Origin of the sequence: Pediococcus claussenii ATCC BAA-344 (genome assembly GCF_000237995.1) — a bacterium.
Classification (GTDB): domain Bacteria; phylum Bacillota; class Bacilli; order Lactobacillales; family Lactobacillaceae; genus Pediococcus; species Pediococcus claussenii.
On record NC_016605.1, the window covers coordinates 807,400 to 865,070 of the forward strand.

Sequence of the window (57,671 nt, forward strand, 5' to 3'; positions counted from 1 at the left end):
AACTATCCAATTTTCCGTAACTTTAAACAGAATGAAAATTTAAATAAGTTTTTAAGAAAGTACTCAAGTATCCCAAATAGTGTTCAAAATTCCATATCAGAAGTTGATTTTTCACCTACAAAAACTATTCCGAATAGAATTCAATTGTATATGAATGATGGAAATGAAGTTTACGCGATCATTGATACTTTTGATAAAAAAATGAAGTATTATCCTGAAATTTCGGCTTCAATGAAAAATAAGGGAATTATTAATTTTGAAGTAGGGGCTTACTCCTATCCATTTTCAATGAAGGATGAGGAAAATAATTCTAATGATAGTTCCACTACTACAGTCAAAAAAAAGAATAAAACAAAGGAATCAAAGAGTGCCACCAATAAAAAGGATATTAGTCAAAGTAAAAGCACTCAAAAATCTTTTTAAAGCAGTAAATATTAATTTTTAAAACGCTTTAAGGTATGATAGACTTAGAAATATATGAAAATTTATATAAAATAGTGTATATGAACGACTAGGAGGTTCCTTTATTATGGGAAATTCAGGAATTTACGTTGGACTGGATATTGGAACCACCTCAATAAAAGTCATTGTTGCCGAGTATGTTAAAGGTCAGATGAATGTTATTGGTGTGGGTAGTGAGCGCTCTGACGGTATGAATCGCGGTGTGATTGTTGATATCGACAAGGCTGCGTTTGCTATTCGAAAAGCAGTCGAATCTGCAGAGCGGAAAGCCAATATTCAAATTCAAGAAGTTGTGGCGGGAATTCCGGCCAACTTACTTAAAATTGAATCATGTCGTGGAATGATCGCTATTTCAGACAGTTCTAGGGAAATAAATAACCAGGACGTTATTAACGTATCAAATGCAGCTTCGTTACATAATTTGCCACCTGAGCAAGAAGTTGTTGATGTTTTACCAGATGAGTTTATCGTCGATGGCTTTGATGGTATTAAGGATCCTCGTGGAATGGTCGGAGTTCGTCTTGAGATGACGGGGTCATTACTTACAGGTCCTAAAACAATTATTCATAACTTGAAACGAGCAATTAATCAAGCAGGATTAGATGTCATTGATGTAGTTGTTAACCCGTTAGCACTAGGTAAGACAATTTTAAATGACGGGGAACAAGATTTTGGAACAATTGTAATGGACTTGGGAGCTGGTCAAACAACAGCTGCTGTTATTCATGATCATTATTTGAAGTACACGTGTGTGGAACAAGAGGGTGGACAATATATAACAAAGGACATTTCGGTTGTTTTAAATACCTCATTGGAGAACGCAGAAAAAATTAAACGTGAGTACGGTTATGCTATGTCTTCAGAAGCTAGTCAAGATTCGTTTCCAGTAAACGTTGTTGGGCAGAATGACCCAGTTGCAGTATCTGAAGAGTATTTGAGTGAGATCATTGAAGCGAGATTGGAACAGACTTTAGATAATGTGAAGGAAAGGTTAGCATCAGTTGGCGCTCTTGAAATGCCAGGTGGAATTGTTATCACCGGTGGCGGTGCAGCTTTGCCGGGAATTGTCGAATTAGTAGCTGATGTTTTCGGACTGAATACTAAAATATATTCACCAGATCAAATGGGACTCAGGCACCCTGCGTTCGCTCAAGCATTGTCATTACTTGAATATGAAACTAATTTAAGTGAAGTTGATATTTTGGTAAAGAGCGCTATGGTTTCGACTGCTCGGGTTGTTCCTGAACAAGAATCAAACTATAGTGATGAACAGCATGAAGGCAGCTCTAATGCTGTAGGTACAACTGGGCGAATTTCACAGTTGTTTTCAAGGGATAGATCTAGCAATGACGAAAAGGGAACTACCGCTAAACCTCAGGAAACGTCTGAAACACCAAAACCAAAAAACTCAGATCGAGTAGATGGTTTTAGAAAATGGTTTAATGACTTCTTTGACTAGTTAAAATAATGGAGGAAAAATTCATGGAATTTTCAATGGACGAAAATAAAAATACAGGTGCAAATATCAAAGTAATTGGTGTTGGTGGCGGTGGTGGTAACGCCGTAAACCGTATGATCGCTGAAGGCTTGAAGGGCGTTGAATTTATTGTTGCAAATACTGATGTTCAAGCTTTGCAGGCATCAAATGCTGACGTTAAAATTCAACTTGGACCTAAACTTACTAAAGGATTAGGCGCAGGTTCAACACCCGAAGTTGGTTCTAAGGCTGCTGACGAGAGTCAACAAACAATTGCTTCAGCCCTTGAAGGCGCAGATATGGTCTTTGTTACTGCCGGAATGGGTGGTGGAACTGGTACTGGAGCTGCTCCAATGGTGGCTGCAATTGCTAAGGAACAGGGTGCTTTAACTGTTGGAGTTGTTACACGTCCATTTGGTTTTGAAGGGCCTAAACGTTCACGTTTTGCTGCTGAAGGTGTTGCAAATCTTAAGGAACATGTTGATACTTTAATTATTATTGCTAATAACCGTTTGTTAGACATCGTTGATAAAAAGACTCCAATGATGGAAGCCTTTAATGAGGCGGATAATGTTTTACGTCAAGGTGTTCAAGGTATTTCGGATTTAATCACATCACCAGGATATGTTAACTTGGATTTTGCGGATGTCAAGACAGTTATGGAAAACCAAGGTTCTGCTTTAATGGGAATTGGTTCAGCTTCAGGTGAAAACCGCACTGAAGAAGCTACTAAGAAGGCTATTTCATCGCCATTACTTGAAACTTCAATTGATGGTGCTGAACAAGTTCTTCTAAACATTACTGGTGGCCCTGATCTATCATTGTTTGAAGCTCAAGCTGCTTCGCAGATTGTCACAGAAGCTTCTAATGATGATGTTAATATCATTTTTGGTACTTCGATTGATGAAAGTTTAAAAGACGAAGTTCGTGTTACAGTTATTGCGACGGGAATTGATAAGAAGAGTAGTCGTGGATCACTTCATCGTCAACCACAACGAACAGTTTTTGATAACCCATCAGGTAGTGGTGTGAATAATCAAAGCAGTAATGGGGAAGCAAGACGAGCATCTGGTTCTACTGACAATCTTAATAACAATGTTTCTAGCAACACCACTGCAAAGCCAGAAAGTGACCCTTTCGCTGATTGGAGTTTGCGTCAAAATGAATCGTCAAATGTACGCCCCGACGAAAATTCCAATGACTTTGATGGTGTAGAAAAGAAAGAATTTAATGCGTTTAATGACGGCTCTGACAAGAGTTCGGATGATGTAGTTGATACTCCTCCATTTTTTAAACGCCGTGGAAAATAATAAGCAAGTGTGATCTAACACTTTGAGGGCTGGAAATGCAGTAATTGTGTTTCTCAGCTCTCTTTATTCTAAATGCAAAGAGAGAATAATAATGATTTTTGTTCAGTTTTTTAGTTTATTACAGGTTGTAATTCAAATCTACATGCTTTTGATTTTTGTATGGGTTTTGATGTCATGGCTTCCTGGTGCAAGACAATCAGCTTTGGGTCGTTTTATTGACCGAATTTGTGAGCCATATATGAGATGGTTCAGATTTATCCCTCCTTTTTTTGGAATTGATTTTTCACCAGTAATTGCACTTTTTGTACTGGATCTTGTAATGCAAGGTATTCAGTACATCAGCATTCTTTTGTTTGGTATGTAATTATGGATAATAATGTTACACAGCATTTTCGTGCTGATGAGGAACCGTTTTTGGCAGATGCGGGGAGATGGATTCAAGAAGTGTTCGATCAAAATCGACCGGTTTTAACAAACTTTTTAAATCCAAGGGAACAATATATTTTACAAACTTTGGTAAACCGCGTAGATGATATTCGTGTGGAATTTGATGGAGGCTTTTCTAATTCAGAATTAAAACGAGGACTCGTTTTTCCAGATTATTTCCAACCTATTGAAGCAGATTTTAATTTGTCGATTCTAATGATTGATTATCCAACTAAATTTGCGGAGCTAGAGCATCGCCAAATTCTTGGAACGTTCGCTAATTTGGGAATTGAACGAAATACTTTTGGAGATATTATTTCTGAAGGTGAGACTTGGCAGATTATTGTTAACCGAGAACTTAGCAATTTCTTTTTGAATGAAGTAACTCGAATTGGTAAAATTAAAGTACAGTTGAAAGAATTGGAAATGACAAATATCATTCAACCATCAGAAGACTGGGAGGAGACTGACACAACAGTTAAGTCACTACGACTGGACTTGGTTATTTCTAATGTTTTTAATGTTTCTAGGCAACGTGCAAAGGCGTTAATTGAGCATAAACGTGTTAGGGTGAACTGGAGCATTGTTGAAAAACCGGACTTTGAATTGCAGTTAAATGACATGATTTCAGTTCGGCAGTTTGGCCGAATTCGCGTTGAAGAATTGAATGGTGAGACAAAAAAAGGTAAGCTACGTTTAACAATTAAGTTTATCAAAAACAATGGTTAGGAGACTTTAAGATGGCAATTGAACCAAAAGATATTCAAGAGAAAAACTTTTCAACGAAAATGAGGGGCTACAACCCTGTTGAAGTTGATAGTTTCTTAGATGATATTGCATTTGAACATCGCCGAATGCAGGATGAAATCGATAGTTTGAATCGTCAATTGAAGGATGCTAAGGGACAAATTGAGTATTTCGATGAAATGAAAGACTCCCTAAATAAATCAATTATGGTCGCTCAAGAGGCTGCAGATAAGGTAAAGATTAGTTCAAAACGTGAAGCAGAATTTACAACAAAGGAAGCTCAAAAGGAAGCTTCTACGGTTGTTGATGAAGCCCACAAACAAGCTGAAGAATACATTGGTGAAGCAGCAGGGCGTGCTCAAAAGATGGTGGTTGCAACCGAAGATTTAAAGAATCAAGCTCGTAGTTTTAGGCAAAAGCTTGAGGTGATGGTTGAGGCACAGCTACAGATGATTAAGGGTAAGGACTGGGAGAATTTACTTAACTCCGATGAACTTCTTACAATTGGTGAAATAAAAGATGCTATGAAACGAAATGGTTATCTTGACAACCCTAAATTGGAGAGTGTAAACTCAGGAGAGTTGAAAGATGTTTCTGCCGATACACCAGCGCTTCCAGTTGAGTCAGAAAGCAAGGAAAGTGATGACCCAATTAAGAATGAAGAGTCCAGTACCAGCAATACATCAAATGAGCCTAAGACTGTAGTTGTCTTCCCAGAAGAACAAACTAAGAAAACTGGTTTGGAGACTGATCAAGGCTTCCATATTAGTTCTGAAGATGAAAAAAAATAAGTCAAAGATAAAGATGAAATAGCGCGGTAGATAATTATTAGCGAGTCAATGATGGTGAAAGATTGGCATTATTAGCGATATTTAGATCACTTTTGAGACTAACGATTAATGCTCGGTACCGCATTTCAAGCGAAAGATGCTGTAGATTGCATCTTTAATTTGGGTGGTACCGCGAAAGACTTCGTCCCTTGTTGGATGAAGTCTTTTTTATATAAAAAGATAGGAGAACATAGAATGAGAGTAAAAGACACGTTAAATCTTGGTAAAACAAAGTTTAAAATGCGAGGTAATCTTCCAGTTAATGAAAAGAAACGTGAAGATATTTGGTTTGAAAATAAAATTTATGAGAAACGTCAAAAATTAAATGAAGGAAAGCCTTCTTTTGTACTTCATGATGGGCCACCATATGCAAACGGAAATATTCATATGGGACACGCAATGAACAAGATTTCAAAGGATATTATTGTTCGGTATAAATCAATGAACGGTTTTCGTTCGCCATATGTACCAGGATGGGATACCCATGGTCTACCAATTGAACAGCAATTGGCTAAAGATGGTTATGATCGAAAAAAAATGTCCACTTCTGAGTTTAGAAAGCTTTGCCGAGAATACGCTTTAAAGCAAGTTGATAAACAACGTGAAGATTTTAAGCGTCTTGGCATTTCTGCAGAATGGGACAATCCATATTTGACATTAATGCCAGAATTTGAAGCCGAAGAAATCAAAACATTTGGAAAAATGGCTGAACAAGGATTGATTTATCGGGGGAAAAAGCCAGTATTTTGGTCATGGTCTTCAGAATCAGCAATGGCTGAAGCCGAGGTTGAATATCATGATGTTACTTCGCCTTCCGCCTTCTATGCTGAAAAAGTTATTGATGGTAAGGATGTTCTTGATAATGATACTTATGTTGTCGTTTGGACAACAACACCATGGACTATTCCTGCTTCCGAGGGTGTAACAATTGACGCCAACTTTGACTATGCCGTTGTTCAACCTGAAGGTGAAAGCCGAAAATTTGTCGTAGCAAACGAATTGCTTTCATCAGTTAGCGAAAAGTTTGGTTGGACGAATGTGAAAACAATTAAGTTAGTAAAAGGGAGTGAATTGGACCGTATTTTAGTCCAACATCCTTTTATTGAAGACAGAAAACTAGTTGTTATGTTGGGCAACTTTGTGACTCTTGATGCCGGTACGGGGCTCGTTCATACCGCACCTGGTTTTGGCGAGGATGATTTTTGGGTAAGTAAAGAATACGGACTTGATATTGTAGTTCCTGTTGATGATAAAGGTGTGATGACCGCTGAGGCTGGATCAGATTTTGAAGGTGTATTTTATGAAGACGCTAACCAGATTGCCTTGGATAAATTAAAAGATCTTAATTTATTATTGCTTGAAATGCCTTACGAACATAGTTACCCATTTGACTGGAGAACTAAGAAACCGGTTATTTTCCGTGCAACACCTCAGTGGTTTGCATCTGTTGATAAAATCCGTGATAGTATCCTTGATGCAATCACGGATGTTAAGTTCAAGCCAGATTGGGGTCAAAAACGTCTCCATAATATGATTCGCGATCGTGGTGATTGGGTAATTTCGAGACAACGTGTTTGGGGTGTGCCACTTCCAATCTTTTATGGTGAAGATGGTGAAGCAATTATTACCAAGGAAACGACAGACCATGTAGCAAAATTGTTTGGTCAGTTTGGGTCAGACGTGTGGTTTGAACGAGAAGCAAAAGATCTATTACCAGACGGATTTACGAGTGAGCATTCACCAAATGGGATCTTTACTAAAGAAAATGATATTATGGATGTTTGGTTCGATTCTGGCTCATCACATCAAGGCGTTTTAGCACATCGTGATTATTTAACTTATCCATCAGATTTAGTGCTTGAAGGATCTGATCAGTATCGTGGATGGTTTAACTCAAGTTTGATTACTAGTGTGGCTGTTTCTGGTAAGGCACCTTATAAATCTGTTATTTCACAAGGATTTACTCTTGATGGTAAAGGCCATAAGATGAGTAAGTCTCTTGGAAATACAATCGTTCCAGAAGAGATCATTCAAAAGATGGGGGCAGAGATCATCCGTCTTTGGGTACTTTCTATTGATTCATCTTCAGATGTACGTGTATCTCAAGAAAATTTTGTAAAGATTTCCGATTCTTATAAAAAAATTCGAAATACTATTCGTTATTTACTAGCAAATACCAGTGATTTTGATCCTAAAGAAGATCGGGTTGCAGTTTCAGAATTAAATACCGAAGATAAATACATGCTTAATAGGTTTAATCAAGTAATTGGCGAGCTAAATCAATCATATGAAGCTTATGATTTTATCAATGTGTTTAAGACACTAATGAACTTTATGATTAACGATTTATCAGCATTTTATCTTGATTTTGCTAAAGATGTTGTTTATATTGAGCCAGCTAAAAGTTTAAAGCGTCGTTCAATGCAAACTGTTTTCTACGATATTTTAGTTGGATTAACTAAGTGGATGACACCAGTTCTGCCACATACAACTGAGGAAATTTGGGAATATCTAAAAGAACCAGAAGAATTTGTTCAACTGGCTGATTTGGATGCTCCTCAAGATGTTGATGAAACACTACTTAAAAAATGGAATAAAGTTCGTGACATTCGCTCCGATGTTATGAAGTCATTGGAAGAAGCTCGTGATCGTAAATTAATTGGTAAATCAATGGAAGCGCAACTTGATTTATACCTAAGTGATGAAAACATGAACCTTGTGAAAGAACTTGGTGTGGACCTACGATTAATTTTGATTGTGTCCCAAATTAACCTACACAGTTTAGAAGAAGCTAACGAATCCTCAGATAAATATGATGGGGTATCAGTATTAGTTCAGGCTGCGGCTGGAAAAGTTTGTGATCGCTGTCGAATGACTAAGACAGATGTTGGGGAAGATAAAAACTTTGAAAATCTTTGTGCAAGTTGTGCAAAGATTGTGAGTGATAATTTTCCAGAAGCAATTGAAAATGGTTTTGAGAATTAAAATTAGCAAAGCTTTTTGGGCTTGGATTGTTGTCCATGCTTAAAAAGCTTTTTATTATGTATAAAATTAAAATAGTTTAGCAAAACGTTTGTCTGTTTTCGGGGTCATGAGTTTACTTATTCTGCTAAGACCTTTAAAATGTTAATTAGTAAACTTTTGGAGGAATTCGCGTGGAAAATGGTGTAGTTGATACTTTTGATAAAGCAAAGGGCTTTGGTTTTATTAAATTAGAGGATGGTAAGCGAGCTTTCGTGCATTATTCAGTTATTAAAACGGACGATGATTCATTTAAAACGCTTGAGGCTGGGGAGCAGGTTCAGATTTTGTCAGCACCCGGTGTTGATGGGCTTGTAGCTCTAGAAGTCATAAGAGGTGACAAGTAATGAACATGGAAGAAGAAGTTGTTAAATCGGATTCTAAATATAAGGGACAGATCATAGATGTTTACAAGCAAACTGTAAAATTACCAAATGGTGAACTCGCAAATCGGGATGTGGTTAAACATCAAAATGCTATTGCAATTCTAGCTTTTACGAATGAAGGAAAGGCAATATTTGAAGAGCAATGGCGCACTCCTGTCGGCAAAACAACAATTGAAATACCTGCAGGTAAAGTTGAAGACGGCGAAACATATTTGGAAACAGCTAAGCGAGAATTAAATGAAGAAGTAAGACTACAATCTGCAGATATTAAAAAAGTTGCTGGATTTTATTCGTCTCCTGGTTTCGCTGATGAATACATGGTTTTATTTACTGCAAAAGATTTATCACCTGTCGAAACCAAGTTACCACAGGATTTTGGTGAAAATTTAAATATCTTTGAATATTCTCTTGATGAAGCGCTCACTGCAGTTAAATTGGGTAAAATTGAAGATGCTAAAACGGTTTTAGCAATTTATTATTGGCAGGCAAACTATCAAGCAGGTGAATGAGAATGAGTGATTTGAACGAAACACGTGAGAGTTACCGAAATACAAAAAAGAATAAAAAACAGACCAGAGCTGCATTTGAAAAAAATAAAATTACTGAAGAAGAACAAGTAGAAAATAACTCAACAAATATTGATGATAGTTCACGTGCAGCTCGGGCAGAACGTTTTCAACAAGAGCAACGAGAAAGTATAGAACAGGCGGCCGAGAATAAGAGTAAGGCTTTGGCTAAAAAGCTGAATATTGCGATAGTTACTTTAGTAATTGCAATCATCGCTGTTTTTTTGATCTTATTTTTTGTTGGATAGTGGGAGAGATTATATAATGAAATATGGTGTTATTTGTGCGATGGAAGAAGAAATTCAATCGCTCTTGGCTAACTTAGAATTAAATAAAAAAACTAACATCCAAGGAATTGAATTTTACGATGGAGTAATTGGTTCGACGCCAGTCGTATTAGTTCGATCTGGAATTGGAAAAGTTGAAGCAGGGATTACAGCGGCACTTCTTGTTACTAATTTTAAAGTTGATGCTGTTATTCATTCTGGTTCTGCTGGTGGAATTGGATCGGGATTAAAAGTTGGAGATGTGGTATTGTCTAGCGAGGTTGCGTACCATGATGTAGACGCAACTGCTTTTGGATATGAGTATGGTCAATTACCTCAACAACCTGCTCGCTTTACAGCAGATGAGAAGTTAATTAAATCTGTAAAAAATGCTGCCAATGAGAATAATTTAAATGTTATTGAAGGGCTAATTGTGACAGGAGATCAGTTTATCGCTAGTAAAGAAGCGACGGATAAGATTTTGAAAAATTTTCCTGATGCATTATGTTGTGAAATGGAAGGTGCTGCAATCGGACAAGTAGCACATCAATTTAAAAAACCATTTTTGGTTATTCGTGCAATGTCTGATACTGGTGATGATGAAGCCAATGTTTCATTTGATGATTTTATCATTGAGGCAGGTAAAAGATCGGCTAAAATGTTATTGAATTTTTTTGAAGAAGGATGATATTTAATGCGTGAAGTATATTTAGATAATGCTGCAACCACACCAACGGATCCGTCTGTCGTTGCAACAATAAGTGATCAGTTAACCAATAACTGGGGAAATGCGTCCAGCCTACATGGCTTTGGACGTAAAGCCAGGGCTGTATTGGATGAATCAAGACAAGTTATTGCAAGTAGCATTAACGCCGATGAGGACGAAATCATTTTTACAAGTGGTGGAACGGAAAGCAACAATACAGCAATTCGCCAAGTGGCTAAAAGATATAAAAGTCACGGTACACACATTATTACAACTAAGATAGAACATCCATCTGTTCTTCGTCCAATGGAACTTTTAGAACGCGAAGGATTTCAGGTTACATACTTAGATGTCGATCAAAACGGTTTGATTAATTTGGACGATTTTAAGAAGGCACTTGATGACCAAACAATTCTAGTTAGTATTATGATGGGCAATAACGAAGTTGGAAGTCATATGCCAATTAAAGAAATTGGAGATATTTTAAAGGATCACCAGGCTATTTTTCATACTGATGCGGTTCAAGCATTTGGTCTTTTGGATATTGACGTTAAAAGAGATCATATTGACCTACTATCAACATCTGCGCACAAATTAAATGGCCCTAAAATGACTGGATTTTTGTATAAAAATCGAAACGTTAATTTTGATAGTTTTATCTTAGGTGGAGAGCAAGAAGATAAGCGACGTGCTGGGACAGAAAATGTTGCTAATATTGCGGGATTTGCTCAGGCAGTAAAGCTTTTGGGAAATGAGCATAAATATGACCTTCAGAAAAAGTACATGCATTTTAAAGAGATAATTATGCAGCAGTTAAAAGCAGCTGATATTGAGTTTGAGGTAAATGGCTCAGTTGATGAAAACAACGTCCAACATGTTTTTAATATTTGGCTGAAGGGGTTATCGACGTATGTTATGCAGACAAATCTTGACTTGGCCGGAATTGCAATTTCTGGTGGGTCAGCATGTACCGCTGGAAGTTTGGAGCCTTCACATGTTTTGACTGCTATGTACGGTTCAAAGTCTCCTCGAATTAGTGAGTCAATCCGAATTAGTTTTGGTAAAATTACAACTGAGGATGATGTTAACTATTTTTGCGAACAATTAATAACAATTATTAAAAGATTAACGAAATAGGAGTGATACTCAATGGCATTTCAAAAATTAGTTCAGGTGGATGGCGATTCAAAAAGTTATGAGATTAACGCGAAGATCAAAAAATATTCTTTGCTTGACTTGGGTTTCGTTAAAACCAACAACGGTGTGTATAATCTGGAACGATCTCTTGATCCGACATCACCATATAATCAAGGCATTAAACTTAAAGTTTCGGTAAGTAAGGATTTGGACGGTTTGAAAATGAGCACAGTAACTGGAAATGGACTTCGTGCGGTTAATATTTTTAAACGAGAGGAAGACCAACCACTCGTAGAGCAATATCATTATTTACTGAACAGCTTGATAGATCGGGAAGTTTTAAAAGTTCACGCATAGTGGACTTTTTTATTTGAATTGGGACCCGAAAACTGTGTAATTACTTTTAATTAGTGCTAGAATTATTGTTACTGGATTTATACGACCTTCAATCGTAGATTCTCCAGAATCTGAAAGAAATGATGGTGATATAGATGAGTGACAACAGTAACACACGCGTTGTTGTTGGCATGAGTGGTGGGGTTGATTCCTCAGTTGTAGCATATTTGCTTAAGAAGCAGGGTTACGATGTTGTTGGTGTGTTCATGAAAAATTGGGATGACACTGACGAAAACGGGTATTGTACTGCCACGGAAGATTATAAGGATGTAGCAAAGGTTGCGGCTAAAATTGGTATTCCTTATTATTCTGTTAATTTTGAAAAAGAGTACTGGGACCGTGTATTTACGTATTTTTTGGATGAATACAAAAAAGGGCGCACACCTAATCCTGATGTTATTTGTAATAATGAGATTAAGTTCAAGGCTTTCTTAGACTATGCAATCAGTCTTGGTGCCGATTATGTTGCAACTGGGCATTATGCTCAAGCAGAACGTGATGAGAATGGGCATCAGCATTTATTGAGAGCGGTTGATGATAATAAGGACCAAACTTATTTCCTTAGCCAATTGAGTGCGGATCAGTTGGATCGTGTTATGTTTCCACTTGGTGGAATGCGTAAGCCACAGGTTCGTGAGATCGCTCATGAAGCTGGACTTGCGGTCGCTGATAAGAAGGATTCAGTTGGAATCTGTTTCATTGGCGAAGAGAACTTTAGAGAGTTCTTGGGTAATTATTTGCCAGCTAAGTCTGGGCAAATGATGACGATGGATGGTAAAGTAATGGGTGAGCATGCCGGTCTTATGTATTACACAATTGGTCAGCGACGTGGACTTGGTATTGGTGGAGGTTCCGAAAATAATGAGCCTTGGTTTGTTGTTGGTAAGGATCTTTCCAAGAATATTTTATATGTTGGACAAGGATTCGAGAATCCTAATCTATATGCAACTCACTTGGATGCCTCTGATATGCATTTTGTTAATAAGCTTGGTGCGGAGCGGGGACATGATTTTAAGTGTACTGCAAAGTTTCGTTATCGTGCTAAAGATGTTCCCGTAACGGTTCATTTTAGTGACGATTTTAGTCAAGTTACTGTTGCATTTGACGAGCCAGCCCGAGCTATAACTCCAGGACAAGCACTTGTTTTGTATGATGGTGATGAGTGCATTGGTGGTGGTATCATTGATGCTGCATATAGTAATGCAAAGCAATTACAATATGTTTAATTAATAATCAAGAGTGAAACATGACAATTTTTTGTTGTGTTTCACTTTTTTATTTTAAATAAAAAGATATTAGTAGAGTGGCAGTATTCTGAAAGACATCTCCTCGCACAAAATGTTAAAATAAAAATTGATTTTATAGAAATAGGGTGTTGAATATGACAAAGTTATATTTTATTCGTCACGGAAAAACGAAATGGAACCTGGAAAGACGGTACCAAGGAGCTAAGGGTGATTCAGAATTGTTGCCATCCAGTTTTGTTGAAATAAAAGAATTGGCATCATTTTTAAGTGAGAATTCATTTAAAAGAATCTACACAAGTCCACTTAGAAGAGCAAGAATTACGGGAAGAACTTTGCAACACGAGCTAGAAGTAATACAAGGTTATCCGACGCCTATCTCGGTCGAAAGTCGCTTGAGAGAGTTTAACCTTGGTTTAATGGAAGGAATGAAGTTTGTCGATACAGAACGTATCTATACACGCGAAGTTGATGCATTTCGAAATCATCCTGACCAGTATGATCCTTCAGACATTCATGGGGAATCATTTCAACAATTAATTGAACGGATGAGACCCGTGATTCAAAGAATAGTTGAGCGTTATCCTTTTAAGGAGGATAAAATAATCATTGTTAGTCATGGAGCAGCATTGAACGCATTAATTAATTCATTATTAGGTATTGATTTAAAGGATTTAAGAAAAAGAGGCGGGCTAGCTAACACCAGTACTACCATCCTAGAAACTACAGATAAGGGCAAGTCGTATACTCTGATTGATTGGAATGATACTTCTTATTTACATAAAAGATTGGATGCAAGCGATTTAATTTAGGGGAGATTAGAATGACAGAGAATAAAAAACAAAATAAAATTGTTCATGAGCTCATAAAAAAAATTGATAGTGATCCCCAAAAAGCAGAAAATTATTTTGATTTATCGGCCTTACTAATCGAACAACAAAGTTTTGATCAGGCAGAAGAGTTGCTGAATAAAGCGTTGGGAAGCGTCCAAGATGCTGACGGAGTTGATTTGATTCAATTTGGCCTTGGAAATCTTTATTATACGCAATCTGAATATGATAAAACAATTCAAATAATGCAAAGGATAAATTCTGAAAAGCTACAACCGGATGCTAATCAAATGATAGCTCAGTCATATTTTGCACAAAATAAGTATCAGATTGCTTTTGCTTTTGCACTAACTGCACAAGAAAAAAAACAACCGAATGATATATCTATTAATAGTTTGTTAGGTGATATTACACTTGCCATGGGTGATTTAGATTCGGCCGAGCATTATTATGATATTGTATTGAGCGGTGATTCTAGAAATGCTAGTTCTTTATTCAATCGTGGAATTATTGAAATGGTTCTCCATGATGGAGGGTTAGATAACCACTTTTTTAAGGATGCAAAGGCATTTGATAGTGAACTATTTGAAAAAAATAAAAATCGATTAATTGATATTGATAGTTTGATCAACAATGGAAGGGATTCTGAATAAATGGCTGAAGAAATTAATTTATTTAGAAATAATGACACGGAAAAGGTATCACAAGCCCACTTAGTTGGTTCGATTGCAGGGATTTTTTTCGAAAGCCCTGATTCTTTTTTTAAGGTTGTTTTAGTTGACGTTGATGAGAATGATTTTGATTGGGAGGAGGATCAGATTGTTGCGACAGGTAGTTTTGCTGACTTACAAGAGGGTGAATCATATAGCTTTATTGGAAGGGTTGTTAACCATCCTAAATATGGACAACAATTGCAGGTGGAAACGTACAGTAGAACTCAGCCAACTAGTTTAGATGGTCTAATTACTTATTTTTCTAGTAGTGTTTTTAAAGGAATTGGGAAAAAAACAGCTGAAAAGATTGTTAATACATTAGGAACTAACGCTATTGACATGATTTCCTCTGATAAAAGTGTATTAAAAGGTTTAGGGTTATCAACGAAGCAACAAGATACAATTTATGACGTGATTAGTCAGTCCGACGGTATGGAAAAAATCATTGCGGGATTGAGTGCATACGGATTTGGAAGTACCATTGCTGCTCGTATATTTAAGAAATATCAAGAAAAAACCCTATCAATCATCGAAGAGGATCCTTATCAACTTGCGATTGACATTGAAGGGATTGGTTTTAAGAAGGCTGATCAACTTGCAAGGCAGTTTGGAATTGGTTTTGACTTTGCTAGTAGAATTGATGCTGGAATTTTGCATGTCATTAATGAGTGGTATAACAATACCGGAAATACATACATTGTTTCGAAAGATTTAGTGATGCAAGTTTCTAATTTGTTGGAAGTGGATGGACAAAATGTTGACCTAGAAAAAATTGCTGACCAAGTTATTGAGTTAGCAAAAAAGGATCGAATTGTTGGGGATGACAATCGAGTATATCTGAAATGGATGTATAATGCGGAATTGATTATTGCAGGTAAAATCAAATTACTTACTAATCAAAAAGACGTTAAAGTACCTGCTGGATTATTTAAAAAGCTTATTCGAAATGCTGAAAAAAAGATTAATGTTAAGTATGATGATACGCAGAGAAATGCCATTTTAAATTCGTTAAAATCACCTATTTCAATTATAACTGGCGGACCTGGTACTGGTAAAACAACTATTATTAAAGGCTTTTTACAGACGTATGCTGATTTACATGAACTTTCGCTAGATCCTAATCAATATACAGACAGTCATTTTCCAATTATGTTGGCGGCACCAACTGGACGGGCAGCTAAAAGAATTACAGAAGTAACAAATGTTCCCGCTAAGACCATTCACCGTTTGTTAGGAATCAACGGTAATGATAGTTTAACCTCTGATGAAGAGCTTGAATTAAGTGGGGGACTATTAATTGTTGATGAGATGTCAATGGTAGATGTTGCTCTTTTTAAAAAACTAATTCAGGCAACAGATACTAGTGTGCAAGTTGTTCTTGTTGGGGATCAAGATCAATTGCCTTCTGTCGGACCCGGACAAGTTTTTCATGATTTAATTAAGAGTGATTGTATTCCAACAGTTAAATTAAATAATGTACACCGTCAAAGTAGTGATTCAACAATTACTGACCTGGCACACGCAATCCAAAAAGGACAATTACCAGAGGACTTTACACAAAATAAAAGTGATAGATCATTTTTTACAGCGCATGCAAATCAGGTAGAGGATATCATTGAACAAGTCGTCGATCGAGCCATGGACCGAGGTTTTAGTAAAGCTGATATTCAGGTGTTGTCACCCATGTACCGTGGTAGTGCAGGTGTTGATCAGTTGAATAAACACTTACAACGGATCATGAATCCGCCGTTACAGCCGAATCCTAAGAAAATAATGGTTAGAGATCAAGAATTTAGAATTGGTGATAAAGTTTTGCAACTAGTTAATGCTCCAGAAAATAATGTTTTTAACGGCGATATCGGCGAAATTGTAGGAATGGTTTCTAAGGGTGCTAATCAGCATATCATAGTTAATTTTGATGAAACTGAAGTGACTTATAGTAAAACTGATTGGAACCAATTAACCTTGGCATATTGCATTTCTATCCATAAATCACAAGGTAGCGAATTTAAGATGATAATAATGCCACTTGTTAATCAGTTTTCAAGAATGTTGCAACGAAATTTGCTGTATACGGGAATTACGCGAGCTTCGTCTTTTTTAATACTATTGGGTGAACAAAGTGCCTATCAAACTGCTGTTGAGCACGTTGCCTCAAACCGTAAAACAACTCTTATTTTGAGATTAACAGGTATCTATGAAGAAGATAGTTCTAGTGAATTAGATGACGGACAAAATGTAAAAGTAGAAGAAAGTAGAGTGAAAGTTAGTATTATTAATAATAATGTAGATCCGATGATTGGCATGAAAGGCATTTCCCCTTATGATTTCATGAATTGATTATTGAAAGAATAGCGAATTATTGGCATAATTACAATGTAAATTCAATTTAAATTAGGAGAATAAATTTTGGCAGATAAAGAGCGACGTATCAAAATATTTTCATTGAATGCTAATCCAGAGTTGGCACAAAAGATTGCAGACGAAGCCGGGGTTTCACTTGGGAAAGCGTCTATAAAGAAATTCAGTGACGGCGAGATTCAGGTTGATATTGAAGAAAGTATTCGAGGTGCTGAAATTTTCGTAATTCAGTCAATTTCGGATCCAATTAATGATTCTTTAATGGAACTTTTGATTATGATTGATGCTTTGCGAAGAGCAAGTGCTAGCCAAATTAATGTAATTATTCCGTATTATGGATATTCACGTCAAGATCGTAAGGCACGTTCACGTGAACCTATTACGGCTAAGTTAATCGCTAACTTACTTGAAATGGATAAAGCAACACGTGTTTTAACCCTTGATCTCCATGCGCCACAAATTCAGGGATTTTTCGATATTCCTGTTGATCATCTAGTGGCAGCACCTTTGTTGGCTAGTTATTTTCTTGACCGTGATTTTGATCCCGAAGAAATGGTTGTGGTTTCACCTGATCATGCCAGTGTATCGAGAGCGCGAACATTGGCTGAAATATTAGGTACTCCCATTGCAATTATTGATAATCGAAATGAAGAATCAATCGAAAGTATCACGGAAATTCCAACAGAGATTATTGGAAATGTGGAAGGCAAAACAGCCATTGTAATCGATGATATGATTGATACTGGAACTAGAATTACAATCTCTGCCCAGGCTTTAAAAAATGCTGGTGCAGTAAAAGTATATGGTTGTGCAACACATCCTATTTTTTCGAAAAGTGCTTCTCAAATTTTACAGAACTCATTATTAGAAAATGTTATTGTTACAGATTCTATTAAAGTTGGTGAGGAGAAACAATTTGAAAAGTTGGTTCAGCTTTCAGTTGGGCCACTGTTTGGAAGTGCGATAAAAATGGTACACAACAATGAGCCACTAGCACCGTTATTCAGAAGCCAATTAAAAAAATAATTTTTAGAAAAAGAGGGCAGCGGATAATCTCAGAAAGATTTTTCGCTGCCTTTTATCTTAACGAATGGGGTGGAGGTTATGGATTTTTTTATTAAACAGTTAAAACGTCGAGAAGTTCAAATGTTTGGTACTTTAGTATTGATGATTTTTGTAATATGTATGGCAAAAAATTTTCTGTCGTTAATACTATTAACAATTATTTTTACTTATATTGGCCACGCTGGGATTAACTTTTTAAGAAAGTGGTTGCACTTAAATCAAGCTATTGGAACAATAGTATTTTATATTTTGTTAATTTCGTTTATTGTTTTTATGATTTCTATTTCGGCTTCGGAATTATACGCACAACTTAAAGGCATACCTAACTTAGTTGAAAAAACAATTGCAAATTCTCCGGCTTTGAGTAAACAGATTGATACTTTAGTAACAAGCTTTACAAAAAATACGGAAGCCGTTAAAAATAGTCAGAGCCTTGCTGTGAGCGGATTAACAAAGTTAGAGCATGTTGGAAGAAGTATTGAACATGTTATCTTAGCGCTATTTTTAAGTTTGATTTATAACTTAACTTTTAACCATCTAATCGAATTTGGACATTCTTTTATGAAAAGTGAGTATTCTAAGTTCTTTAAATATGTGTTTTATTTATCGCAAAAGTTTATAACGATTCTTGGAACCGTTGTTGAAACACAACTGCTTATTTGTTCAATTAATACTTGCCTTATGACAATTGGATTGTGGATCATTGGGGTTCCAAAGTTACTTGTGTTGGCAATTATAGTTTTTGCTTTAGGATTGGTACCAGTTGCAGGTGTTATTATTTCACTGTTCCCATTGAGTGTCATTGCTCTTTCAGCAGGTGGACTGATTCCAATGCTAGAGGTTTGGGTATTAGTATTGATTGTTCATTTATTTGAATCGTATTTCTTACATCCAAGGTTGATGGCCGGAGCAACAGACCTGCCGATTTTTACAACGTTTATTACTTTGATCATCAGTGGTGAGTTGTTCGGCCCATGGGGATTGATAGTGGGAATACCACTGGTGGCATTCTTCCTTGATTTATTTGATGTCCAGTTGCCACACCATCGACAAAAAACGTTAAAGGATACCATTGAAGAAGAAATTGAATAGAATATGAAACATTTTGACCGCATTTGATTGAAAACGATTGTTTTTGATTGAATGCGGTGTTATATTATTTAGGGAGGTTATGAAAGTGCTTACAGAACTTCGAGAACAAAAGATATTACAAATGTTAAACCAAAAGAAAATTATCCGTTTAGAAGAGCTCACTGCATCCACGGGTGCTTCAATAGCCACGATTCGACGGGATGTTAGGAAACTTGAAGATCAAGGCGCATTAGTGAGACTCCATGGAGGGGTCAAGCTAATTGAAGCAAGTTTACAAGAAGAACCCGATTTTAATTCTAAAGCACATGCACACGTTGATGAGAAGGTGCGAGTCGGTAAAAAAGCTGCTCAATTGGTAAAAAGTAATGAGGTTATTTTCGTAGATGCGGGAACATCAACGGAACAACTTGTAAAATATTTAAATCCTAAAATAGACGTATTGGTTGTTACAAATAGCGTTAACATTGCTAATAATTTATCAGAACGTGAAATTGAAACATATATATTGGGAGGAAAACTAAAACTAAGCACGAGGGCCATTACGGGAATGGAGGTTTTAGAGCAAATTTCAAATTTGAACTTTGATCGAGCATTTATTGGAATTAATGGAGTTACTTTAAAGAATGGATTAACGACACCTGATCCTCAGGAAGCCGAAATCAAGAAAATGGTTTTAAAACATTCAAAGAAAGCATACTGCATGTTAGATTATTCAAAGTTTGATACAACAACCTTTGCAAAGGTTGCAGACGTAGAAGAAGTGGAATTAATTGCAGAAAAGTACCCTGATTGGGTGTTAAATAATCAAAATATTCAATATGTAGAGGTAGATAAATGATTTATACGGTAACTCTGAATCCATCAATTGATTATGTTGTTGAGCTTCCCAAAATACAAATGGGTTTAGTAAATCGATTGGAAAAGACGGTTAAGTTTCCTGGCGGAAAAGGAATCAATGTTTCACGAATTTTAAACGAAATGAAAGTTGAGAATACTGCCTTAGGTTTTGTAGGTGGGTTTACTGGTCACTTTGTAACTGAAGCGTTAAGTGAATTAAAGCTTAATATTGATTTTACAGAAATTGCCGATGATACAAGAATTAATGTAAAAATCCATGCAGAAAAAGAAACAGAACTTAATGCAAAAGGGCCCGAAATTTCTGTAGAAGAACTTGAAACCTTTAAAAAAACATTTTTAAAGGTTGGAGCAAAGGATGTTGTTGTTTTTTCTGGAAGTATTCCGGAAAATTTACCACAGTCACTATATTTAGAATTGATTAACATGATCACAGCTGCTGGAGCAGAATTTGCTGTTGATACAACCGGTGAGGCTTTATTAAAAACTTTAGATAAGCATCCAATCATTATAAAGCCAAATAATCATGAGTTGAGCGCGATTGTTGGAAGAAGTCTGAAGTCAGATGATGAAATAGTTGATGCGGCTCGAGAACTAATTAATAAAGGTGCACAGAATGTTCTTGTTTCAATGGCTAGTGATGGCGGAATTCTTGTCACAAAACGAGAGGTATATCGAAGTTATGCACCTAGTGGTCAAGTGATAAATTCTGTAGGCGCTGGGGATTCAATGTTAGCCGGATTTATTGGTGAATATTATCAGAATAAAAATGTTGAAACTGCTTTTAAAAGGGGTCTTGCTTGTGGAAGTGCAACGGCATTTTCACTAGATATTGCCGACAAATTGATGATTAAAAAAGTTTACTCAGAAATTAACGTTAAAAAAGTTAGGAGTGAAAATTGATGGAAATTAAACAATTATTAAAACAAAATTTAATGATCCTAGATTTAAAGGCATCGGATAAGGATGATGCAATTAATCAAATGGTCAATAAATTGTTTAAAGAAGGTATCATAGGGGATAAAGATTCATACAAGGCAGGAATTGTTAAACGCGAAGAGGAGTCTACAACTGGTATTGGCGATGGAATAGCAATGCCTCATGCCAAAGATAAATCTGTTAAGCAAGCTGCAGTTTTATTTGCGAAGAGTAGTGATGGGGTGGATTTTAATTCACTTGATGGAAAACCTGTAGAGTTGTTCTTCATGATTGCAGCACCTGAGGGAGCTAATAATGAGCATTTACAAGCTTTAGCCAAATTATCAAGTCTTTTAATTGATCCTAAACTTGTAAATGACTTGAAAAAGGCTGGTTCGTCAGATGAGGTTTGGCAGTTGTTTGAAAATGCTGAGAAGGCAAAAGAAAAAGAAGATCAGGCTGATTCTTCTAAAATTGAAAGTAGTGAAAAACCTTTCATCGTTGCCGTTTCAGCATGTCCTAACGGAATTGCACACACATATATGGCCGAAGCAGCTCTTATAAAAAGTGCAAAAGAAAAGGGAATTGACATAAAAGTTGAAACAAATGGATCAGAAGGGGTAAAGCATAAATTAACGAAAGATGATATCGAAAGAGCCACAGGTGTAATTGTAACAGCTGATAAAAAAGTTGAGATGGCCAGATTTGACGGGAAAGAACTTTTAAACCGCCCAGTTATTGATGGTATTAATAAATCTGGAGAATTAATTGATTCAATTTTAGCGGACCAAGCTCCAATTTATCATTCAACCGGCGCCGACGGAGAAACAGAATCCACTAGTGATGGTAGTTTTTGGGGTGAAATATACAAAGACTTAATGGATGGAATATCACATATGTTACCGTTTGTTGTTGGTGGCGGTATCATTATGGCAATTTCATTTCTAATTGAACGAAGTGTTCCATCAACAAGTATGTGGTTCACATTTCCAAATCAAATTGGAACATATGCGTTTACATTTTTAATTCCAATTCTGGCCGGATTTATTGCACAGTCAATTGGTGATCTACCAGCGTTGATGCCAGGTTTCATTGGTGGTTATATGGCAACACAAGCTGCAGCAAGTGTTATTCATACTACGAGTGTTGCCGGTTTTATTGGTGGCTTAATCGCAGGTTTTGCAGCCGGAGTAATAGTTAACTGGCTTAAAAAAATATTCCAGTGGGTTCCTAAAAGCCTTGAAGGATTGAAGCCCATGCTAATCTACCCAATACTAGGATTGCTATTAGTAGGCGGTCTAATGTTCTTTATTGTTAATCCAATATTTGCGGGTGTAAATGCATGGGTTACAACATTCTTAAAGGGAATGGGTACAGGGAACGCAGTTTTGCTAGGAACACTTCTAGGAGGTATGATGGCCATTGATATGGGTGGTCCATTTAACAAAGCAGCGTATGCATTTGCTATTGCAGCATATACTTCAACAAAAGATGGTAGTCTTATGGCAGCAGTTATGGTAGGAGGTATGATTCCGCCACTTGCCACTGCCGTTGCAACGACAGTTTGGCCTTCAAAATTCACTGAAACAGAACGTCAGGCTGGAATTTCAAATTGGATTTTAGGTATTTCATTTATTACAGAAGGAGCTATTCCGTTTGCAACAGCAGATCCGCTACGAGTGATTGTGTCAAGTGTAATCGGATCTGCAATTGGTGGAGGACTTAGTCAGTTTTGGAAAGTTAGTGTCCCAGCTCCACATGGTGGTTTATGGGTGATTGGTCTTGCAGATCATAAAATATTCTATGTGGTATCAATAATAGTAGGTGCCTTAGTTGCCGGAACTATAATGGGAATTTGGAAACCAAAATTGAAAAAGGCTGTATAAATTTTCATGAAATGAATAAATGGGTTAAACTTCCTAAAAGAATGTTACTTTAGTTGTAACATTCTTTTGTTTTTGTAACATTGACGTAATGTTACTACAAACTTAGTGAAATAAAGGATTTTAGGATTATTTTTTTATAAAAAAGCTTAAATTTTTTTAAATCTTTTATCCATTGATACAAAAGGGATTAGAAGATATTTATAAAATTGCCTTGTTGAAAAAAGTTGCAATGGATAGGGCACATGCTATGATTATTTCAGTGCAAAAATTACAAAATCAATCTTTTTTGAATAACGAAAAGTATAAAACGCAAATTCTAAGGAGTGAACGAATTAAATATGGTTTCTAATTCAAAATCAAGCAAATCAAAATTATTGTTAGCAGGTGTAGCTGGTGCCGGTTTATTAGTAGCAGGTGGTTCACAAGTTGCAACTCATGCAGACTCAGTTAAAGTACAAAGCAATGACACAGTATGGGCTCTTTCACAAAAGTTTGGTGTTTCAATTAAGAGTATTGAATCATTAAATAATATTAACCCTCAAAGTCATTTAATCTTTACTGGTCAAACCTTACAAGTACCTGATAAAAAAGCTAAAACAGTTTCAGTTAAAAAATCACAATTTTCAAAAGTTATTGTAAAGAGTGGAGACAGTCTTTCAGCAATTGCTAATGAATACGGTGTTTCTGTTGACTCAATCGTTGCAGCAAATAACTTAAATAGCAATCTAATCCATGTTGGTCAAGTACTCTTGGTTCCCGTTGCTGGAACGCCCGCAGCTAATGTTGTTGTACAAACTGTTGTTCAACAACCAGTAGTACAAACACCAGTTGCAAGTGTTGCGCCAGTAAGCTCAGTTGCAAGTCAAGCACCAGTAAGCTCAGTTGCAAGCCAAGCACCTGTATCATCAGTTGCAAGCCAAGCACCTGTATCATCAGTTGCAAGCCAAGCACCTGTATCATCAGTTGCAAGCCAAGCACCTGTATCATCAGTTGCAAGTCAAGCACCAGCATCATCAACAGTTAGTGTTGCACCAGTAAGCTCAGTTGCAAGTCAAGCACCAGCATCATCAACAGCTAGTGTTGCACCAGTAAGCTCTGTTGCAAGTCAGGCACCAGCATCATCAACAGCTAGTGTTGCACCAGTAAGCTCTGTTGCAAGTCAGGCACCAGTATCATCAACAGCTAGTGTTGCACCAGTAAGCTCTGTTGCAAGTCAGGCACCAGCATCATCAACAGCTAGTGTTGCACCAGTAAGCTCTGTTGCAAGTCAAGTACCAGCGTCATCAACAGCTAGTTCAGCAGTACAAACTGAAACGACGGTTTCTAGTGCTGCCCAAACACCTGTAAGCTCAGTTGCAAGCCAAGCACCACAACAATCAAGTGCTGTTCAAACACCAGCTAGCTCTGCAAATAACGAACAAGTTCAACAAAGTTCTGCTGCAAGCCAAGCACCACAGCAATCTAGTGCAGCTGGCCAAAATAGCGCTGCTAGTTCAAGTAGTGCAGCAACTTCTTCAAGTGCAAATAATACTAATGAAAATGCTAACGTATCCGGTTCAGTAACTTCTGTTGCTCGCCAGTTAGCTAATAACACAATTCCTTATGTATGGGGAGGTAAGACTCCTGCCGGATTTGACTGTTCTGGTTTTGTTTCATACGTATATGCACATTCGACTGGTCAATATCTTCCTAGTTATACTGTAGCTATGGAAAGCTATGTTACTGACAAATCTGTATCTGCAGCAAACCCAGGAGATTTACTATTCTGGGGCGAACATGGTAGCACATGTCATGTTGGAATTTATCTTGGTAATAACCAATTTGCTGCTGCACCACAACCTGGTGAGAACGTTCAAGTTGAATCACTTTCATCATACTTCTACCCAAGTTTTGCTGGTTCAGTAAACTAAATTTAAATAAAGGCTACCGTTTTGTTTATAAACGGTAGCCTTTTTGTTTTGGTTCTATGTCAAATAGTATTGATGAGTAAAATCAGGGGAATCGATTCATTTACGAATTGGTTTTCTTTTTTTGCTACAAGGTTTAAATTGAATTATGATTCGATCTCGCAAATGTTGTCAATTGGCTATAACCATAACCAGTTTGAATAATACATCTAAATTTCTTATTGATGCCCTTTACACGACTGTTAGAGTATGGTGGTCTTAATTGTTTTTAATAACGTATCTAAGGCGAGTTGGGATTTAATGAAAGTTTGTACAATGTCTGTGCTGGAATAGTTTCTACTGCTCTAAATTTATTTTTATCGATGTTATTGGGCATCATAATGGGTAGAGTCAATGATATTTTGTTCACACCACTATATATTCATAGAGTTTATTTTTCATTAATTTTGGAAGTTAAATATTGTTGAAGAGTCTAAAAAGAGTTGCAACAAAACAAGGTTTTGTTGCAACTCTTTTTAATTGTTATATCATTCGGTGATAATCATTGGAACAACCATAGGATGGCGTTCAGTTTTATCAAATAAGAATTCCTGTAAATCGTCAATAATTGCACGATTTATTGATGCTTCATTGGCATGTGGTGACCTGATGGCATTGCGAATTGTTTGAAACATTAATCGTCGACCTTCATTAATTAGTTCGCTAGATTCCCGCATGTAAACAAAACCGCGAGATAAAATATCTGGACCAGCCGTGATCATCTTTGTTTTTAGATTAATTGTTGCAACAACAACCACTAAACCTTCCTCTGATAACAGTTGTCGATCTCTAAGCACTGCGTTACCGATGTCGCCAACACCGTTACCGTCCACATAAACGTCACCAGCGTTAAAGTGGCCAGCTCTGCGTGCAGACTCTTTGGTTAGTGCTAGCACGTCCCCATTGGACATTATGAAACTATGGTCAAGAGGGACATCACAATCTCTTGCTAATTCTGTGTGCACTTGTAGCATGCGATATTCACCATGAATTGGCATGAAGAATTTTGGCTTCATCAAACGGAGCATTAGACGTTGTTCATCTTGTCCACCATGACCGGATGTATGAATATTGTTTACTTTTCCATGAATGACTGTAGCGCCAGCTTCTTCAAGTTCGTTGATAACACGATTTACACTAGTTGTATTACCAGGAATCGGATTACTTGAGAAAACAACAGTATCATCGGGTTCAATTGAAATTTGACGATGAGTGCCATTGGCAATCCTACTTAGAGCAGCCATTGGTTCACCTTGCGAACCTGTACACATGATTAAAACTTGGTCATTGGGAAGATGTCTAATTTCTTCGCTATCTACGAGAGCCTCATCGGGGATGTCCAAGTAACCTAGCTCACGACCGTTTACAAGCGCGGTCTCCATAGAACGACCAAAAACGGCAATTTTTCTACCATGTTTAATAGCAGCTTCAGTGGCCATTTGGATTCTTGAGATGTTTGAGGCGAATGTTGCAAATATAATTCGACCTTGCACTTCGTCGAAAATTTTTCGAATGGACTTTCCAACCCATTTTTCGGATTTAGTAAATTCATCGCGTTCAGCGTTTGTACTATCTGACATTAAGAGAAGAACACCTTCAGCACCTAATCGAGCCATTCTCTGAAGGTTAGGCGGCTGATGAGTGATTGGTGTAAGATCAAACTTGTAATCACCAGTCTCTACAATAACACCGGATGGGGTATGGACAGCAACTCCAAGGGTATCAGGAATGGAGTGGGTAGTACGGAAAAATGAAACACTTGTTTTTTGAAATTTTAAAACAGTGTCTTCATTTATTTCATGAATCTCAGTTGTTTTAACCAAGCCATGTTCTTCTAGCTTTCCTCGAATGAGGGCAGCAGCTAATGGACCGGCATAGATTGGAACATTGATTTGTTGTAAAAGAAACGGAATTCCGCCAATATGATCTTCGTGTCCATGGGTGATCACAAGAGCTTTAATTTTTTGTTGGTTAGCCACTAAATATTGGTAATCTGGAATTACATAATCGATCCCTAATAGTTCGTCTTCAGGAAATTTGATACCGGCATCAACTAATATAATTTCATCTTGGAATTGAATACCATAAGTATTTTTTCCAATTTCATTTAAACCTCCGATAGCATAAACTGAGGTTTCATTATTTTTAATTTTAATTTTGTTCATATTGTTTAGTACTCCACTAATTTATAGCTAGCACTTTGTTGTTCATATTCTAGGGCATTTCCTTCTAAAAGTTCCACTTGTTCAACATTAAACGAGTTGTTATTCTCAACACGAGCAATTGCCTCGGACTTGTTAGTAGCGTCAATGTACAAAGAATGTGTGTTTTCGCGCTTAGGCATAGCAGCCTTACTTTCTTGATAATATACTTTATAAATCATAAAAAACCTTCCTTATTTTAAATTGATCTAACATTTTTAAATTGGTTTAACAAAAAATTATTCCGTTCAATTAGTTGTCCCGCACAACGCATCTTACAATATTCTAGCATATGGCCTTTAATAATGCTATGTAAGAGCAATAATGTTAATATAATCGAAGAGGTGATTATATGGTCATTATAATTTGTGTGATCTTACTTTTAATCTTGTTCGGAATGTTAATGGTTTACATGCGTAATTTAAGACGGAAAAAGTCATCCAAAATTGTGATCGAGAATGGCAGACATGCTGTGGATTTGGCAATGCGTGATTTAGTTCAGAAGGATGAAATAAAAGAGTGGGGTTTACAAGAGGTTCATTCTGGAAAATCTGTGGCGGATGTTTGGGGAAACCTCGTGTTAGCATATAATTACAAATTTCCAATTGATCATGATTTATCAGATAAACAGAGTAAAAATTTAAAAGAGTTAATTGATGGCTATTTTATCGAATATTGTCAACAAAACAGATTGTTTTGGGAGGGGAAGCCCTCATTGGTTGTTTCAGATCTTTGGAGTCGGGATAACGTTCTTGAAATAGATGTTGCCTATGTAGTTAATCTAGCAACATCTGATTATCTAAAAGATTTAAATAGGTTATGAAGGTATACAAAAACGGAAAAGGCATAATAACCCTTTCCGTTTTATATTATCCGATTAAAATTGCATTGTCTGCAATTGAAAGTGGATTTTCCTTATTAATATGGTCATAGAATAGTGTTCCTTTTAAATGATCAATTTCATGCTGACAAACGATCGCAGGATAATCTTTTAATTTCAAGGTTTGGGTTTGGCCCTCCAAGTTCTGGTATCTAATAGTGATACGGTCCTGACGGGGCACATATCCAGGAATTTCTTTATCAACAGATAAACAGCCTTCCCCTTCATCTAGCGCGGCAACTTGAACGGATTGACTAATAATTACCGGATTGATCAAAACTTCCTCCAAATCAATCTTTCCTTCGGCACCTGGTACAAGAACAGCAGCCATTTGAAGGGATAGGCCAATCTGGGGAGCAGCTAGGCCAACCCCTGCGCGAAGATGATATTTTTCAGCAATTTTTGGATCTTGACTATTTTTTAAGTATTCCATCATGTCGTTGGCAGCCTTTTTGTTTTCGGCAGAAAGTGGAAATTCAACTTTCGCAGCACGTTTTCTAAGTACTGGATCACCATCGCGTGTTATATTATTCATTTTAATCAAATTAAGTACCTCCTGTTGTATACTATTTAATAATAATATAATTGGTGACTTTATTTCAAATTAAAATGTAGGAGGGCGTATTTTAATGAAAGAAAACTTTTCGTATCCGCTTAATGAAGATTGGAATGTGCAAGAGATCACAGACGTTGTAGATTTTTTTAGTTTGATTGAAAAAGCTTATGAAAGCGGCGTTGCAAGAACAGATATGCAGAAAAAGTATGATCTATTTTTACGTGTTATTCCAAATAAGAGTGAACAAAAAAGAATTTTTCGGGAATTTAGAAATAATTCTGGTTTAGAGGCTTACACTGTAATAAAACAACTAAGTAATGACGTTAAAAGGATAAGGATTGATAATGTATGAATAAAGAAGAACTTAACAGAATAAATAAAAATGTTGTAAAAATTATTAAACAAGATCGAGAATTTTTAATTGAAAAAATGGCTGGTGATTTTGAGGTGCAAAAGAAGACCAGTCGTCGTGATTTAGTGACCAGCCTTGATAAATTAAACCAAAAAAAATTAAAAGAAGAATTATCTGAAGTTTTAGAAGCAAATTTTTTGGTTGAAGAGGGCGATGCAGCTAATAATCCCGTGTCAACATCAGGTTTAATCTGGGTAATTGATCCAATTGATGGTACTCTCAATTTTGTAAAACAGCGTGATAATTTTGCGGTTATGATCGCTTTGTATGAAGACGGTGAACCCCTTTTAGGCTATATCATCGATGTTGTTCAGAATATTTTGATCGCCGGTGGACCTGATATAGGTGTGACACTGAACGGAAAAGAGTTACAGCAACCCGAAAATGTTTCTTTAGTAAATGGTTTAGTGGGATTAAGCGGACCAATGTTAGCGCATAATATGTTTAATTTTGTTAGTATCCAAGAGGCCAGTTTAGGAGTACGGGTAATTGGAAGTGCTGGAATTGAATTTATGAGGGTTCTTTTAGGAAAGCAGGTTGCCTATGTTTCAAATTTGCATCCTTGGGATTTTGCTGCCGGAAGAGCTTTAGCAATTGCACTTGATTTAATGACAACCAATCTTGACGGTAAAGCGCCGAATATGCTAAAATCAAGCGTTGTGTTAGTAGCTACTAAGAAAGCTCATGCGGATATACTCGACCTGATGGATTAAGTAATTTCCACTGTGACGGCAAGGTCACAGCTTTTTTTATGTTTAAAACGCATTTTTAAATAAAAAATTAAAGTGAATAGGGAGAATTGATTTGAAACTTAGAGAAGACATTCGAAATATTGCCATTATCGCTCACGTTGACCACGGTAAAACAACATTAGTTAATGAATTATTAAAACAATCAGACACATTGGACGAACACGTTCAAATTGAGGATCGTGCTCTTGATTCTAATGCAATCGAACGTGAACGCGGAATTACAATTTTATCAAAGAATACAGCGGTTCGTTATGGTGATAAACAGATTAATATTTTAGATACACCAGGACATGCTGACTTTGGTGGTGAAGTTGAACGAATCATGCGAATGGTTGATGGAGTTTTGCTTGTTGTTGACGCTTTTGAAGGAACAATGCCACAAACACGTTTCGTTTTAAAAAAGGCTTTAGAACAACACTTAACACCAATCGTTGTCGTTAATAAAATTGATCGACCAGGTGCACGTCCTAGCGAAGTTGTTGATGAAGTATTGGATCTATTTATTGATCTGGGGGCTGATGAAGATCAGTTAGAATTCCCGGTTGTTTATGTATCAGCACTTAATGGGACTTCAAGTTTTTCTGATGATCCTGAAGATCAAGAACATACTATGAAGCCGGTTTTTGACACAATTGTTGATACTATTCCTGCTCCTGTTGATAACAGCGATGAACCGCTTCAATTCCAAGTTGCCTTGTTAGATTACAACGATTTTGTTGGTCGAATTGGAATCGGACGAGTATTTCGCGGCAAGATTAAGGTTGGAGATAATGTTTCGGTTCTGAAGTTAGACGGAAGCAAGAAGAATTTCCGAGTAACTAAATTATTTGGTTACTTTGGTTTGAAACGTTTGGAAATCAATGAAGCCAAAGCTGGAGATTTGATTGCAATCTCTGGAATGGAAGATATCTTTGTTGGTGAAACGGTTGCAGACGCTGAACATCCAGAAGCACTACCAATTTTACGAATTGACGAACCAACGTTACAGATGACATTTCGTACAAATGATTCACCATTTGCTGGAAAAGAAGGAAAATTTGTTACTTCTCGACAACTTGAGCAACGTCTAAAGACAGAGTTGCATACTGATGTTTCATTGCGTGTTGAAGATACTGACGATCCAGGTGCTTGGACAGTTTCCGGTCGTGGGGAACTTCATTTATCAATTCTAATTGAAACACTTCGTCGTGAAGGCTTTGAGTTGCAAGCATCACGTCCAGAAGTTATTTATAAAGAAGTTGATGGACAATTGAGTGAACCATTTGAAACAGTTCAAATCGATACTCCTGATGAGTATACTGGTTCCGTAATTGATTCTTTATCTCAACGTAAGGGTGAGATGCAGAATATGGAAACTACTGACAATGGGCAAACTCGTTTAACATTTATCGCTCCATCACGTGGTTTAATTGGTTATTCAACTGAGTTTCTTTCAATGACACGTGGGTATGGAATTATGAACCATACTTTCTCAAGTTACATGCCTGTAATTAAGAACTGGAACCCTGGACGTCGTAATGGTACTTTAGTTTCGATTAACTCAGGTAAGGTTACTACTTATGCTATTATGGCTGTTCAAGATCGTGGATTAATCTTTACTGACCCTGGTACAGAGGTTTATGAAGGTATGATTATTGGACAAAACAGTCGTGATAATGATATCTCAGTAAACATTACCCGTGGACGTAATCAAACTAACGTTCGTGCTGCTGGATCTGAAGATATTGCAAAGGTTAAAGCTCCATTACACATGTCACTAGAAGAATCATTAGAATTCTTAAATGAAGATGAATATTGTGAAATCACACCAGAAAGTATTCGTTTGCGTAAGCAAATCTTGAATACAAATGAGCGTGAAAAGGCTGCTAAGCGTCGTAAAATGAGCGGCAGAAAATAAGATTTTGAAAAGAGGGTGAAGTTTCACTCTCTTTTTATTTTATAATAGAATTTTTGGGATATAATAAAAGGCGTGACAAAAATACATTTTAGGATGATTCTTTGTGTTAAAAAAACTTAGATATATTGATTATTGGGTGTTGATACCATATTTAATTTTATGTGTATTTGGTATTATCATGGTTTATTCTGCGAGCGCAGATTATTATATAATAGCGAATGGAAAAAGTGCTTTTAGCTTTTTAATGAGGCAAATAGCTTACGTATTAATGGGTGTATTAATAACATTTATAACCTTTCAATTGAGGTTAGAAGTGTTTAGGGGCAAAAGATTTATCAAATATTTTACGGCAGTAATGTTTTTAGCGTATTTTTATTTGATGTTTTTTGGTCGGAATACCAACGGAGCTACCGGATGGATTTTTATTGGTCCAATTAGTATTCAACCATCGGAAGTTTTAAAACTATTTTTTATTTTATATCTTTCAAATATTCTGACTAAGCATCGCGATCGCCTAGAAATCGATAATGATATTATGTCGTTTTATCGAAGCCCGATAGTAATGGTTTTTATATTTGTCATTTTGACTTATTTACAACATGATCTTGGGGGCTCTGCAATTAATTCAGCAATCGCACTGGTAATCTTTTTTGCAGCTGGTGTTGACTACCGCAAGGGAATTGGAATTATCTTTGCTGGAATTGCTACAGGTGTATTTTTCTTGATGGCGGTTGCGTCACGAATCAATATTAATACCTCAAACTATATGCTACAAAGAATTGTTGGTTTTGCGCATCCTTTTGAGTTGGCTAAAGGAGCAGGAAATCAGCTAGTTAATTCATATTATGCATTGGGTAATGGAGGAATATTCGGAGTAGGTTTAGGAAATAGTATTCAAAAGAAGGGTTATCTTCCGGAAGCTAATACTGATTTCATAATGTCAGTAGTTGCAGAAGAATTAGGATTGATCACGGTGATCTTAATTATAGGATTGTTGTCATTGATTATTTTTAGAGCTATCATTTTAGGGATCAGAGCTAATAGTATGTATCAAACCATGATTTGCTATGGTATTGCAACGTATTTTACCGTTCAAACGTTTTTTAATGTTGGTGGTGTAATAGGTATGCTTCCGATCACTGGAGTTACATTTCCATTTATTAGCTATGGTGGTTCTAGTATGGTTGTTTTAACTGTATGTATTGGTCTTCTGTTAAACATAAGCGCAACACAGGAAAGAGAAATTAAACTGAGGAAGTAATTACATGGAATTTAATCAGCGAGAGAATATTACGGTTTTTATCTCGAATCTGAAAAAGGTAAACCAACTTAAAAGGTTTGGTAGCCTTTTTTATGTTTCTAAGGAACAAAAATATGCCATTCTTTATACGGATCAAGCGAATGCAGTTGGAACAGTTCGCAAGATTAAAAGTTTAAATTTTGTTAAGTCGGCATATATTTCTCCAAGGTCAAAACTAAAAACAGTATACAGAGATGATGATATGTTGGAGGGATAACTATGCGAATAGTATCTGGTGATTTTGGTGGTCGGCGTTTAACAGCGGTTCCAGGAACTAAGACTAGACCAACTACTGATAAGGTTAAGGAAGCAGTTTTCAACGTGATTGGACCTTACTTTGATGGTGGGCTAGTGTTGGATCTTTTTGCAGGTAGTGGTGGACTAGGCATAGAAGCAGTTTCCCGTGGAGCAGATCACGCGTATTTAATTGATCGGCAGTTTGCTGCAATAAAAACTATTAAGTCAAATATAGCAGTAACTAAACAAGAAACTAAATTTTCGGTTCTAAAGTCAGATAGCCATAAGATTCTAGATAAGTTTAGTAGGGATGGCCTTAGTTTTGATCTGGTTTTTCTAGATCCGCCCTATGCCCAACAAAAAATTGAAAATGATATCCTTAAAATGGAAAATTTGAATTTATTGGGAGCAGATGCCAAAATAATTTGTGAAACTAATTTAGAAACAGTGTTATCAGATAAAATTGGACAGTTTAATGTTAGTAACATTAAAGAATATGGCATTACAAAAATTACTGTTTATCAGAAAGGTTAAGGAGACATGACAAAAGCACTTTATGTTGGAAGCTTTGATCCAGTCACATATGGTCACATTGATCTGATTAAACGTTCTGCGAAAATTTTTGATGAAGTGGTCGTGGGTATCGGGATTAATACCTCCAAAAAGCCAATTTTTACTGAGCAGGAGCGCGTTAATTTTATTAACCATGCAGTTAGGTTGGATAACCTAAAAGTAGTAACTTTTTCCGGACTTACAGCTAATTTTTTTATTGAAAATAATTTTGATGTTTTAATACGCGGAGTTCGCAATGGGGCCGATCTTGAAGCGGAAAAAGCAATTTCGGGTATGAATAATTATTTGAATAACAAAATAGAAACGGTTTTTTTACCAACTAATCCTAAGTTTGAATTTGTTTCTTCTAGCCTGATTAAAGAGGTTGTTAAAATGGGTGGATCGGTGCAAGGACTGCTTCCCGATGAAATTATTTCTGGACTGCGAGCAAGACTTGAATGATTAGAAAAAATTTAAAGTGGGTTGGAATTGTATGTACCTTTGTTGTGGCTACTCTATGCCTATGCTTTTTCCCGATGAATAACTATGTTGAGGGACCTGGATCTGCAGATCGTTTAGCCAAATATATAACAGTTAGTGGAGGAACGGTAAGGCAAAAGAATAGTTTTTATATGACATCAGTTTCTGTTGCAAAAGGTACTCCGCTTATCAATTTATTTGCAATGCTAAACTCACACTATGAAATGGTTAGTAATGATTCTATTGTTGGAAATCAAACTAACCAAGAGTACGAAAAAGTTCAAGATGTTTATATGAGCAGTGCTGAAAACGCAGCCAAAATAGTTGCCTATAAAGCAGCAAATAAGAAAATACATGTTAAAAATAATGGAATATATGTGCTTGATGTAATGAATAAATCAACGTTTTATCAACGATTAAAACCGGGCGATGTTTTACAAAGAGTTAACAAGGAAAAAATTAATAATTCCAGTGACGCATTGACATATATGAAGAATACTAAACTTAATCAACCTCTTACATTAACTGTACAGCGGGGGAAAAAGCATTTTAAATTAACAGGGAAAAGTGTTCACCTTCAAGCAGGACGTAATGGAATTGGAATCTCACTGGTAGATGCCCAGAAGGTAAGTACAATTCCAAATTCCCGTATTAATGCTCATGGGGTTGGTGGGCCTTCAGCGGGACTGATGTATGCTCTACAAATGTATTCGGAGTTGGTTTCAAACTTTAAAATAAAAGAAAATATCGCTGGAACAGGAACAATTGATGATAAGGGGAATGTTGGTGAGATTGGCGGAATTGATAAAAAAATAATCACCGCTAACCAAAAGGGAATTAAAATATTCTTAACTCCGTATGTAAAGGGCACGAAAGATGTTAAAAAGGTAGAACCAGAACATCTTACTAATTATGAGTTGGCTGAAAAAACGGTAAAAAAATATCATTTAAATATAAAAATTATTCCAATTACTAGTTTTAATGATGCAATTAAATATTTAAAAGAGAGTTAGATATTTTTAACTCTTTTTTTGTATCTTAAATTTAGGAGGAAACTTAATGGAGGAATTATGGGAAAAATATCAAAGACAAATAATTATGGCGAGTGTTATGACAACGATTGCGATATTAATTGTGACTATTTTAATGGGAGCTACGCGGCCCAATAATGTTAAGGTTAACGGAGAAGAGAATTCTAACAATGATAATGTGGTTTCTGAAAAGAGAGGTGATAAAAAAATTTCGTCTACGCTGATTTCGGGGCAAAAGCATACAAAAATGATGGTGGATGTTAAAGGAGCTGTAAAAACTCCTGGTGTTTATGAATTTTCAAAGGGAATGCGAGTCCATGACATTATCCAACTTGCTGGCGGAATTACCAAATCCGCAGATTCAAAGCTGGTTAATTTTGCTCAACAGTTAAGAGATCAACAGATAATTTATGTCCCTATTAAAGGTGAAAGTAAGCTGGATACAGGTCAATCAACTAATAGTACAGTGGCAACTAAGGAAGGCCTTAAGGATGACGCTGACGTTTTAGAAGAACAACAAGTTAATATAAATACTGCAACACAACAGGAAATTCAGAAGTTAAATGGAATTGGTGAAAAGAAAGCAGAACAAATTTTAAAGTATCGAGAAGAACATGGTGAATTTAAAAAAATTGAAGAAATAAAAAATGTAAAGGGAATTGGTGCTAAGATGTATGAGAAAATAAAAGAGGATATTATTATTTGAATTAGTGAGGAAAATAAATATGGATAAAAGAATTGATTGGGACCAATACTTTATGACACAAGCAACTTTGTTAGCACTTAGAAGTACTTGTCAAAGATTGTCGGTTGGTGCTCTGATTGTTAGAGATAAAAGGGTGATTGCTGGGGGATATAACGGATCAGTTGCTGGAGATGTGCATTGTATAGATGAAGGATGTTATTTAGTGGACGGTCATTGTGTGAGGACTATCCATGCAGAGATGAACGCCGTATTACAGTGTGCTAAATTTGGCGTTGCAACAGAGGGAGCAGAGGTATATGTAACAGACTTTCCTTGCTTACAATGTACTAAGATGTTGTTACAAGCTGGAATTGTGAAGATTAATTATTTACGTAATTACCATAATGATAAATATGCAGTAGAATTATTAAAGCGAAAAAAAGTTGATATTAAACAAATTAAATTTAGTTCAGAAGATCTAAAGAAAATTGATTTGTCCGCAATTATTGAAAATTTAAGTGAAGATTCAAAATAGCTTCTTTTGGTCAGCAATACTTGCTATGTTAGTGCTTGGATTCTATTTTTCACACAAAGTTATTTTCGCCATTCTGGGGATTGCTTGGATTGTAAGGGCCGTGTGTCTGAGGTCAAAACTTATTTTAATAGCAATGCTTTTGACCAGTGGAATGGCAATTTTTGTATGTCATAGAGTTAACAAAAATATTGAAGTTGGGAAGGCCTTAGTTGGTAAAAAAGTTGAACATTTAAGAATTAAGGCAGAAACGGATCAGGTCAAAATCGATGGCGATCAGTTTATAATTCGAGGTGTTAAAAATGATTTGACTGGTTTACCTATTATGATTTATGGGTCATTGAACAATATCAACGAAAAATATTTTCTAAGTCAAAATCGTCCGCTATTTTTAAAGCTTAACGGAGTAGTGGGAGTACCAGTATCACCTACTAATTTTAATCAAAGTGATTCTAGAATTTTTAGTTATTCCAAAGGTGTTTTTTTAACTCTTGAAAAAGCAAAAATAGATCGGATGCAAATCAGGCAAACTTTTTCCATAGTTGATTGGCTACATTGTTTTAGAGAAAAATTGGTTTTAAGATGTAATAGTTTCGAAGAACCAATTAGAGGTTATGTTCTGGGAGCAGTTTTAGGTTATCAAGATGAGTTCATGCAACAAAATAGTGAAAAATATAAGAATACAGGAATTATTCACTTGTTTTGCATTTCTGGACTGCACGTTTTCTTTTTAGTGGACGGATTGAAAGCTTTATTTCGAAGGTTAAGGATAACGAAAGAAACTAGCGAAAGTTTACTTCTCGTTTTGGTTCCCATTTATTATGTTATCGGTGGGGGGTCAACTAGTTTACTACGTTGTATTTCTATTGTTTGGATAAATACATTTTGTAGCCGTTTCAGACTTAAACAAAGAAATATTGACACATGGGGACTTGTTTTATTAATTAACATGTATCTTAATCCTTTTGTATTATTTTGCTTAGGTGGTCAATTAAGTTATTTACTTTCGCTTATTTTGATAACCTTAAAATTCAAGAATAAGGTCTACCAATCAATAGCACTATTTTTAGTAGAGATTCCTTCTCTATTGTATTTTACATATCAGGTCAATATTTTAACTGTATTGTTTAATCTGATTTTTATTCCTATATTTTCCGTTATTATTTTACCGTGTGCGATTTGTTTACTACTTGTTCCAGGATTAAACATTGTTTTGGGATTACCAATCATTTTTTTTGAAGTATTAATTAAGATGGCCGAGAAAATGCCAGGTCTTATACTCGTTGGTAAACCTCATGCGAACGTTGTAATACTGTTGTTTATCATTACTTTAAAGTTAGTGACAATTGATCAGAATATTAAAACTTACAAACAAATAAGTGGATTAGCATTTGTACTGTATAGCTGTGTTTATATGCTATTACATTTGGTTCCCTATGGGGAAGTGAGTTTTTTTGATGTTGGGCAGGGAGATTGTATTCTAATTAGAGAGCCATTTAATCGGAGAATTAGTTTGATAGATACTGGCGGCAGAGTTGGTTTTGTTAAAAATGGGTGGAAAAAAAGGCAAAAAATCGAGGTACCCCAAGCCAACCGAACATCTGTCAATTATCTAAAGAGTTTGGGGATATCACAAATTGATAATTTATGTTTAACGCACCAAGATGTGGATCATATTGGCGATACTGGTACAATTTGTAAAAACTTCAGAGTAAAACGTCTAATAATTGGTGATGGGATGTTGGATTCGCTCGGGTTCAAAGATAAAGTGAAATCAGTAATAAATAGAAAAACATCAATCAAGTCTGTTAAAAGCGGTTTTATTGTTCGAAATTTTCCATTCCAGGTTTTATATCCTGAGAAAAAAGGAAAAGGAGCGAATGAGGATTCTCTTGCATTGATTGGTACTTTCGGAAAACAAAAATTTCTCTTTACCGGCGACTTAGATCAAAACGGTGAAAAAAGAATGATGGAAATGTATCCTGAATTAAAGGTTGATGTTTTTAAACTAGGTCATCACGGTAGTAGGACATCTAATTCAGATGCAGTTTTTGATATTGCCGGTCCCCATGTTACGATTACTTCTGCAGGGCGAAAAAATCGTTTTGGGCATCCGCATAAAGAGACAATAGAAAAAATTAAAAAGCATCATATTCTTAATTATTCGACACAAACATCTGGGATGATTAGTTATAGATATTTTGAGAATGATTCTGGAAGATGGATAACAAAATTTAAAGGAAATTGAATACAGATAATGAAGATAACGGAATTAGAAAATGAATTAAATTCGAATATAGTTAAAAATATTTATTTGGTGAAAGGAAACGATCAGTTCATTCAAGATCATGCAAGAAAGCTTTTTTTAAATTTAATTCCTGATGATCAGCAAGTAATGAATGTAAGTAGTTTTGATTTTTTACAAAGTGGGATGGAATCAATTCTTGATGAGGCGCAATCGGCCCCATTCTTTGGTGATAGGAGACTGTTATTCATAACGGCGCCGTCTTTTTTGTCAACGGAAAAAAATAAAAGCAAATTTGCCCCCTCAGGATTTAGTGATTATGTTAAGTCGCCAGAGCCATCAACAATTTTAGTTTTACTGGCCAATTATGAAAAACTTGATGGCAGAAAAAAAGTTGTTAAGAATTTAGAGAAAAATGCGGTAGTGGTGGATGCTAGTCATCCTAATGAGTCAGATGTGAAGAATATAATTAGCAGAATGGTTAAAGAGAAAAAATATAAAATTGATTCAGAAGCAATGGATCAGCTAATTGGACGAACGGATAACGATCTTTCACTTGTAGCACAGGGCTTGGAAAAATTGTATTTGTATAATTTACAAGAAAAGGTGATTACGTTTGATAGTGTCCAAAAATTAATCCCGCAAAGTTTGAATCAAAATGTTTTCGATTTGATCAATTTTTTACTTAAGCGCAAAGTAAAGGAGAGCATGTCAGTTTATTCAGAACTATTATTTCAACAGGAACAACCTCTAAGAATAAATGCAGCTATTCTAAGCCAATTTAGACTTTTGATTCAAGTCAAAGTTCTTTTGGATAAAAGTTATTCTCAAGGTAAAATTGCTGGGGAGTTGGGAGCACATCCGTATAGGGTCAAACTTGCTATTCAAACGGCACGTCAATTTCAAATTGAGCAGTTACAAAAAGCCTTTTTAGGAATCACAGATATTGAAAAGCAGCTAAAAACCACTCAAAGGGATCCGCAAGAATTATTTGAATTGTTCTTGGTTGCATACAATAATGGTTGGTAGTGCCTAACAATTGGACTTATAGGGTTGAAAAAGCAAAAATAAAAAGCGTTTGGGATTTTCCAAACGCTTTTTATTAGTCTAAATTTTTACTTACTAAGTTGTTTTGCTAAACGTGATTTACTACGAGCAGCATTGTTAGCCTTGATAAGACCCTTTGACTTAGCACGATCGATCTTGCTATATGCTTGAGTTAATAATTCGCTGGCATTCTCAGCACCATTGCTAGCAGCAGTTTCGAAAGTCTTGATGCTGGTGCGCATAGCGCTCATCTGAGAACGGTTGCGTGCTGCAGCTTTTTCATTAGTGCGAACACGCTTCATTGCTGATTTGATAACTGGCATTTGATTCACCTCCAACACAAATATCTGTTAATACAACAGTCTGTATTATACAGAAATTATAAAGTATATGCAACGAGATAAAAAATATTCTTGCAAAATAATGATTAGTTAGATACTATTATAGGAGTGCATAGCACAATCTCAGACTTAGTTTGTCGATCTGCCGACGATTTACTCAGTTTGGTGATACTAATAATATAGAGGTGTAAGTACATGGCAATTTCACAAGAAAAGAAAAATGAATTGATTAAGCAATACGCACGTCACGAAGGTGATACGGGTTCAGCAGAAGTTCAAATCGCTGTTTTGACTGCTGACATCAATGAAATCAATGATCATTTGAAGATTCATCGTAAAGATTTTCATTCACAACGTGGTTTAATGAAAAAGATTGGACATCGTCGTAACTTGTTAGCTTACTTACGTAAGAATGATGTACAACGTTATCGTGATCTAATCAAGAGTTTAGGACTCCGTCGTTAAAATTGGGTGCTAATTTCGAAGCCTTCTGTTTATGCAGAAGGCTTTTTTGTATTCTAAATTATGGTAAACTAATAGAAGCTGAATTGAACGGATAAATATAAATAAAATTAGGTGGTATTTAACAATGAGCAGTTCGATTAAAATAATTCCATTTGGCGGAGTACGCGAAAATGGTAAGAATATGTATGCAGTACAGGTTGATGAAGACATTTATATATTAGATTGTGGATTGAAATATCCTGAAAATGAACTCTTAGGAATTGATATTGTAATTCCTGACTTTTCATATTTAAGTGAACACAAAGATCAAATCGTTGGCGTGTTTTTAACTCATGGACATGCCGATGCAATCGGCGCTCTTCCATATTTTTTGAAAGAATTCGATGTTCCAGTTTTTGGTTCAAAGTTAACAATTGAGTTGGCTAAAATTACTATTAGTGGGGAGACAGAATTAAAGAGTTACGACCAATTTCATATTGTCAATGAATCTAAAGAAATTGATTTTGATTCTGTAGTTGTTTCTTTTTTCAAAACAACTCACACAATTCCTGAATCTTTGGGCGTTGTTTTGAAAACTGATCAGGGACAGATTGTTTACACGGGCGATTTTAAGTTTGATCAAACAGTGGCTAACGGTTACGCCACCGATTATGGTCGCTTGGCTGAAATTGGGCGGGGAAAAGTTATTGCACTTTTGAGTGATTCCTCGAATGCTGAAAACCCACAGGCTAAGTCAAATGAAGTTGCAGTGGGGGATTCAATATGGGAAACAATTAATTATCATGATGGTCGAATTATTGTTGCGGCAGTTGCTTCAAATATTTTAAGAATTCAACAGGTGATTAATGCCGCCGCAAAGTCGCATCGTAAAATTGTTTTGACAGGACATGATTTAGAAAAAATTGTGAATACGGCTTTAAAACTTAATCGGCTTCACTTGCCTGAAAAAGATTTAATTGTACCTATGAATCAGTTGGCTAAACTGAAACCAGAAGAAACGATTTTACTGGAAACTGGTAAGATGGGTGAACCAATCAAGTCTTTACAGAAGATGGCATCAAGGAAGTCTGGACAAATGTCAATTCATGATAATGATCTAGTTTATATTGTAACAACTCCATCACATGCTATGGAAACAACAGTAGCAAAGACTAAAGATATGGTCTATCGTGCTGGCGCGGAGGTTAAATCAATTTCTGATGATGTTAATTCGGCCGGACATGCAACTAAAGATGACCTACAGCTAATGATGAATTTAATTCATCCGGAATATTTGATTCCCATTCAAGGTGAATACCGGTTACTAGCTGCTCATGCAGAATTAGCGAAGGAAGTTGGAATAGATTCAAATCATATTTTTATTACAAGCAAAGGTGATGTCCTTGAATATAAAAATAATGAGATGAGCTTGGCTGCAGGTATCGAAGTTGGAAATACGATGATTGATGGTATCGGAGTCGGGGACATTGGAAATATTGTGTTAAGAGATCGAAAAATTTTATCTGAAGATGGAATTTTTGTTGCTGTCATTACTATTGATCGTAAGCACAAAAAAATTATTACTGATCCAAAGATCACTTCAAAAGGCTTCGTTTACCTGAAAACAAGTACAGATCTTATAAATGTTAGTTCAGAAATTGTTAAGAATACAGTTCAGACTAATTTGGATCAAAAAGAATTCGACTGGGGACATTTGAAACAAGATGTTCGTGACAAGCTTGGCAAGTATCTATTTGAACAAACTAAAAGACGACCTGTTATCTTACCAGTAATCATGGAAGTCAATCAGCACCATAAAAAGTCTAGCAAAAAGAAAGCTACTGACAATGGATAAAGAAGATTACTCGTTGAATAAAGTTGAACAAGAAATAAGGGCCGGTCATAATGATACGGCCCTTTCTATTTTAGAGGTAATGGATAACCGATCTTTTGATAAAGACGTCCTATTTCTCTTAATAAGAGTTTACTTGCAAGTAAATAAAGCTAACCAAGCTTTACGCCGAATTAAAGAGCAAGAGAATATTTTCTTATCCGATAAAGATGGACTTATCTTATATTTAGATGCTTTGATTTTAGATCGAAATTTTATTAAGGCCAGGACAATGCTTCGTTTTGTAAGCAGCAAGAGCCTACATGAGAAAAAATTAAGCGAAATTTTGAATGCAGAATCACTTTTTATAAATGAATTTCCTAAAACTATTAGAGAATATGAAAAAGATTTTTATCACCTGGGCGAGTGCTCATTGGTGGAGCAAAATAAAGCAATCGAGAATGCCAATCATCTGCCAGCGAGTAGTTATGTAAAGTCAGCGAAGTTTCTTTTTCTGGATCCATATTTGAATCAAATGGTTAGAACAACTGTTTTGCAAAAAATTGTAGGTGCAGGGTTGCAGATTCAGGCTAAATTTTTGTGGATTAATGAAGAAACAGTATTAATTGATACTGATAGAATTCAGCCATTGGAGAATTCTAAATACTTTGTGGAGTGTTCTAAAATTATTAAGAACGTCACTGGTGAGCAGGGATTGGAAAATCTAAGAATGGAACAATTAAGAATATTTCTAAGCTTAGTATTTCCCTTCCCAGAAAAATTCATTAAGAGTCCTAGTGAATTCGTGAATGGGTTAATTGAACATAGCGAACATGGTATTGAAAATAGGTTTACAACACTAGATCATATTTTGATACAGCTACAAATGGGATTAAACTGATTGTGAAATTTAATGAAAGTTTTAAAAGATATCTTAGACAAGTTGAAAAATATAAATATCGCCCGCAAAGGCTGTATAAAGTGCTTGCTTATCAAATTTAGATGTCATATAATACTCAAGGATTCTCTTACGGCACTTTGCCTTTTGTAGAGGATGTAGTATAATATTTTTTAAAGGATCCGGCCGTGTTATGCCGAGGCTAGGAGATTCTTACGACATACAGGAGGTTCGTATTAATGGCAAAAGAACATTACGAAAGAACAAAACCCCATGTAAATATTGGTACAATTGGACACGTTGACCATGGGAAGACTACTTTGACAGCTGCTATTACAAAAGTGTTGTCAGAAAAAGGATTGGCAGAAGCTTCAGATTACGCTGATATTGATGCAGCTCCTGAAGAAAAAGAACGTGGTATTACAATCAATACTGCTCACGTTGAATATGAAACAGAAAAGCGTCATTATGCTCATATTGACGCCCCAGGACATGCTGACTACGTTAAGAACATGATCACTGGTGCTGCTCAAATGGATGGTGCTATCTTGGTTGTTGCTGCAACTGATGGTCCTATGCCACAAACTCGTGAACATATCCTTCTTGCTCACCAAGTTGGTGTTGATTACATCGTTGTTTTCTTGAACAAGACTGATCTTGTTGATGATGATGAATTAGTTGACTTAGTTGAGATGGAAGTACGTGAATTACTTTCTGAATATGATTTCCCTGGTGATGACGTTCCTGTTATCCGCGGTTCAGCTTTGAAGGCTCTTGAAGGCGACCCAGAACAAGAAAAAGTTATCATGGAATTGATGGATACAATCGACGAATACATTCCAACACCAGATCGTCAAACTGACAAGCCATTCTTGATGCCTGTTGAAGACGTATTTACAATCACTGGTCGTGGTACTGTTGCTTCTGGACGTATCGATCGTGGTACTGTTAAAGTTGGTGATGAAGTTGAAATCATCGGTTTGAAAGAAGAAAACCTTAAGACAACTGTTACAGGACTAGAAATGTTCCGTAAAACACTTGATGAAGGTGAAGCTGGAGATAATATTGGTGCACTTCTTCGTGGTGTAAACCGTGAACAAGTTGTTCGTGGTCAAGTTTTGGCTGCTCCTGGTTCAATCCAAACTCACAAGAAGTTCAAGGGTGAAGTTTATATCTTATCTAAAGAAGAAGGTGGACGTCATACTCCATTCTTCTCAAACTATCGTCCACAATTCTACTTCCATACAACTGACGTTACTGGTGTTATTGAACTTCCAGAAAACGTTGAAATGGTTATGCCTGGTGATAACGTTACATTTACTGTAGAACTTATTGAACCAGTTGCTATTGAAAAAGGTACTAAATTTACTGTTCGTGAAGGTGGCCATACTGTTGGTGCTGGAGTCGTATCAGAAATTGACGACTAATTTCGTAATTAAGTCCACTTCGGTGGGCTTTTTTTATTGTTTTTAAAATTGCTTTGGTAAAGAAATTTTGTTTACTTTCCGCTAAAATTACGATAAAATAAAGGCTGTACGCAATTTTATTGCAAAGATAATCAATGTCGGAGGGAACACAATGACTGCAAAATGGGAAAAAACCGGAACTAACGAAGGTAAATTAACTTTCGAAGTTGGAACAGAAGAAATTAAAAAAGGTATCGATCAAGCTTTTGATCGTACAAAGAAACAATTAAACGTACCTGGCTTCAGAAAAGGCAAAGTTCCTCGCCAAATTTTTAACCAAATGTATGGTGAAGAAGCACTTTATGAAGACGCATTGAACATTGTTCTTCCAGATGCTTATGAAGCAGCAATTGCTGAAGCTGGCATCGAACCCGTTGATCAACCACATATTGATGTAGACAGTATGGAAAAAGATCAGCCTTGGGTTTTAAATGCGGTTGTAACTGTAAAACCAGAGGTTGAACTTGGTGAATATAAGGGTGTTAAAGTAACAAAACAGAGTACACGTGTTACTCAAAAAGAAGTTGACGAAGAGATTGAAAAGAAGCGTCAAGATCAAGCTGAGTTGGTTCTTAAAGAAGACCAGCCTGCCGAAGACGGGGACACTGTTACAATTGATTTTGATGGATCTGTTGATGGTGAAGCCTTTGATGGTGGTAAAGCTGAAAACTACGATTTAGTTTTGGGCTCAAACTCGTTTATTCCTGGGTTTGAAGATCAGTTAGTAGGTCACAAATCTGGAGATAAAGTTGATGTGAAGGTTACATTCCCAGATGACTATCAAGCTGAAAACCTACAGGGTAAAGATGCGATATTTAAGGTTACAGTTCACGAAGTTAAAGCAAAAGAACTTCCTGCTTTAGATGATGAATTTGCTAAAGATGTTGATGAAGACGTAGATACTCTTGATGATCTAAAGGCAAAGGTTAAAGAACAAATTAAAGATCAAAAGAAGCAAACTGCTGAGGATACGAAAGAAAACGAAGCAATTCAAGCTGCTGTTGACAACGCTAAGATTGAAGAGATTCCTAATGCAATGGTTAAAGAAGATGTTGATCGCCAAGTTAGTCAATATCTTGCCAACATGCAGCAACAAGGAATTTCACCAGACATGTATTTCCAACTCACTGGTTCTACGGAAGATCAACTTCGTGAACAATTAACGGAGGGTGCAGAGAATCGTGTTAAGACTAACCTAGTCCTTGAAGCAATCGTTGAAGCTGAAAAGATTGAGATTTCAGACGAAGAAGTTAATTCTGAAATCAAAAACTTAGCAGACCAATACGGAATGGAAGAATCTGCAGTCCGTTCGGCCCTTTCGGAAGATATGGTTAAACATGATGTTGCTGTCAAGAAAGCAGTTGATATAATTAAGGATTCTGCTATCGAAGAAGCTAAGTCAAAGAGTACTAAAAAAGAAAATTAATTAAATAATTAACTTATTCATAAAGGAGACTGGGGTGAAAGAATGATTTTGCCACGGTCTCTTATGTGTATACAAGCTACTATGTAATGCTAATGAATAGAATCAATTTGGTTTATTTGTTATCATTAGTGCTATTAAATAAATGTGAGGTGGCTGAATTGTTCGATGACCAACAAGGTGGAACAATCACCTGTTCTTTTTGTGGCAAAACACAAGATCAGGTAAAAAAAATAATCGCAGGTCCAGATGTTTATATTTGTAATGAATGCGTGGACCTTTGTAAAGAAATAATTGATGAAGAACTGGCAGAAACAGCAGAACCATTAGTTGTAAATGATGTACCAACTCCTAATGATATTGTGGAACACTTGAATCAATATGTAATTGGTCAAGAAGAAGCAAAGAAGACACTATCTGTTGCTGTTTATAACCATTACAAGCGAATTAATCAAATGGAAGTTCAGGAAGATGAAGACGCACCCGAACTTCAAAAGAGTAATATTAGCTTGATTGGACCAACAGGATCGGGTAAGACTTTCTTAGCTCAGAGCTTGGCTAAAATTTTGAACGTACCGTTTGCGATTGCTGATGCAACAACGTTAACTGAAGCGGGATATGTTGGTGAAGATGTTGAAAACATTTTACTAAAGTTACTACAAAATGCCGATTATAATGTTGAGCAAGCTGAGCGTGGCATTATCTATATTGATGAAATTGATAAAATTGCTAAAAAGAGTGAAAATGTTTCAATTACTCGTGATGTTTCGGGCGAGGGTGTCCAACAAGCATTGTTAAAAATCTTGGAAGGTACTACTGCTAATGTTCCACCGCAGGGCGGAAGGAAGCATCCTCAGCAGGAGTTTATTCAAATTGATACTACCAATATCTTATTTATTGTTGGTGGGGCTTTCGATGGGATAGAAACCATTGTCAAGAATCGTTTAGGTGATAAAACAATTGGCTTTGGTTCTAATTCTAAAACGCAACTTGATGAGGAAGCAAGCTTAATGCAGCAGGTTGTTCCTGAAGATCTGTTGAAGTTTGGTCTAATTCCAGAATTTATCGGACGTCTTCCAATTCTTACGGCATTAGAAAAGTTAACTACTGAGGATTTAGTTAGAATTTTAACCGAGCCAAAAAATGCTCTAGTAAAGCAATATGAGGCACTAATGAAATTGGATAGTGTTGATTTGCATTTTACAACCCAAGCATTAAAGGCGATTGCTGATCGTGCTATTGCAAGGGATACAGGTGCTCGTGGACTCCGCTCGATTATTGAAAACGTCATGAGGGATATCATGTTTGAAATTCCTTCAAGAGATGATGTTGAAAGGGTTATTGTTAACAAAAAAACGGTGGTTGACGGAAGTGAACCAGAGTTGATTTTGAAGGGTCAAAAGGCTTCGTAGTCTTAGGACCTTTTATTTTTGAAGATTAGAGGAATTATGATATGGAAGTTCATAACGTTGAGTTACAAATAAGTGCGGTAGCACCTGAGCAATATCCAACTCAAGGATATCCGGAGATCGCAATGGTGGGAAGATCGAACGTTGGAAAATCTTCTCTTACAAATACATTAATTAACCGAAAATCATATGCTAGGACATCTTCACAACCTGGTAAAACACAAACCCTGAATTTTTATCGCGTTGAAGAAAAAGTTTTTTTTGTTGATGTGCCTGGATATGGTTATGCCAAAGTTTCTCAAAAGGAACGCGAAAAATGGGGTACAATGATTGAAACGTATTTGACATCAAGAAATCAACTCAAGGGTGTTATTTCACTAATTGATGCTCGACACCAACCAACGGAAGACGATGTTTCGATGTACCAATATCTTAACTATTATAATATTCCAATTTTAGTTGTTGCTACAAAGAGTGATAAGATTCCTCGTGGCAAATGGAATAAACAAGAGAGTTTGATCAAGAAAACGATCGGATTTGATAAAAAAAATAGTGCCTTTCAAATGTTTTCAGCACAGACCAAAGAAGGAAAAGATCAAGTGTGGAATTGGATTGAAAAGAGAATGAAGGGGTAATAGGATGAACTTCAACGAATATCAGGAAAAAGCAAATCGGACATTGCTGGGTAACGAGCAAGTTCTAACAAATTGTGCTTTGGGTTTGGCTGGTGAAAGCGGGCAAGTTGTAAATCTTGTTAAAAATTACACTTTTAGAGGCTCTGAATTGGATAAAGATGAGTTGACAAAAGAAATGGGGGACGTTCTTTGGTATTTATCTCAGGTTGCCGAGTGGGCTGATATTCCTTTTGATGATATTGCTAGGAGAAATATTCAAAGTCTAGAAAAGAGATATCCAGAACAAACGAACTAAACCAAATAAAAAATGCGATGATTATTCATCGCATTTTTTATTTGGAAAGTTTTAAAGCAGGTAAATTATTTTTTCTTATTTTGGCTGTTTTTTAAAAATTTGTCTTTTTTCTTTTTTTCATCATCTGTTAGAACTGGTTTAGCTGCAAATTTATCGAGAGCTTTTTCCAAATTTGTGTCGCGCTTTACTTGTAATCCCATTTTTACCACATCCTTTTTTATAATAATAACAAATTCTTTGAAAGAAGTCTTTTTTGGAAAATATACAAACTTAAACTTAATATTCGGTGTTTAATGCATATTTATTCAAAAAATGAATTTTTTTATTGCTAACGTTTCTCTATGGTTATATTCTTAAAACATTGTTATTGAAAAGAAGTGGAGAGTGGTTTAAGTGAAGTTGAAAACGAAGTCGTGGACATTGATTATACTGCTAAGTATGGTATTTAGCTTAGTGGTTAGTGGAACTTTATCTGCAATAGGGATTAAAGCGGACACAACTGATCCGACGTATGAAAAGATAGAAAAGAGTGGGGTACTCACGGTTGGAACAAGTCCTGATTATGCACCTTATGAATTTCAAACAACTGAAAACGGTAAGAGTGTTGATGTCGGGATGGATATTAATATTGCAAAAAAAATAGCGGCAGATATGCACGTTAAATTGAAAATTAAAAATATGGATTTTGATTCACTACTAGTTGCGTTACAAACTGGAAAAGTTGATATGGTATTAGCTGGTATGAATCCAAGCCCAGCACGTAAGAAAAGTGTAGATTTTTCCAATGTATACTACACTGGTGGGCAAAGTATCTTAGTTAATACGAAAGATGCTGGTATTTATAAGGATAAAAATTCCTTCGAACATAAAAAAGTAGCCGCACAAACTGGCTCATTACAGTATAATTTAGCAAAAAATCAAATTAAAGATTCTTCGGTCACAGGTATTGAAAAAGGGACAGACTTAATTTTAGCTTTGCAAACTAATAAGGTTGATGGTGTTGTAATGGAGACGCCAACCGCCGAAGCATTTGCTTCAAACAATAAGGGAATTAAAGTGATTAAAGGTGGATTTGATTTAAGTTCGGCTGATAGTAGCACGGCGGTAGCATTACCGCAAAATTCACCGATGTTGAAGAAACATGTAAATACAACATTGGCAACGATTAAAAAGGAAAAATTAATACCAGTTTATCTTAAAGAAGCTGGATCACATTTAAAGAGTAATACAGCAAATACCTCTATGTTACACTATTGGAAATTCTTTGCGATGGGTGTTGGATATACAGTTTTCATATCAATTATTGCTGTTTTTCTAGGAAGTATATTGGGGACATTATTAGCATTAATGAGACTCAGTGCCAATAAACTTTCAAATTTAGTTGCAACTGCATATATTGAATTTGTTCGGGGTACACCCTTAATGGTACAGTTGATGTTTGTATATTTTGGGTTAGGACTATTTGTGAATCTACCAGCTCTTACAGCGGGTATTATAGCGGTCGCTCTGAACAGTGCTGCATATGTTGCTGAAGTAATTCGTGGAGGTATTAATTCTATTGATAAAGGACAAACTGAGGCCAGTCAAAGTCTTGGGCTAAGTAAGTCAGACCAAATGAGGTTTGTAATTTTACCACAAGCTCTAAAAAATATTTGGCCAGCTCTTGGTAATGAATTTATTTCCTTAATCAAGGAAAGTTCAATTGTTTCAATAATTGGAGTTACAGATTTAATCTATCAATTAAAAATTGTTCAAGCTGACACGTATAGAGGTGTAGCACCAATACTAGTTGCAATGATTTTGTATTTCATTTTGACGTTCTCTCTATCAAAATTACTTAAATTCTATGAAGGGAAGTTTAACCATGCCTAAAAAAATGCTATCAATTAATAATTTGACGAAAAAATTTGGTGAAAATACAATATTAGAAGATATTACGGCAGAGGTAAATCAGGGTGATGTAATTAGCGTTATTGGACCATCTGGAGCAGGAAAAAGTACTTTTTTACGTTGTTTAACTATGCTTGAGGCGCCCACATCTGGTTCGGTATTCTTGGAAGAACAAGATCTTACTAAACTTTCATTGAAGGAATTGGAAACAGTTCGGGAAAAAATGGGAATGGTTTTTCAGAATTTTAATTTATTTCCAAATATGGATGTACTTCATAATTTGACTTTGGCTCCTATTAGAGTGAAAAAAGAAAGTGAATCAGTTGCTACGGAAAAGGCAATGGAGCTTTTAAAACAGGTTGGTTTGGAAGATAAAGTAACCGCCTACCCAGATAGTTTGTCTGGTGGACAGAAGCAGCGTGTTGCAATTGCACGGGCGCTGGCGATGAATCCAGAAATTATGCTCTTTGACGAACCGACGTCTGCTCTTGATCCTGAGATGGTTGGTGAGGTATTAAATGTTATGCGGGATTTGGCAACAAATGGAATGACCATGGTTGTCGTCACCCATGAGATGGACTTTGCTAAGTCGGTTTCCAACCAAGTATGGTTTATGGATGACAGAGAAATTAAAGAAAAAAATGATCCAGAAACGTTTTTCGAAAACCCCGAGACTGAACGTGCGGCTGAGTTTCTGTCTAAGATATTGAATAAATAATTTAATATTAGGATTATTAATTGTAAAGTGATTACGACAGGGAATGATTTGTCATAATCACTTTTTTAATATAAGAAACTTCAAAGTTGCTATACCATGGTTTCCAGCGGTATAATTATTAATCAATTATCGGAAAAAGGAAGCAAAAATATTATGGCATCAGATCATATTGAAAGAAAGCTTGCTTTGTTACCAGATCGACCTGGATGTTACCAAATGAAGAATTTAAACAGTCAGATTATCTATGTTGGCAAGGCTAAGAATTTAAAAAACAGGGTTCGCTCATACTTTAAGAGTTCTCATGACGGAAAAACCGCTAGATTGGTGTCCGAAATAGCTGATTTTGATTATATTGTTACTTCTAGTGATAAGGAAGCATTTTTATTGGAAATAACTTTGATTCAAAAATATCAGCCGTATTTTAATATTAAGTTAAAAAAAGGGACAGGGTATCCATACATTAAGATAACTAATGAACGTGATCCTCAAATGAAAATTGTTTCGTCAATAAGAAAAGACGGTGGATTTTATTTTGGTCCTTACCCGAATGTATATGCAGCTGAAGAGACTCTTCATTTTTTAGAAAAAGTATACCCATTACGCCGTTGCAATGGATTTCAGGGAAGGCCCTGTCTGTATTACCATATGGGACAATGTCTTGGTGCCTGTTTTAAAGAAGTTCCAGAGGAAGATTATAAGGAACAAATTGTTAAAATAAAGTCATTTTTAAACGGCAATGTGAGCAGTGTGAAAAAAAGTTTGCAGCAAAAGATGATGCAGTCCGCTGAGAAGCTGGATTTTGAACGTGCAGCTGAAATTAGGGATCAGATAAACTACATTGAAATAACAGTTGAAAAGCAAAAAATAATTTCAAATGATAGAACTCCTCGAGATTTATTTAATTTTTATTTTGATAAGGGGTGGCTCTCAATTCAAATCTTTTTCATTCGACAATCTCGATTAATTAAACGAGAAAAGAAGCTTTTTCCGGTTGTTAATGATGCGGAAGAAGAGTTAACTTCATTTGTACTCCAGTTTTATAATAATAAGAACAAAATCCTACCCAATGAAGTTTTAATTCCGAAAGGATTTGATAATACTGTAATTTCTGAAATACTTGGGGTCCCAGTTAGGACTCCACAACGAGGTGAGAAACGAGATCTAATGGACTTAGCACGTGAAAATGCACAAATCACCTTGGAAGAGAAATTTCGCTTGATGGAACTTGATGATAGTAAAACGGTTGGCGCAATGAAAGAAGTAACCAATGCGCTTGGAATACCAACTGGTCACAGAATTGAAGCGTTTGACCATTCACATATTCAGGGAGCCGATTTGGTATCTGCTATGGTTGTTTTTACGGATGGTAAACCAGATAAAAAGATGTACAGAAAGTATAAATTAAATACCGTTGATCATGCTGATGAAGCTGCTAGTACAAGAGAAGTTATTAGGAGAAGGTATACTCGTCTTTTGAAGGAGCATTCATCCTTACCAGATTTGGTATTAATGGACGGTGGCGAAATTCAATTAAATGCAGCGCGTGATGTTCTTGTGAATGAACTCGGTTTAACCATCCCCGTGGCTGGAATGGTTAAAAATGATAAGCATAAAACTTCTGACCTTCTTTTTGGCGAACAGGATATGCGAGTTCAATTAGATCCAAAAAGTCAGGGATTTTATTTAATTCAAAGGATTCAAGATGAAGTTCATCGTTTTGCAATCACATTTCATCGTCAATTGCATGCTAAACATTCATTAAGTTCAAGTCTTGATTCTATTAATGGGGTGGGCCCAAAAACTAGGACAAAGTTATTAAAGAAGTTTGGCTCAATTAGTAAAATCGGAAATGCTACAGTGAAAGAAATAACATCTTTAGGGATCTCGGAGAAAGTGGCAAAGACTGTTAAAGTTTCAGTGGCCGCACAATTAAAAGAAAATAGTGATTAGCACAATTGTACGAGTGGTATTCTATATAGTAGGGTAGTAAAAACAAACTTTAAATGATGAATTTTTTTCATTGATTGAGGTTTGTTTTTAAGCTGAATTTGTTTATTTATTTCTTGTGTTTTAACTACTTAAAAATAGAAATAGAATTTTATCTTTATTTTTACTTCAAACTTATTTTGCAGTATTTAAATAGAAATACTGATATATCAGGCATAAGGAGGCTTTACATTTCAAATAAAATGTATGCTATACTTGATTGAGATTACGTGAAATTATAGGAGATAAGCATGTTTGTAGACCAAGTTAAGATTGATTTAAAAGCGGGAAGTGGCGGAAATGGAATCGTCGCTTTTCGTCGTGAAAAATTTGTTCCCAATGGCGGACCTGCCGGTGGTGATGGTGGTCGCGGTGGTGACATTATTTTTCGAGTGGATCCAGGATTAAGAACTTTGATGGACTTTAGGTATAAACGCAAGTTTAAAGCGGAACCCGGACGAAATGGAATGAGTAAACAGATGACTGGGAAAAGTGCTCAGGATTTAGTCATTGCAGTTCCAGGCGGTACAATTGTGAAAGATGTTGATACTGATCAAGTCATTGGTGATTTAACTGAGAATGGACAAGAACTTGTCGTTGCTCGTGGTGGTCGTGGTGGTCGTGGTAACATGCACTTTGCTAGCCCACGTAATCCGGCACCAGAAATTGCTGAAAATGGTGAACCTGGTCAAGAATTAACGGTTACACTCGAATTAAAAGTTTTGGCTGATGTTGGCTTAATCGGATTTCCTTCGGTTGGAAAGTCAACATTACTTTCAGTTGTCACTAGTGCTAAGCCAAAAATCGCGGAATATCATTTCACAACATTAGTTCCTAACTTGGGAATGGTCCAGTTAGATGATGGTCGAGATTTTGTTATTGCTGATATACCAGGTTTAATCGAAGGCGCATCTCAAGGAATTGGGTTGGGATTTGAATTTTTACGTCATGTTGAACGAACTAAAGTTTTATTACATTTAGTTGATATGAGTGGTTTAACAGAAGAAGATCCATTTGATAATTTTAAGAAGATCAATAACGAGTTAAGGCGTTACAATCCCGTACTGATGGAACGTCGTCAAATAATAGTTCCTACCAAGATGGATTTACCGAACGCTGAAGATAATTTAAGCCAATTTATGAATTTAATTAAAAATGATGAGGAATACTTTGGGACAGAGGTATTTCCAATCTCTTCAATTACACATTCTGGCTTACAGGATTTAATGTTACATACCGCGGATATTTTGGATCAAACTCCGGACACGCCACTAGTAGATGCTCCAGAATCTGATGAGACTGCTGAATACAATTTCAATGAAGATAAAGGATTTGAGATTGAAAATATCGATGATGTTTGGGTTATTACCGGAGATCGAATTGAAAAGTTATTCAAAATGACCGACACAACGCATGATGAAAGCATGTTAAGGTTTGCAAGACAAATGCGTGGTATGGGAATCGATGATGAATTACGCAAATTGGGTGCAAGAAATGGGGACAATGTTCAAATTTTGGACTTTGTATTTGAATTTGTTGAATAATGGAGGAAATTAGAAAATGAATAGATCAGAATATAAGCAATCGACGCGACTGTTAAATAATGGGGATCGTCGTTATATTACAGGATTTGATGGCTTGAGAGTTTTGGCCTTGTTGGGGGTCATTTTCTATCATTTAATGCCGTACAGTGTTCCAGGTGGGTATCTGGGGGTGCCAATTTTCTTTGCGGTTTCAGGATACCTGATTACAGATTTATTTGTACAGGAGTGGGATCGGACGGGATCAATTAAAGTCGGATCTTTTTATCTAAGGAGACTGAGACGGTTATACCCAACTTTAATTGTTGTTTTAATTTCAAGTACCGCTTATATGACACTTTTTGCACATAATTTATTAGCGCAGATTCGTAGTGTCATCATTACTAATTTATTGTTTGTTTATAACTGGTGGGAAGTTGGGCATGGTCAATCATATTTTGATCGATATAATGGAGAATCACCATTTACTCATTTGTGGTATTTATCAGTTTTGGCCCAGTACTATTTTATTTGGCCAATTGTCATGATTTTGCTTTTGAAATTCATTAAAAGTCGACAACGTTCAGCAGTCATTTTGTTGGCTGGCGCGGTTATTTCGGCACTTTTAATGGCCTTCTTATTTTCACCAGCTAATACGAACAGAGTTTATTATGGCTCAGACACAAGAATTACACCTTATTTATTAGGGTCAGCGCTTTCCTTATTGTGGCCATCTACTCGTTTAAGAAAGATAATTGACAAACAGACTAGGCAGATTGTTAACGCAGTTGGCTTTTTATTATTGCTTATTATGATTTGGATGACCTTTGCTTTATCGGGAACTGGATCTATTGCATATCATGGAGGAATTTTCCTGTTTTCAATCATTTCTGTTTTGATGGTTGGAATAGTTGCCCATCCGGGATTTGGATGGGATAAATGGCTTACTAATCCCGTATTTAAATGGCTTGGTAGCAGATCCTACGCTATTTACATGTATCAATTCCCGGTTATGATTTTTTATGAACAAGTGTTTACTAACATCGCTGCACATCCAGTATTGAATATAATCGCTGAAATCCTAATAATTTTAGCAATTAGTGAACTATCATATCGGTTCGTTGAAATACCGCTAGCTAAATTTAATTATCGTGATACATGGGGATTTATCAAATCGGTTGTACAGCCATCATCGTCGCTTGGTTGGAAACGATATTTAGCAATACCGATAGTATTAGTGATTGGAATTGCAGGAACTGGTGCAATAACGGCACCGACTAATCCGTCTAAGAACACTGACGCTTTACAAACTAAGTTAAAAAAAGATAGTAAAAAAACGAACCAAAAAAATGCTGAAGTTCTGAAAAAGCAGAAGAAAGCTACTAAAGAATCTAATGAATCATCGGCATTATCTAAGATTAGAAATAATAATAAGGTAAAACTTTCTAAGCAGGAAACTGCATTAAAGAAGCAATATGGATTAACACCCGGCGAAATCAAGGTAGCTGAGAAGATTCCGTTGACTGGGATTGGTGATTCAGTGATGGCTGATACATCACAGGATATTCAAGATATATTTACCAACGCCTATGTTGATGCAAAGGTCGGTCGACAGGTTTGGGATGCACCGGATGTTATTAGTAGCCTTAAATCTCAAGGCAATCTCAGTAAGAATGTTTTAATTAATTTGGGAACAAACAGTCCAATGACACTAGCTCAGGTTAAAGACGTGGAAAATGCTGTTGGAAAAGACCACAATATCTACTGGGTCAATGTGCATGTACCAACTCAGGCTTGGCAGGGTGAGGTTAATACAACTCTACAGAAAGCAGCAAAAAAATATAGTAATATTAAGATTATTGATTGGAATGCATTAGCAAGTAATCAGCCAACGTGGTTCTATGGAGATCATGTTCATCCAAATCAAGTTGGTAGTGTACAATATACAAAATTAATCGCACATAAGATTATTGATGATCAAACGAAGTAAAAAAAGACTGAAAATCAGGTTATTGATTTTCAGTCTTTTTGGGTGGATGGTTACTTGATGACAAGATCACTATCACGAAGATAATAACCAAAAGAAGCGTGATGGTTGTTTTCATTATCGATAATGATAATTTTGAAATCAAAGTTAATAGAGTTAATTACTTTTAATAGATCTCTTAGTTTCAATTGTAAAGATGAGGTATTTGAATTGTGAATTAGTTGAAGCATATGGTCATTCTTTTTAATTGAAGTAATGCTAACAGGTTGGGCTAGTTGCATGTATAAATTTAAATTTGGATCTAATTCAAAAACGGAATTTTTAAAATTGATGGCTCTCAAAATTTATCACCTCAAAAAAAAGATACTATAAATTTGCGAAATTAGAAAGTTATATGTAATTTGATAGTCGTGTGCCAAGTAATGTTGTAAAATTAATAGGTTAAATGGAAATGAGCGGGGAAATTATGGAATTAGAATTTTTGGGAACGGGTGCTGGGACGCCTGGTAAATTTAGAAATGTAACTAGTGTAGCCTTGAAACTACTGGATGAAACAAATGATGTTTGGCTATTTGATTGTGGAGAAGCAACACAGCATCAAATTTTAAGAACAAATTTAAGGCCAAGAAAAATTGACAAGATTTTTATTACTCATTTGCATGGTGATCACATTTTTGGGTTACCAGGCTTTTTAAGTAGCAGATCGTTCCAAGGTGGCGATGGGAAACTGACTATTTATGGTCCAAGAGGTATTAAGGATTTTGTTTTGACATCACTTAAAATTTCAGACACACGTTTAGGTTATAAAATTGATTTTCATGAATTAGATAATGATGGTGAAATTTTGAACAACGATAAATTTATTGTTCGTGCTGAAAAATTAGATCACCGCATTTTAAGTTTTGGATATCGAATTGAAGAAAAGGCCCACCAGGGTGAGTTACAAGTTGAAAAATTAAAAGAAATGAATATTCCATCTGGTCCTGTTTATGGTCGATTAAAACGCGGTGAAACTGTTACATTACAAGATGGACGTATTATTAATGGAAAAGATTTTGTTGGTAAACCTCAATCTGGAAGAATTGTTACAATTTTAGGTGATACGAGAAGGATTGATTCTATTGAATCTTTAGCAAAAGATGCTGATGTTTTAGTTCACGAGAGTACTTTTGGGAAAAACGAGGGGAAATTAGCGCGAAACTATTATCATTCAACTAATATGCAGGCTGCTAGCGTAGCAAAAAAAGTTCACGTTAAGGAATTATTGCTAACACATATTTCAGCTCGCTATACTGCTAAGATGGCTAAAGAATTGGAACGAGATGCTAAACAAGTCTTTGCAAACACTAAAGTGGTGAAAGACTTTGACGTGATTAATATT

Annotated in this window: 55 protein-coding genes (2 of these 55 only partly in view); 50 read left to right on the plus strand and 5 right to left on the minus strand. The window is 36.0% G+C overall.

Features of this window, described 5'->3' with window-relative positions:
- The 23 genes from PECL_RS03850 to PECL_RS03960 all read left to right on the plus strand — a co-directional run.
- Positions 1-423, plus strand: partial view of a cell division protein FtsQ/DivIB gene (locus tag PECL_RS03850; RefSeq protein WP_014215277.1) — the end only. 594 nt of this gene lie to the left of the window's left edge; the window shows 423 of its 1,017 coding nt (coding positions 595-1,017); the start codon falls outside the window, past its left edge; its stop codon occupies positions 421-423.
- A gap of 106 nt (positions 424-529) precedes the next feature.
- Positions 530-1,921, plus strand: coding sequence for a cell division protein FtsA (gene ftsA, locus PECL_RS03855; protein WP_014215278.1), 1,392 nt, complete (start codon positions 530-532; stop codon positions 1,919-1,921).
- 23 nt (positions 1,922-1,944) lie between these two features.
- Entirely contained in the window at positions 1,945-3,249 is a 1,305-nt protein-coding gene (gene ftsZ / locus PECL_RS03860; protein ID WP_014215279.1) for a cell division protein FtsZ, read from the plus strand.
- Between the two features lie 91 nt (positions 3,250-3,340).
- Complete coding sequence (locus tag PECL_RS03865) at positions 3,341-3,613, plus strand: YggT family protein (RefSeq protein ID WP_014215280.1); 273 nt, start codon at positions 3,341-3,343, stop codon at positions 3,611-3,613.
- A gap of 2 nt (positions 3,614-3,615) precedes the next feature.
- Positions 3,616-4,404: a YlmH family RNA-binding protein gene (locus tag PECL_RS03870; RefSeq protein ID WP_014215281.1), complete on the plus strand. Its 789-nt coding sequence runs from the start codon at positions 3,616-3,618 to the stop codon at positions 4,402-4,404.
- A gap of 11 nt (positions 4,405-4,415) precedes the next feature.
- The gene (locus PECL_RS03875; RefSeq protein WP_014215282.1) at positions 4,416-5,213 is read left to right on the plus strand and encodes a DivIVA domain-containing protein; all 798 of its coding nucleotides are present in this window, start codon (positions 4,416-4,418) and stop codon (positions 5,211-5,213) included.
- Between the two features lie 234 nt (positions 5,214-5,447).
- Positions 5,448-8,237 (plus strand): isoleucine--tRNA ligase, encoded by a 2,790-nt coding sequence (gene ileS / locus PECL_RS03880; RefSeq protein WP_014215283.1) that lies wholly within the window; start codon positions 5,448-5,450, stop codon positions 8,235-8,237.
- 170 nt (positions 8,238-8,407) lie between these two features.
- On the plus strand, positions 8,408-8,620 hold the full coding sequence (locus tag PECL_RS03885; RefSeq protein ID WP_014215284.1) for a cold-shock protein: 213 nt from the start codon (positions 8,408-8,410) through the stop codon (positions 8,618-8,620).
- A complete protein-coding gene (locus tag PECL_RS03890; protein WP_041534594.1) occupies positions 8,620-9,168 on the plus strand; it encodes an NUDIX hydrolase in 549 nt (182 codons plus the stop codon). The genes PECL_RS03885 and PECL_RS03890 overlap by 1 nt, the downstream gene beginning before the upstream one ends.
- 2 nt (positions 9,169-9,170) lie before the next feature.
- Positions 9,171-9,473, plus strand: a complete 303-nt coding sequence (locus PECL_RS03895) for a hypothetical protein (protein ID WP_050899569.1) — start codon at positions 9,171-9,173, stop codon at positions 9,471-9,473.
- A 16-nt stretch (positions 9,474-9,489) separates the two neighbouring features.
- Positions 9,490-10,179, plus strand: coding sequence for a 5'-methylthioadenosine/adenosylhomocysteine nucleosidase (locus tag PECL_RS03900; protein WP_014215287.1), 690 nt, complete (start codon positions 9,490-9,492; stop codon positions 10,177-10,179).
- Between the two features lie 6 nt (positions 10,180-10,185).
- Positions 10,186-11,334, plus strand: a complete 1,149-nt coding sequence (locus PECL_RS03905) for a cysteine desulfurase family protein (protein ID WP_014215288.1) — start codon at positions 10,186-10,188, stop codon at positions 11,332-11,334.
- A gap of 12 nt (positions 11,335-11,346) precedes the next feature.
- Complete coding sequence (locus PECL_RS03910; RefSeq protein WP_014215289.1) at positions 11,347-11,691, plus strand: DUF1831 domain-containing protein; 345 nt, start codon at positions 11,347-11,349, stop codon at positions 11,689-11,691.
- 134 nt (positions 11,692-11,825) lie between these two features.
- Positions 11,826-12,956: a tRNA 2-thiouridine(34) synthase MnmA gene (mnmA, locus tag PECL_RS03915; RefSeq protein WP_014215290.1), complete on the plus strand. Its 1,131-nt coding sequence runs from the start codon at positions 11,826-11,828 to the stop codon at positions 12,954-12,956.
- Positions 12,957-13,111: 155 nt separating this feature from the next.
- Positions 13,112-13,786: a histidine phosphatase family protein gene (locus tag PECL_RS03920; protein WP_014215291.1), complete on the plus strand. Its 675-nt coding sequence runs from the start codon at positions 13,112-13,114 to the stop codon at positions 13,784-13,786.
- A gap of 11 nt (positions 13,787-13,797) precedes the next feature.
- The gene (locus tag PECL_RS03925) at positions 13,798-14,457 is read left to right on the plus strand and encodes a tetratricopeptide repeat protein (protein ID WP_014215292.1); all 660 of its coding nucleotides are present in this window, start codon (positions 13,798-13,800) and stop codon (positions 14,455-14,457) included.
- Positions 14,458-16,857 carry an SF1B family DNA helicase RecD2 gene (gene recD2, locus PECL_RS03930; protein WP_014215293.1) on the plus strand — a complete coding sequence of 800 codons (2,400 nt, stop codon included), beginning with the start codon at positions 14,458-14,460 and terminating at the stop codon, positions 16,855-16,857. It begins immediately after the preceding gene.
- A 69-nt stretch (positions 16,858-16,926) separates the two neighbouring features.
- Positions 16,927-17,904: a ribose-phosphate diphosphokinase gene (locus PECL_RS03935; RefSeq protein WP_041534595.1), complete on the plus strand. Its 978-nt coding sequence runs from the start codon at positions 16,927-16,929 to the stop codon at positions 17,902-17,904.
- 78 nt (positions 17,905-17,982) lie between these two features.
- Positions 17,983-19,035 carry an AI-2E family transporter gene (locus PECL_RS03940; protein WP_014215295.1) on the plus strand — a complete coding sequence of 351 codons (1,053 nt, stop codon included), beginning with the start codon at positions 17,983-17,985 and terminating at the stop codon, positions 19,033-19,035.
- A 79-nt stretch (positions 19,036-19,114) separates the two neighbouring features.
- Positions 19,115-19,873, plus strand: coding sequence for a DeoR/GlpR family DNA-binding transcription regulator (locus PECL_RS03945; protein WP_014215296.1), 759 nt, complete (start codon positions 19,115-19,117; stop codon positions 19,871-19,873).
- A complete protein-coding gene (pfkB, locus tag PECL_RS03950) occupies positions 19,870-20,793 on the plus strand; it encodes a 1-phosphofructokinase (protein WP_014215297.1) in 924 nt (307 codons plus the stop codon). Before PECL_RS03945 ends, pfkB begins: the two co-directional genes overlap by 4 nt.
- The gene (locus PECL_RS03955) at positions 20,793-22,694 is read left to right on the plus strand and encodes a PTS fructose transporter subunit IIABC (protein ID WP_014215298.1); all 1,902 of its coding nucleotides are present in this window, start codon (positions 20,793-20,795) and stop codon (positions 22,692-22,694) included. The genes pfkB and PECL_RS03955 overlap by 1 nt, the downstream gene beginning before the upstream one ends.
- A gap of 338 nt (positions 22,695-23,032) precedes the next feature.
- On the plus strand, positions 23,033-24,604 hold the full coding sequence (locus tag PECL_RS03960; RefSeq protein WP_014215300.1) for a C40 family peptidase: 1,572 nt from the start codon (positions 23,033-23,035) through the stop codon (positions 24,602-24,604).
- Positions 24,605-25,128: 524 nt separating this feature from the next.
- Here PECL_RS03960 and rnjA read toward each other — a convergent pair.
- Positions 25,129-26,805, minus strand: a complete 1,677-nt coding sequence (rnjA, locus tag PECL_RS03965; protein ID WP_014215301.1) for a ribonuclease J1 — start codon at positions 26,803-26,805, stop codon at positions 25,129-25,131.
- 5 nt (positions 26,806-26,810) lie between these two features.
- Positions 26,811-27,023, minus strand: a complete 213-nt coding sequence (locus PECL_RS03970) for a DNA-directed RNA polymerase subunit epsilon (RefSeq protein WP_014215302.1) — start codon at positions 27,021-27,023, stop codon at positions 26,811-26,813.
- Between the two features lie 170 nt (positions 27,024-27,193).
- Between PECL_RS03970 and PECL_RS03975 the strand changes: the two genes are divergently transcribed.
- The gene (locus tag PECL_RS03975; protein WP_014215303.1) at positions 27,194-27,664 is read left to right on the plus strand and encodes a hypothetical protein; all 471 of its coding nucleotides are present in this window, start codon (positions 27,194-27,196) and stop codon (positions 27,662-27,664) included.
- Between the two features lie 46 nt (positions 27,665-27,710).
- On the opposite strand, the gene def is transcribed toward PECL_RS03975, so the two are convergent.
- Complete coding sequence (def, locus tag PECL_RS03980) at positions 27,711-28,265, minus strand: peptide deformylase (protein WP_148265541.1); 555 nt, start codon at positions 28,263-28,265, stop codon at positions 27,711-27,713.
- Between the two features lie 85 nt (positions 28,266-28,350).
- On the opposite strand from def, the gene PECL_RS03985 reads away from it, so the two are divergent.
- The 12 genes from PECL_RS03985 (at position 28,351) to holA (ending at position 39,429) form a co-directional block, all read left to right on the plus strand.
- On the plus strand, positions 28,351-28,629 hold the full coding sequence (locus PECL_RS03985; protein ID WP_014215305.1) for a UPF0223 family protein: 279 nt from the start codon (positions 28,351-28,353) through the stop codon (positions 28,627-28,629).
- A complete protein-coding gene (locus PECL_RS03990) occupies positions 28,626-29,402 on the plus strand; it encodes an inositol monophosphatase family protein (RefSeq protein WP_014215306.1) in 777 nt (258 codons plus the stop codon). Before PECL_RS03985 ends, PECL_RS03990 begins: the two co-directional genes overlap by 4 nt.
- A 91-nt stretch (positions 29,403-29,493) precedes the next feature.
- Entirely contained in the window at positions 29,494-31,338 is a 1,845-nt protein-coding gene (gene typA / locus PECL_RS03995) for a translational GTPase TypA (RefSeq protein WP_014215307.1), read from the plus strand.
- Between the two features lie 103 nt (positions 31,339-31,441).
- Positions 31,442-32,599, plus strand: coding sequence for an FtsW/RodA/SpoVE family cell cycle protein (locus PECL_RS04000; protein ID WP_014215308.1), 1,158 nt, complete (start codon positions 31,442-31,444; stop codon positions 32,597-32,599).
- A gap of 4 nt (positions 32,600-32,603) precedes the next feature.
- Positions 32,604-32,855 carry a YlbG family protein gene (locus PECL_RS04005; protein WP_014215309.1) on the plus strand — a complete coding sequence of 84 codons (252 nt, stop codon included), beginning with the start codon at positions 32,604-32,606 and terminating at the stop codon, positions 32,853-32,855.
- A 2-nt stretch (positions 32,856-32,857) separates the two neighbouring features.
- On the plus strand, positions 32,858-33,409 hold the full coding sequence (rsmD, locus tag PECL_RS04010) for a 16S rRNA (guanine(966)-N(2))-methyltransferase RsmD (protein ID WP_014215310.1): 552 nt from the start codon (positions 32,858-32,860) through the stop codon (positions 33,407-33,409).
- 6 nt (positions 33,410-33,415) lie between these two features.
- Positions 33,416-33,889: a pantetheine-phosphate adenylyltransferase gene (gene coaD, locus PECL_RS04015; RefSeq protein WP_014215311.1), complete on the plus strand. Its 474-nt coding sequence runs from the start codon at positions 33,416-33,418 to the stop codon at positions 33,887-33,889.
- Entirely contained in the window at positions 33,886-34,920 is a 1,035-nt protein-coding gene (locus PECL_RS04020) for a SepM family pheromone-processing serine protease (protein WP_041534598.1), read from the plus strand. Before coaD ends, PECL_RS04020 begins: the two co-directional genes overlap by 4 nt.
- Before the next feature lie 46 nt (positions 34,921-34,966).
- Positions 34,967-35,644: a helix-hairpin-helix domain-containing protein gene (locus tag PECL_RS04025; RefSeq protein ID WP_014215313.1), complete on the plus strand. Its 678-nt coding sequence runs from the start codon at positions 34,967-34,969 to the stop codon at positions 35,642-35,644.
- A 19-nt stretch (positions 35,645-35,663) separates the two neighbouring features.
- Complete coding sequence (locus tag PECL_RS04030; protein ID WP_014215314.1) at positions 35,664-36,158, plus strand: ComE operon protein 2; 495 nt, start codon at positions 35,664-35,666, stop codon at positions 36,156-36,158.
- Complete coding sequence (locus PECL_RS04035; RefSeq protein ID WP_041534599.1) at positions 36,142-38,403, plus strand: DNA internalization-related competence protein ComEC/Rec2; 2,262 nt, start codon at positions 36,142-36,144, stop codon at positions 38,401-38,403. The genes PECL_RS04030 and PECL_RS04035 overlap by 17 nt, the downstream gene beginning before the upstream one ends.
- A gap of 9 nt (positions 38,404-38,412) precedes the next feature.
- The gene (gene holA, locus PECL_RS04040) at positions 38,413-39,429 is read left to right on the plus strand and encodes a DNA polymerase III subunit delta (RefSeq protein ID WP_014215316.1); all 1,017 of its coding nucleotides are present in this window, start codon (positions 38,413-38,415) and stop codon (positions 39,427-39,429) included.
- Positions 39,430-39,515: 86 nt separating this feature from the next.
- On the opposite strand, the gene rpsT is transcribed toward holA, so the two are convergent.
- Positions 39,516-39,770, minus strand: coding sequence for a 30S ribosomal protein S20 (gene rpsT, locus PECL_RS04045; RefSeq protein WP_014215317.1), 255 nt, complete (start codon positions 39,768-39,770; stop codon positions 39,516-39,518).
- 213 nt (positions 39,771-39,983) lie between these two features.
- Here rpsT and rpsO point away from each other — a divergent pair, with 213 nt between their 5' ends.
- The 8 genes from rpsO (at position 39,984) to PECL_RS04085 (ending at position 48,189) form a co-directional block, all read left to right on the plus strand.
- Positions 39,984-40,253, plus strand: a complete 270-nt coding sequence (gene rpsO, locus PECL_RS04050; RefSeq protein ID WP_014215318.1) for a 30S ribosomal protein S15 — start codon at positions 39,984-39,986, stop codon at positions 40,251-40,253.
- Positions 40,254-40,377: 124 nt separating this feature from the next.
- Positions 40,378-42,087 carry a ribonuclease J gene (locus tag PECL_RS04055; protein WP_014215319.1) on the plus strand — a complete coding sequence of 570 codons (1,710 nt, stop codon included), beginning with the start codon at positions 40,378-40,380 and terminating at the stop codon, positions 42,085-42,087.
- Positions 42,080-42,964 carry a hypothetical protein gene (locus PECL_RS04060; RefSeq protein WP_014215320.1) on the plus strand — a complete coding sequence of 295 codons (885 nt, stop codon included), beginning with the start codon at positions 42,080-42,082 and terminating at the stop codon, positions 42,962-42,964. Before PECL_RS04055 ends, PECL_RS04060 begins: the two co-directional genes overlap by 8 nt.
- 236 nt (positions 42,965-43,200) lie before the next feature.
- Positions 43,201-44,388 carry an elongation factor Tu gene (tuf, locus tag PECL_RS04065; protein ID WP_014215321.1) on the plus strand — a complete coding sequence of 396 codons (1,188 nt, stop codon included), beginning with the start codon at positions 43,201-43,203 and terminating at the stop codon, positions 44,386-44,388.
- 151 nt (positions 44,389-44,539) lie between these two features.
- Positions 44,540-45,853 (plus strand): trigger factor, encoded by a 1,314-nt coding sequence (gene tig / locus PECL_RS04070; protein ID WP_014215322.1) that lies wholly within the window; start codon positions 44,540-44,542, stop codon positions 45,851-45,853.
- 158 nt (positions 45,854-46,011) lie between these two features.
- Entirely contained in the window at positions 46,012-47,262 is a 1,251-nt protein-coding gene (gene clpX, locus PECL_RS04075) for an ATP-dependent protease ATP-binding subunit ClpX (RefSeq protein WP_041534600.1), read from the plus strand.
- Between the two features lie 41 nt (positions 47,263-47,303).
- On the plus strand, positions 47,304-47,894 hold the full coding sequence (gene yihA, locus PECL_RS04080; RefSeq protein ID WP_014215324.1) for a ribosome biogenesis GTP-binding protein YihA/YsxC: 591 nt from the start codon (positions 47,304-47,306) through the stop codon (positions 47,892-47,894).
- Positions 47,895-47,898: 4 nt separating this feature from the next.
- Positions 47,899-48,189 (plus strand): nucleoside triphosphate pyrophosphohydrolase family protein, encoded by a 291-nt coding sequence (locus tag PECL_RS04085; RefSeq protein WP_014215325.1) that lies wholly within the window; start codon positions 47,899-47,901, stop codon positions 48,187-48,189.
- A gap of 65 nt (positions 48,190-48,254) precedes the next feature.
- Here PECL_RS04085 and PECL_RS10345 read toward each other — a convergent pair whose 3' ends face one another.
- Positions 48,255-48,389, minus strand: a complete 135-nt coding sequence (locus PECL_RS10345) for an SPJ_0845 family protein (RefSeq protein ID WP_267878797.1) — start codon at positions 48,387-48,389, stop codon at positions 48,255-48,257.
- 238 nt (positions 48,390-48,627) lie between these two features.
- Here PECL_RS10345 and PECL_RS04090 point away from each other — a divergent pair, with 238 nt between their 5' ends.
- The 6 genes from PECL_RS04090 to rnz all read left to right on the plus strand — a co-directional run.
- Entirely contained in the window at positions 48,628-50,061 is a 1,434-nt protein-coding gene (locus PECL_RS04090; RefSeq protein ID WP_050899613.1) for an ABC transporter substrate-binding protein/permease, read from the plus strand.
- Entirely contained in the window at positions 50,054-50,797 is a 744-nt protein-coding gene (locus PECL_RS04095; RefSeq protein WP_014215328.1) for an amino acid ABC transporter ATP-binding protein, read from the plus strand. Before PECL_RS04090 ends, PECL_RS04095 begins: the two co-directional genes overlap by 8 nt.
- A gap of 153 nt (positions 50,798-50,950) precedes the next feature.
- Complete coding sequence (gene uvrC, locus PECL_RS04100; RefSeq protein WP_041534601.1) at positions 50,951-52,747, plus strand: excinuclease ABC subunit UvrC; 1,797 nt, start codon at positions 50,951-50,953, stop codon at positions 52,745-52,747.
- Positions 52,748-53,034: 287 nt separating this feature from the next.
- Entirely contained in the window at positions 53,035-54,327 is a 1,293-nt protein-coding gene (obgE, locus tag PECL_RS04105) for a GTPase ObgE (protein ID WP_014215330.1), read from the plus strand.
- Positions 54,328-54,343: 16 nt separating this feature from the next.
- On the plus strand, positions 54,344-56,293 hold the full coding sequence (locus PECL_RS04110; protein WP_014215331.1) for an acyltransferase family protein: 1,950 nt from the start codon (positions 54,344-54,346) through the stop codon (positions 56,291-56,293).
- 463 nt (positions 56,294-56,756) lie between these two features.
- On the plus strand, positions 56,757-57,671 hold the 5' portion of the coding sequence (gene rnz / locus PECL_RS04120; protein ID WP_014215333.1) for a ribonuclease Z. Its footprint extends 15 nt past the window's final position; the window shows 915 of its 930 coding nt (coding positions 1-915); its start codon is at positions 56,757-56,759; the stop codon falls past the right edge of the window.

Bases quoted from the DNA above. Each gene is read 5' to 3' on its own strand.
- ftsA (WP_014215278.1), top strand. From the start codon at position 530: ATGGGAAATTCAGGAATTTACGTTGGACTGGATATTGGAACCACCTCA.
- ftsZ (WP_014215279.1), top strand. From the start codon at position 1,945: ATGGAATTTTCAATGGACGAAAATAAAAATACAGGTGCAAATATCAAA.
- PECL_RS03865 (WP_014215280.1), top strand. From the start codon at position 3,341: ATGATTTTTGTTCAGTTTTTTAGTTTATTACAGGTTGTAATTCAAATC.
- PECL_RS03870 (WP_014215281.1), top strand. From the start codon at position 3,616: ATGGATAATAATGTTACACAGCATTTTCGTGCTGATGAGGAACCGTTT.
- PECL_RS03875 (WP_014215282.1), top strand. From the start codon at position 4,416: ATGGCAATTGAACCAAAAGATATTCAAGAGAAAAACTTTTCAACGAAA.
- ileS (WP_014215283.1), top strand. From the start codon at position 5,448: ATGAGAGTAAAAGACACGTTAAATCTTGGTAAAACAAAGTTTAAAATG.
- PECL_RS03890 (WP_041534594.1), top strand. From the start codon at position 8,620: ATGAACATGGAAGAAGAAGTTGTTAAATCGGATTCTAAATATAAGGGA.
- PECL_RS03895 (WP_050899569.1), top strand. From the start codon at position 9,171: ATGAGTGATTTGAACGAAACACGTGAGAGTTACCGAAATACAAAAAAG.
- PECL_RS03900 (WP_014215287.1), top strand. From the start codon at position 9,490: ATGAAATATGGTGTTATTTGTGCGATGGAAGAAGAAATTCAATCGCTC.
- PECL_RS03905 (WP_014215288.1), top strand. From the start codon at position 10,186: ATGCGTGAAGTATATTTAGATAATGCTGCAACCACACCAACGGATCCG.
- PECL_RS03910 (WP_014215289.1), top strand. From the start codon at position 11,347: ATGGCATTTCAAAAATTAGTTCAGGTGGATGGCGATTCAAAAAGTTAT.
- mnmA (WP_014215290.1), top strand. From the start codon at position 11,826: ATGAGTGACAACAGTAACACACGCGTTGTTGTTGGCATGAGTGGTGGG.
- PECL_RS03920 (WP_014215291.1), top strand. From the start codon at position 13,112: ATGACAAAGTTATATTTTATTCGTCACGGAAAAACGAAATGGAACCTG.
- PECL_RS03925 (WP_014215292.1), top strand. From the start codon at position 13,798: ATGACAGAGAATAAAAAACAAAATAAAATTGTTCATGAGCTCATAAAA.
- recD2 (WP_014215293.1), top strand. From the start codon at position 14,458: ATGGCTGAAGAAATTAATTTATTTAGAAATAATGACACGGAAAAGGTA.
- PECL_RS03940 (WP_014215295.1), top strand. From the start codon at position 17,983: ATGGATTTTTTTATTAAACAGTTAAAACGTCGAGAAGTTCAAATGTTT.
- PECL_RS03945 (WP_014215296.1), top strand. From the start codon at position 19,115: ATGAAAGTGCTTACAGAACTTCGAGAACAAAAGATATTACAAATGTTA.
- pfkB (WP_014215297.1), top strand. From the start codon at position 19,870: ATGATTTATACGGTAACTCTGAATCCATCAATTGATTATGTTGTTGAG.
- PECL_RS03955 (WP_014215298.1), top strand. From the start codon at position 20,793: ATGGAAATTAAACAATTATTAAAACAAAATTTAATGATCCTAGATTTA.
- PECL_RS03960 (WP_014215300.1), top strand. From the start codon at position 23,033: ATGGTTTCTAATTCAAAATCAAGCAAATCAAAATTATTGTTAGCAGGT.
- rnjA (WP_014215301.1), bottom strand. From the start codon at position 26,805: ATGAACAAAATTAAAATTAAAAATAATGAAACCTCAGTTTATGCTATC.
- PECL_RS03970 (WP_014215302.1), bottom strand. From the start codon at position 27,023: ATGATTTATAAAGTATATTATCAAGAAAGTAAGGCTGCTATGCCTAAG.
- PECL_RS03975 (WP_014215303.1), top strand. From the start codon at position 27,194: ATGGTCATTATAATTTGTGTGATCTTACTTTTAATCTTGTTCGGAATG.
- PECL_RS03985 (WP_014215305.1), top strand. From the start codon at position 28,351: ATGAAAGAAAACTTTTCGTATCCGCTTAATGAAGATTGGAATGTGCAA.
- PECL_RS03990 (WP_014215306.1), top strand. From the start codon at position 28,626: ATGAATAAAGAAGAACTTAACAGAATAAATAAAAATGTTGTAAAAATT.
- PECL_RS04005 (WP_014215309.1), top strand. From the start codon at position 32,604: ATGGAATTTAATCAGCGAGAGAATATTACGGTTTTTATCTCGAATCTG.
- rsmD (WP_014215310.1), top strand. From the start codon at position 32,858: ATGCGAATAGTATCTGGTGATTTTGGTGGTCGGCGTTTAACAGCGGTT.
- coaD (WP_014215311.1), top strand. From the start codon at position 33,416: ATGACAAAAGCACTTTATGTTGGAAGCTTTGATCCAGTCACATATGGT.
- PECL_RS04020 (WP_041534598.1), top strand. From the start codon at position 33,886: ATGATTAGAAAAAATTTAAAGTGGGTTGGAATTGTATGTACCTTTGTT.
- PECL_RS04025 (WP_014215313.1), top strand. From the start codon at position 34,967: ATGGAGGAATTATGGGAAAAATATCAAAGACAAATAATTATGGCGAGT.
- PECL_RS04030 (WP_014215314.1), top strand. From the start codon at position 35,664: ATGGATAAAAGAATTGATTGGGACCAATACTTTATGACACAAGCAACT.
- holA (WP_014215316.1), top strand. From the start codon at position 38,413: ATGAAGATAACGGAATTAGAAAATGAATTAAATTCGAATATAGTTAAA.
- rpsT (WP_014215317.1), bottom strand. From the start codon at position 39,770: ATGCCAGTTATCAAATCAGCAATGAAGCGTGTTCGCACTAATGAAAAA.
- rpsO (WP_014215318.1), top strand. From the start codon at position 39,984: ATGGCAATTTCACAAGAAAAGAAAAATGAATTGATTAAGCAATACGCA.
- PECL_RS04055 (WP_014215319.1), top strand. From the start codon at position 40,378: ATGAGCAGTTCGATTAAAATAATTCCATTTGGCGGAGTACGCGAAAAT.
- PECL_RS04060 (WP_014215320.1), top strand. From the start codon at position 42,080: ATGGATAAAGAAGATTACTCGTTGAATAAAGTTGAACAAGAAATAAGG.
- tuf (WP_014215321.1), top strand. From the start codon at position 43,201: ATGGCAAAAGAACATTACGAAAGAACAAAACCCCATGTAAATATTGGT.
- tig (WP_014215322.1), top strand. From the start codon at position 44,540: ATGACTGCAAAATGGGAAAAAACCGGAACTAACGAAGGTAAATTAACT.
- yihA (WP_014215324.1), top strand. From the start codon at position 47,304: ATGGAAGTTCATAACGTTGAGTTACAAATAAGTGCGGTAGCACCTGAG.
- PECL_RS04085 (WP_014215325.1), top strand. From the start codon at position 47,899: ATGAACTTCAACGAATATCAGGAAAAAGCAAATCGGACATTGCTGGGT.
- PECL_RS10345 (WP_267878797.1), bottom strand. From the start codon at position 48,389: ATGGGATTACAAGTAAAGCGCGACACAAATTTGGAAAAAGCTCTCGAT.
- PECL_RS04090 (WP_050899613.1), top strand. From the start codon at position 48,628: ATGGTATTTAGCTTAGTGGTTAGTGGAACTTTATCTGCAATAGGGATT.
- PECL_RS04095 (WP_014215328.1), top strand. From the start codon at position 50,054: ATGCCTAAAAAAATGCTATCAATTAATAATTTGACGAAAAAATTTGGT.
- uvrC (WP_041534601.1), top strand. From the start codon at position 50,951: ATGGCATCAGATCATATTGAAAGAAAGCTTGCTTTGTTACCAGATCGA.
- obgE (WP_014215330.1), top strand. From the start codon at position 53,035: ATGTTTGTAGACCAAGTTAAGATTGATTTAAAAGCGGGAAGTGGCGGA.
- PECL_RS04110 (WP_014215331.1), top strand. From the start codon at position 54,344: ATGAATAGATCAGAATATAAGCAATCGACGCGACTGTTAAATAATGGG.